Source organism: Collinsella sp. TF12-2AT (assembly GCF_003436735.1).
Taxonomy (GTDB): domain Bacteria; phylum Actinomycetota; class Coriobacteriia; order Coriobacteriales; family Coriobacteriaceae; genus Collinsella.
On sequence record NZ_QSQK01000009.1, the window covers coordinates 57,215 to 97,735 of the forward strand.

The 40,521-nt window shown below is 63.9% G+C and carries 35 protein-coding genes, 2 tRNA genes and 1 pseudogene; 26 read left to right on the top strand and 12 right to left on the bottom strand.

Annotated elements, in window-relative coordinates:
* Window positions 1-402 precede the first annotated feature (402 nt).
* The 9 genes from DXD24_RS07130 (at window position 403) to DXD24_RS07170 (ending at window position 8,676) form a co-directional block, all read left to right on the top strand.
* Window positions 403-666, top strand: coding sequence for an HPr family phosphocarrier protein (locus tag DXD24_RS07130; RefSeq protein WP_022094575.1), 264 nt, complete (start codon window positions 403-405; stop codon window positions 664-666).
* Between the two features lie 133 nt (window positions 667-799).
* Window positions 800-2,503 (top strand): phosphoenolpyruvate--protein phosphotransferase, encoded by a 1,704-nt coding sequence (gene ptsP / locus DXD24_RS07135; RefSeq protein ID WP_117564113.1) that lies wholly within the window; start codon window positions 800-802, stop codon window positions 2,501-2,503.
* Between the two features lie 74 nt (window positions 2,504-2,577).
* Window positions 2,578-3,510: a 1-phosphofructokinase family hexose kinase gene (locus DXD24_RS07140; protein WP_055250439.1), complete on the top strand. Its 933-nt coding sequence runs from the start codon at window positions 2,578-2,580 to the stop codon at window positions 3,508-3,510.
* 184 nt (window positions 3,511-3,694) lie between these two features.
* Window positions 3,695-4,627 (top strand): 1-phosphofructokinase family hexose kinase, encoded by a 933-nt coding sequence (locus DXD24_RS07145; RefSeq protein WP_117564111.1) that lies wholly within the window; start codon window positions 3,695-3,697, stop codon window positions 4,625-4,627.
* 164 nt (window positions 4,628-4,791) lie between these two features.
* Window positions 4,792-6,186, top strand: coding sequence for a CCA tRNA nucleotidyltransferase (locus DXD24_RS07150; RefSeq protein WP_117564110.1), 1,395 nt, complete (start codon window positions 4,792-4,794; stop codon window positions 6,184-6,186).
* A gap of 128 nt (window positions 6,187-6,314) precedes the next feature.
* Window positions 6,315-6,391: transfer RNA gene (locus tag DXD24_RS07155), tRNA-Glu, on the top strand.
* Between the two features lie 22 nt (window positions 6,392-6,413).
* Window positions 6,414-6,490, top strand: a tRNA-Glu gene (locus DXD24_RS07160).
* A 151-nt stretch (window positions 6,491-6,641) separates the two neighbouring features.
* Window positions 6,642-7,946, top strand: a complete 1,305-nt coding sequence (locus DXD24_RS07165; RefSeq protein ID WP_117564109.1) for a lysylphosphatidylglycerol synthase transmembrane domain-containing protein — start codon at window positions 6,642-6,644, stop codon at window positions 7,944-7,946.
* A gap of 118 nt (window positions 7,947-8,064) precedes the next feature.
* Window positions 8,065-8,676, top strand: a complete 612-nt coding sequence (locus tag DXD24_RS07170; protein WP_158548925.1) for a TetR/AcrR family transcriptional regulator — start codon at window positions 8,065-8,067, stop codon at window positions 8,674-8,676.
* Window positions 8,677-8,727: 51 nt separating this feature from the next.
* On the opposite strand, the pseudogene DXD24_RS10270 reads toward DXD24_RS07170, so the two are convergent.
* The 6 genes and pseudogenes from DXD24_RS10270 to DXD24_RS07200 all read right to left on the bottom strand — a co-directional run.
* A pseudogene (locus DXD24_RS10270) lies at window positions 8,728-8,904 on the bottom strand (IS3 family transposase); the annotation flags it as partial.
* Window positions 8,905-8,933: 29 nt separating this feature from the next.
* Entirely contained in the window at window positions 8,934-10,250 is a 1,317-nt protein-coding gene (locus DXD24_RS07180) for an ABC transporter ATP-binding protein (protein WP_117646454.1), read from the bottom strand.
* Window positions 10,251-11,273 carry an iron ABC transporter permease gene (locus DXD24_RS07185; protein ID WP_117564106.1) on the bottom strand — a complete coding sequence of 341 codons (1,023 nt, stop codon included), beginning with the start codon at window positions 11,271-11,273 and terminating at the stop codon, window positions 10,251-10,253. It abuts the gene before it with no gap.
* Window positions 11,274-11,295: 22 nt separating this feature from the next.
* Window positions 11,296-12,867, bottom strand: a complete 1,572-nt coding sequence (locus tag DXD24_RS07190; RefSeq protein ID WP_147324141.1) for an ABC transporter substrate-binding protein — start codon at window positions 12,865-12,867, stop codon at window positions 11,296-11,298.
* Window positions 12,868-12,871: 4 nt separating this feature from the next.
* A complete protein-coding gene (locus tag DXD24_RS07195) occupies window positions 12,872-13,405 on the bottom strand; it encodes a hypothetical protein (RefSeq protein WP_117564104.1) in 534 nt (177 codons plus the stop codon).
* A gap of 144 nt (window positions 13,406-13,549) precedes the next feature.
* Window positions 13,550-14,476, bottom strand: a complete 927-nt coding sequence (locus tag DXD24_RS07200) for a sirohydrochlorin cobaltochelatase (RefSeq protein WP_089571781.1) — start codon at window positions 14,474-14,476, stop codon at window positions 13,550-13,552.
* A gap of 511 nt (window positions 14,477-14,987) precedes the next feature.
* On the opposite strand from DXD24_RS07200, the gene cobM reads away from it, so the two are divergent.
* The 17 genes from cobM to cobK are packed head-to-tail and all read left to right on the top strand — an operon-like array spanning window position 14,988 to window position 31,415.
* A complete protein-coding gene (cobM, locus tag DXD24_RS07205; protein ID WP_117646455.1) occupies window positions 14,988-15,779 on the top strand; it encodes a precorrin-4 C(11)-methyltransferase in 792 nt (263 codons plus the stop codon).
* Between the two features lies 1 nt (window position 15,780).
* Complete coding sequence (gene cbiD, locus DXD24_RS07210) at window positions 15,781-16,965, top strand: cobalt-precorrin-5B (C(1))-methyltransferase CbiD (protein ID WP_221696317.1); 1,185 nt, start codon at window positions 15,781-15,783, stop codon at window positions 16,963-16,965.
* Window positions 16,958-17,647 (top strand): precorrin-2 C(20)-methyltransferase, encoded by a 690-nt coding sequence (gene cobI / locus DXD24_RS07215; protein ID WP_089571786.1) that lies wholly within the window; start codon window positions 16,958-16,960, stop codon window positions 17,645-17,647. Before cbiD ends, cobI begins: the two co-directional genes overlap by 8 nt.
* Complete coding sequence (locus DXD24_RS07220) at window positions 17,648-18,781, top strand: cobalt-precorrin 5A hydrolase (RefSeq protein ID WP_117564103.1); 1,134 nt, start codon at window positions 17,648-17,650, stop codon at window positions 18,779-18,781.
* Window positions 18,781-19,524 carry a precorrin-3B C(17)-methyltransferase gene (cobJ, locus tag DXD24_RS07225; protein WP_117564102.1) on the top strand — a complete coding sequence of 248 codons (744 nt, stop codon included), beginning with the start codon at window positions 18,781-18,783 and terminating at the stop codon, window positions 19,522-19,524. The genes DXD24_RS07220 and cobJ overlap by 1 nt, the downstream gene beginning before the upstream one ends.
* Window positions 19,512-20,984 carry a precorrin-6y C5,15-methyltransferase (decarboxylating) subunit CbiE gene (cbiE, locus tag DXD24_RS07230; protein ID WP_117646456.1) on the top strand — a complete coding sequence of 491 codons (1,473 nt, stop codon included), beginning with the start codon at window positions 19,512-19,514 and terminating at the stop codon, window positions 20,982-20,984. Before cobJ ends, cbiE begins: the two co-directional genes overlap by 13 nt.
* Complete coding sequence (locus DXD24_RS07235) at window positions 20,981-22,363, top strand: cobyrinate a,c-diamide synthase (RefSeq protein WP_233502353.1); 1,383 nt, start codon at window positions 20,981-20,983, stop codon at window positions 22,361-22,363. The genes cbiE and DXD24_RS07235 overlap by 4 nt, the downstream gene beginning before the upstream one ends.
* Entirely contained in the window at window positions 22,356-23,498 is a 1,143-nt protein-coding gene (locus DXD24_RS07240) for a nicotinate-nucleotide--dimethylbenzimidazole phosphoribosyltransferase (protein ID WP_117646457.1), read from the top strand. The genes DXD24_RS07235 and DXD24_RS07240 overlap by 8 nt, the downstream gene beginning before the upstream one ends.
* On the top strand, window positions 23,495-24,043 hold the full coding sequence (locus DXD24_RS07245; RefSeq protein WP_117646458.1) for a bifunctional adenosylcobinamide kinase/adenosylcobinamide-phosphate guanylyltransferase: 549 nt from the start codon (window positions 23,495-23,497) through the stop codon (window positions 24,041-24,043). Before DXD24_RS07240 ends, DXD24_RS07245 begins: the two co-directional genes overlap by 4 nt.
* On the top strand, window positions 24,040-24,807 hold the full coding sequence (gene cobS / locus DXD24_RS07250) for an adenosylcobinamide-GDP ribazoletransferase (protein ID WP_117646459.1): 768 nt from the start codon (window positions 24,040-24,042) through the stop codon (window positions 24,805-24,807). The genes DXD24_RS07245 and cobS overlap by 4 nt, the downstream gene beginning before the upstream one ends.
* Window positions 24,808-24,848: 41 nt before the next feature.
* Window positions 24,849-25,805, top strand: a complete 957-nt coding sequence (locus DXD24_RS07255; protein WP_233502354.1) for a histidine phosphatase family protein — start codon at window positions 24,849-24,851, stop codon at window positions 25,803-25,805.
* Window positions 25,805-26,779 carry an adenosylcobinamide-phosphate synthase CbiB gene (gene cbiB / locus DXD24_RS07260; protein WP_117646461.1) on the top strand — a complete coding sequence of 325 codons (975 nt, stop codon included), beginning with the start codon at window positions 25,805-25,807 and terminating at the stop codon, window positions 26,777-26,779. The genes DXD24_RS07255 and cbiB overlap by 1 nt, the downstream gene beginning before the upstream one ends.
* On the top strand, window positions 26,776-27,999 hold the full coding sequence (locus tag DXD24_RS07265) for a histidinol-phosphate transaminase (protein ID WP_158550169.1): 1,224 nt from the start codon (window positions 26,776-26,778) through the stop codon (window positions 27,997-27,999). Before cbiB ends, DXD24_RS07265 begins: the two co-directional genes overlap by 4 nt.
* Window positions 27,992-29,491 carry a cobyric acid synthase gene (locus DXD24_RS07270; RefSeq protein WP_233502355.1) on the top strand — a complete coding sequence of 500 codons (1,500 nt, stop codon included), beginning with the start codon at window positions 27,992-27,994 and terminating at the stop codon, window positions 29,489-29,491. The genes DXD24_RS07265 and DXD24_RS07270 overlap by 8 nt, the downstream gene beginning before the upstream one ends.
* Window positions 29,488-30,003 (top strand): cob(I)yrinic acid a,c-diamide adenosyltransferase, encoded by a 516-nt coding sequence (locus DXD24_RS07275; protein WP_117583479.1) that lies wholly within the window; start codon window positions 29,488-29,490, stop codon window positions 30,001-30,003. Before DXD24_RS07270 ends, DXD24_RS07275 begins: the two co-directional genes overlap by 4 nt.
* Complete coding sequence (locus tag DXD24_RS07280) at window positions 30,004-30,645, top strand: precorrin-8X methylmutase (protein ID WP_117646464.1); 642 nt, start codon at window positions 30,004-30,006, stop codon at window positions 30,643-30,645. It begins immediately after the preceding gene.
* Window positions 30,642-31,415: a precorrin-6A reductase gene (gene cobK / locus DXD24_RS07285; RefSeq protein ID WP_117646465.1), complete on the top strand. Its 774-nt coding sequence runs from the start codon at window positions 30,642-30,644 to the stop codon at window positions 31,413-31,415. The genes DXD24_RS07280 and cobK overlap by 4 nt, the downstream gene beginning before the upstream one ends.
* Window positions 31,416-31,627: 212 nt before the next feature.
* Here the strand turns inward: cobK and DXD24_RS07290 are convergent, their stop codons facing one another.
* The 6 genes from DXD24_RS07290 to metK all read right to left on the bottom strand — a co-directional run bounded on the left by DXD24_RS07290 (window position 31,628) and on the right by metK (window position 40,230).
* Window positions 31,628-32,842, bottom strand: a complete 1,215-nt coding sequence (locus DXD24_RS07290; RefSeq protein WP_117646466.1) for an ABC transporter permease — start codon at window positions 32,840-32,842, stop codon at window positions 31,628-31,630.
* Window positions 32,839-33,612 carry an ABC transporter ATP-binding protein gene (locus DXD24_RS07295; RefSeq protein ID WP_117646467.1) on the bottom strand — a complete coding sequence of 258 codons (774 nt, stop codon included), beginning with the start codon at window positions 33,610-33,612 and terminating at the stop codon, window positions 32,839-32,841. Before DXD24_RS07295 ends, DXD24_RS07290 begins: the two co-directional genes overlap by 4 nt.
* Entirely contained in the window at window positions 33,612-35,033 is a 1,422-nt protein-coding gene (locus DXD24_RS07300; protein ID WP_158550170.1) for an efflux RND transporter periplasmic adaptor subunit, read from the bottom strand. The genes DXD24_RS07295 and DXD24_RS07300 overlap by 1 nt, the downstream gene beginning before the upstream one ends.
* Window positions 35,034-35,165: 132 nt before the next feature.
* A complete protein-coding gene (locus DXD24_RS07305; RefSeq protein WP_158550171.1) occupies window positions 35,166-36,881 on the bottom strand; it encodes a L,D-transpeptidase in 1,716 nt (571 codons plus the stop codon).
* A gap of 149 nt (window positions 36,882-37,030) precedes the next feature.
* Window positions 37,031-38,638, bottom strand: coding sequence for an L-serine ammonia-lyase, iron-sulfur-dependent, subunit alpha (sdaAA, locus tag DXD24_RS07310; RefSeq protein WP_117646470.1), 1,608 nt, complete (start codon window positions 38,636-38,638; stop codon window positions 37,031-37,033).
* A gap of 311 nt (window positions 38,639-38,949) precedes the next feature.
* Window positions 38,950-40,230: a methionine adenosyltransferase gene (gene metK, locus DXD24_RS07315; protein WP_117564087.1), complete on the bottom strand. Its 1,281-nt coding sequence runs from the start codon at window positions 40,228-40,230 to the stop codon at window positions 38,950-38,952.
* Between the last annotated feature and the right edge of the window lie 291 nt (window positions 40,231-40,521).

Below are 40,521 nucleotides of genomic sequence, written 5' to 3' on the forward strand. Positions count from 1 at the left end.
CAAGATTCAGTCCCTATTTCACCGCAAGTTAGAAGAAGGGGATAGCGTGGCCTGTCTATCGGATCGTCCGTACGGACAAATATTCAGCCAGAATTCCGTTCGCACGATATTGCTCTGGACCGACCGAGTTTCTGCAGCTTGCCTGCCGGGCGGGGCGGTTATGTTTGTCGCGAGTTCCGCACGCAAAGGAAAGCACTTAATGTGCTTTCCGTCTTGCGCAGGACTGTAGAGCAGCAAACTTAACCGCCCCGCCCGGCAGACGAACGTACAGGAACGACATCTGTCCAACAATTCGTGCGAAACACAATGAAAAACCGTTTGATGTGAGTTAATATAAACAACGTCGTGAATCTGACTCCTGCCGCATACACGACAGGGGTTAAACACAAAAAGGAGTCAATTATGGTTTCTGAGAAGGCTACCCTCGTCAATCCGCAGGGTCTTCACATGCGTCCGGCTGGCCTCTTCGCCTCCACCATGGGCAAGTACGCCTGCGACGTGACGGTCGTCACCCCCGAGAAGGAGGTCAACGGCAAGTCCCCGATGGCCCTCATGGCTGCTGGTATCCCCTGCGGTACCGAGGTCGAGGTCAAGTGCGACGGCGCCGACGAGGCCGAGGCTCTGGCTGCTGCCATCGAGCTCATCAAGAGCGGTCTTGGCGAGTAGAACTCAAACGGGTCGCATGTTGAACAATTAAGTTCATACTTGGGGGCGCAGTGACCTGCATCAAGGTAGCTGCGCTCTTTTGTCATGGATATGGCAAAACGCTTTATCACATGGCACGGAGAGAGGAATGGGAATGTATCAGGGAGTCAACGCATCCGAGGGCATCGGAATCGGCACCGTCATGGTCGCCGTCGATCCCGACTTGACGTTTGAACCGCACGAGGTCGCTGATTCGGCAGCAGAGAAGGAGCGCTATCAGACCGCTCTTTCGGTCTTCTGCGAGAAGACCCAGGCTCAGGCCGACCACATGAAGGAGACGGTGGGCGAGGCCGAGGCCGAGATCATGAGCGGACACATTGTCCTGGCTCAGGACCCGGGCATGACCGACGCCATCAACGCCGCCATCGACGGCGGCACCTGCGCCGAGCAGGCGCTCATGGACACCTCGACCATGTTCGAGAACATGTTCCTGTCCATGGACGACGAGATGTTCCGTCTGCGCGCGGCCGACATCGCCGACATCCGCACCGGTATTCTGGCCGAGCTGCTGGGCAAGGAGGTCGTCGACCTCTCCGTCCTGCCCGAGAACACCGTCGTTGTCGTGCACGACCTTACGCCGTCCATGACCGCCACGATCGATAAGGCCCACGTTGCCGGTATCGTCACCGAGACCGGTGGCCGCACGTCGCACTCCGCGATCATCGCGCGCGCCCTCGAGATTCCGGCCGTCCTTTCGGTCTCTAACAGCTGCACCGCCCTTCGCAACGGCATGACCGTCGTTGTCGACGGTGGCAAGGGTGTTGTCGAGGCCGATCCCGACGAGGAGACGCTCGCTGCCTACACCGCCAAGGCCGAGGCCTTCGCTGCCGAGAAGGCAGCCCTCGAGGCCTTCCGCGGCAAGCCTTCTGTGACTGCCGACGGCATCAAGAAGATCATCGCCTGCAACATCGGTAACCCCGATGACGTGCCCAACGCGCTCGATCACGATGCCGAGGCCATCGGTCTGTTCCGCTCCGAGTTCCTGTTCATGGACTCCGCTGAGCTTCCTTCCGAGGAGGAGCAGTTCAACGCCTACCGCAAGGTCGCCAGCGCGCTCAAGGGCGCTCCGGTCATCATCCGTACGCTCGACGTGGGCGGCGACAAGGAGATTCCGTACCTGCACATGGTCAAGGAAGACAACCCCTTCATGGGCTTCCGCGCCGTGCGTTACTGCCTGGCCAACCCCGATCAGTACAAGGTCCAGCTCCGCGCCCTTCTGCGCGCCAGCGCCTTTGGTGACGTCAAGATCATGATCCCGCTCGTCACCTGCGTCGAGGAGGTCGTGGCCGTCAAGGAGCTCGTCGAGCAGTGCAAGGCTGAGCTGACCGAAGAGGGCCGCAAGTTCAACGAGAACATCGAGGTCGGCATCATGGTCGAGACGCCTGCCGCTTCGCTGCTCGCTGACCGCCTGGCCGAGGTGGCCGACTTCTTCTCCATCGGCACCAACGACCTGATCGGCTACACCATGTGCGCCGACCGTGGCAACGACACCATTTCCAACCTGTACCAGGTGTACTATCCCGCCGTGCTCCGCTCGCTCAAGAACATCATCGAGAGCGGCGTGAAGGCCGGCATCATGGTCGGTATGTGCGGCGAGGCCGCTGCCGATCCGCTGCTTGAGCCGCTGCTGATCAGCTGGGGCCTGGAGGAGTTCTCGATGAGCGCTCCGTCCATCCTGCGCGCCCGCAAGACCATCAGCCAGTGGACCAAGGCCGAGTGCGACGAGCTCGCCGAGAAGGCGCTCGCCTGCAACACCGCCGCCGAGGTCAAGGCACTGCTCGAGTCCGCAGCTCGCTAATTTGGTATCAGAGGTAACCGCGTGGTTGGAATGGGCCGGCCACGCGGCCCTCACATATACAGGGGGTACTGTAAATGTTCTACACGCTAACCGCTAACCCGGCTGTCGACATGACGGTTTCGAGCTCTCCGCTCGAGCCCGACGAGAACGTCCGCACCGGCTCGGCCAGCTACACCGCCAACGGCAAGGGCCTCGACGTGTCCTTCGCCTTTAAGAAGATGGGCGTCGACACTGTCGCGCTCGGCTTCTTCGCCGGCTTCACGGGCAAGTTCATCGTCGAGGAAGTCATGAACCTGGGTTGCCTGTGCCGCCCGGTCTGGACCGACGGCATCACGCGTATCAACACCTACGTCAACGATGGCCAGCACGAGTACGGCATCCTCAACCCCGGTGCTCCTATTACGCCGCAGCACCAGGAGGAGCTCTACAACATCCTGGACACCGCGGGCGATCTTGAGTGCCTGATCGTCTCTGGCTCCGTGCCTCCCAAAGCTACGCCCGACTTCCTGGCTCAGGTCATGGAGCACGCTCAGGCCCGTGGCGCCGACGTCGTCCTGGACCTTTCTTCCGACAAGCTCAAGGAGCTCGCTCACAAGAAGCCGCTGCTCATCAAGCCGAACCATCATGAGATGAAGGCCATCTTCGGCGTGCCGGTCGACACCGACGACGAGGTCCGAGTTGCCATGAAGCTGGCTCACGAGGCCGGCGTCCAGAACGTGCTGCTCACCCGTGGTAGCCGTGGCGACGCTTACTTCTCCAACGGCGAGGACATCTGGTACGCCAAGCGTGAGTTCAACATCAAGCTGGTTTCTTCCGTCTGCGCCGGCGACTGCACCCTCGCTGCGTTCCTGCACAAGTGGTACAGGGATCGCGACAACGTCGAGGAGGCCATGAAGCTCGCTATGGCCACCGGCGCCAACGTCGCTGAGTCCGTCGGCATCGGCGACTTCGGTCACGTTGACGAGTACAGCAAGCGCGTTGCCGTCCGTAAGCTCGATCGCAAGTAAGCGAAACGCGACATATTCGTGTGCATGCGGCGTCCCGGTTTTGATCGGGGCGCCGTTTTTTCGTTGGAAAAGTGAGATGAAACCGCCCTTCACCGCTTCCACACCGTTCGCCGAGTTGTTGTAGCCTTTTGCCGAAGCGTGGAATATACTTTCATTAACACGTTGCTTCGTGAAAGGAACATTCATGATTTACACGCTCACTGCAAATCCCGCCATTGACTACAACATCTCCTGCGATGGCCTGTCCGCCAATACCGTTACGCGCACCCGTAACGCGGTCTACACCCCCAACGGCAAGGGTCTCAACGTCTCGTTTACGCTCGACCACTACGGCGTCGACACCACGATCCTGGGCTTCTTCGCCGGCTTCTCGGGCGAGTTCATCGTTAAGGGCGCCGAGGCCCTGGGCGTGCCCGTCAAGCCCGTGTGGACTGACGGTATCACGCGTGTCAACGTGTTCCTCAACGCCGGTCCCGACACCGAGTACAACATGGTTAATGCCGGTGCCGCCATTAACGAAGCCAACGAGCAAGAGATGTTTGAGCTCATCGATTCGCTTGACGACATGACCTGCCTGGTCATTAGCGGCTCGCTGCCCCCCAACACCTCCGAGGGCTTCCTTGCCGAGGTCCTGCGTCGAGTGAAGGCGAAAGGCGCCGAGTTCGTGCTCGATATCTCGAGCCATCAGCTGGCCGACCTCATTGCTATGGAGCCGTTGCTCATTAAGCCCAACGACGACGAGCTGCTCGACATCTTTGGCATTAAGGTGAGCGGTGGCGACGACGAGTCCGTCAAGGGCGCTATGGCCGAGCTTCATGCCAAGGGCGCCAAGAACGTGCTGCTGACCCTGGGTGGCGCTGGAGCGTACTTCTCTAACGGCGAGCACATCTGGTTTGCCAACCGTACCTTTGAGGTCAAGCTGCTGTCGACCGTCTGCGCCGGTGACTCTTCGCTGGCCGCCTTCCTGTCCGTGTGGCACGACGCCCCCGAGCGCGTCGAGGACGCCCTGCGCCTCTCGATGGCCACCGGCGCCAACGTGGTCGAGTGCCCTGGTCTGGGCGACTTTGCCAAGGTCGATGAGTATCAGAAGGGTATCGCCATTCGTCAGGTCTGCTAGTTCCGGCACCTTGCCTGAATAATTCGATTAATTCGCATCCGTCTTAGACCAGGACGGATGCATTTTTGTTTATCGGACTTGCTTGTGCAGTAGAGGCCGTTTCTTGCTAGACTTCTTGCAGATGCAATCGATAACCAAATTGATAGTCGCAGGAGGTCATAGGCATGTGCAATGTTTCGCTTAACGGTACGAAGCCGACCGATGCCTCCATCCGTGTCCTGCGTGCGCTTGAGGCAGCCGGTCTTGAGGCTTGGTACGTGGGCGGTTGGGTCCGTGATGCCCTGATGGGGCGCCCCAGCCACGATGTTGACATGTGCTGCAGCGGCCTGTGGCAGGAGTCCAAAGCGGCGCTCGAGGCGGCTGATATTGCCGTGGTTGAGTCGGGCATCAAATTTGGCGGCATCACGGCTATTTGCGATGGCGAGCGTATTGAGGTCACCACGTACCGCCTGGATGGTTTTTATACCGACGGTCGTCATCCCCAGAGCGTGGAGCGTGCGGCGTCGCTTGAGGACGATCTGGCGCGTCGTGACTTTACCGTTAACGCTATGGCCTGGCATCCCGAGCGCGGTCTTGTCGACCGCTACGATGGCCAGGGCGACCTGAAGCGTAAGCTCATCCGCGCTGTTGGAGATCCCAAGCGTCGTTTTAACGAGGACGCGCTTCGCATGCTGCGCGCGGTGCGTTTTGCCTGCCGTCTGGATTTTATGATCGAGCCTAGGACCAAACAGGCACTTGCCGAGTGCGCGCCGCTGCTCGATGCTGTGGCGCGCGAGCGCGTGGGCATTGAGCTCGAGGGCATCCTTTCGACGGGCCACGGGGGAGACGCGATGCTGCGCTACCCCGAGCTTGTTTGCGCCGCCGTGCCCGAGCTCGCGTCCGCTCGCGGGTTTGATCAGCGCAGTGTCTATCATGCGTTTAACGTCTACGAGCATATCGCCCGCGTGCTGACGGTGGCAGGGGAGCTGGCGCTGTGCGACGGCGTCGCGCCCTCGTCGAGCCTTATGTGGGCGGCGTTTTTGCACGACGTTTCCAAACCCGAGTGCTTTACGGTCGATCACGACGGCAGCGGACACTTCTATGGTCATCCCGAGCTCGGCGCCAAGAAGGCGCGTGTCATCATGGATCGCCTAGCGCTCTCGCACGATTTGGTGCGCGATGTGTGCCTGCTGATCAAATACCATGACAAGCCGCTGCGCCCCGAGCGCTCCTGCCTGCTCAATATGATGCGCGCGCTTTCGGGCGAGGGTGTCGATACGCCGCGTCTGATGGACGAGCTCATGGACCTTAAGCGTGCCGACACGCTCGGCAAGGCGCCCTCGTGCTTCTATTACGTCGAGACGATCGAGGAGATGCGTACGCTCGCCCACGATCTGCTGCAGGCGGGGGAGCCCTATACGCTCAAGATGCTTGCCATCAATGGTGGCGATCTGATCCGCGCCGGCGTCAAGCCGGGGCCGGAGCTGGGGCAGCTTCTCAACGCTGCCCTCGACGCCGTGATCGAGGACAACATCCCCAACAACCGTGAAGCCCTCCTGGCTCATCTCAACTTGAACTAGCTAACCAGTTGACCTGCGCGTTCCATAACCTGCCGACAATTTTTTCGGCAATTTGGAATTTCTTCTTGCGCTGATGTTTTTTGTCCCGTAATATATTTCCTCGCAGCACGGCAGTGCAGATGTCATGTGGCCCGTTCGTCTAGCGGTTTAGGACGCCGCCCTCTCAAGGCGGAGATCACCAGTTCGAATCTGGTACGGGCTACCACTTCTTTTCTGCTGAGGCTTATGGCCCGTTCGTCTAGCGGTTTAGGACGCCGCCCTCTCAAGGCGGAGATCACCAGTTCGAATCTGGTACGGGCTACCATGAATCTGAGACCCGGACTTCCCACGGAAGCCCGGGTTTTTTATTTCCGAGCAAACCATCTGCAATTCCCATTTGGCCCATAGCTTTACGTTCTGCTTGTGGCCCTTGCGGGTACAATATGCAAGATATTTGGACGGTCAGAAGGAGCCTCATGACGGAGTCCTCTCAGCATACATCTAAGCCCCAGGTCGAGGTTGAGGCCTCGGGCGGCGATGACAACAAGGGTGCACGCCGCGGTGCCATTTTTATCGGCGTCGTGCTGGTTGGCTATATCGTTTATCTGATTGTGACCGGTCAGATGGGACAGTTCTGGGCCGCTATGTCGAGCGTTCAGGCGCCGTGGCTCGTTGCTGCATGCTTTTGCATGTTCCTGTACCTGTTCTTTGGCATCGTCGCCTATGCGATCGCCGTCTGGCTCGATCCCAATTCGCCCGTCGGCATTCGCGACCTGATCTCGGTCGAGGCGAGCGGTATCTTCTTTGGCAACCTGACGCCCATGATGATGGGCTCTACGCCCGCCCAGATCTACCGCCTGACCAAGGCAGGCCAAAATGTCGGCGAGGCCGGTGCCACGCAGTTCACGCGCTTTATCGTGTATCAGTTTGGCCTCGTTGCCTGGGGCGCCATTCTGCTGCTTGCCCGAATGCCGTTTTTCGCCGAGCGCTATGGCGACATGACGCTGCTGTGCGTCTTTAGCTTTGGCGGTCACTGTTGCATTCTGCTTGGCATCTTTGCCGTCGCGCTCATGCCCAAGACCGTCACGCGCGTCGCGCACTGCATCATCAATTGGCTCGAGCGAATGGGCGTCTCGGCCACCAAGATTGAGGGCTGGCGTACGTTTGTCGACGGCGAAATCTACTCTTTCTCCGAGAAGTTCAAGCTTTCAGCCGGCCACTTTTCGTCCATGCTGCTCACGGTGGTCATCACCATGTTGCAGCTCGCGTTTTTCTACCTCGTGCCGTATTTCCTGATGCTTGCCTTTGGCCACCACGAAGTCGACTTTTTCTCGGTCATGGCCGCGAGCGCCTTTGTTCAGCTCCTGAGCTCTGCTGTTCCCCTGCCCGGTGGCACCGGCGGTGCCGAGGGTGGCTTCGCGCTGTTCCTGGGTCATTTCTTTGGGTCGGCGTCGACCGCCGGTTATCTGCTGTGGCGCCTCATTACGTTTATCGCGCCGACGATTTTGGCCGCGCCCCTGCTGGGTCTTAAGAGCGCTCACAACGAGAGTATCCACTCACGCTGGGATCGCGCGATGCGCAAGCTCGGACGATCGCCTCAGACGTCCTCTAAGCCTGCAAAGCCCCATCCTGTGAATGCGGTTACCGTGGATCCCAATCAGCATGCTCAGAAGGCTTCTGGGGCCGCCAAACCCTCGCATAAGGCCTATGTGCGCCAGACAGGTGACGGCATTCGTGTGTCCCCGGCTGCTTTGAACAAAAAGAAGCTCCCTAAGGCGTAACAGTTGGTCGTGCGTTCTTCATGTTGCCGGGCTTTTTTGTGCCGGATGGGGGATAATCCTCTTACGTTGATTAACTCTCATCTGTTGATGAATGCTCACATTCCGAAGGGACACGTCCATGGACACCAGCAAACCGCGCCTCGACCGCCGCATCGTTCGCAGCCGCAATGCCATCCTTTCTGCGTTTGAGCGCCTGCTGATGGATAAACCGCTTGCCGATATTACCGTGAGTGCCATCGCGCGTGAGGCAAATGTCGATCGCAAGACCTTCTACGTGCACTTTGGCACGGTCGACGGCCTGCTCGATGCCATCGCCGCCGATGTGGTCGAGATGATCGTCGACTCGGTCGAAAAGACGCTTTCCACTATGGGCAGTGACCCCAACGAGCGCGCCCTTGGAGCGGCGGCTACCTTCTTTAAGACCATCAACGAGGCACTTTGCAATAACCTCGTGCTCAATCGCCAGCTGATTGAAAACATCCCGCTCGACGATTTTATGACGCGTTTGCGCGTGCCGCTCGAGCATGAGATTGCCGAGCGCGATCTGCTGCCCCAAGGTCTCAAGGACGAGATGTTCGACTACTATCTGGCGTTTTTGCTGTCGGGTATTATCGGAATCTATCGCACATGGGCGCTGTCTGACGGCTCGGTTCCTATCGAGCGCGTCTCGGAGGTCGCCAACGACCTGACTCTCAATGGCCTGTCGAGTCTGGAATCTCGCTTGGATTAGGCGCAGGCTCGAGTTCGTGAGGCGCTTGTCGGGGTGCAGCCCGATCGATCAGGCGACGAGCATCCCGCCGAAGCAGTCGATGACCGGGCTCAGGTAGACCTTCTCGCCGCCCGGGAGCCTGAACTCGGTGATGTCGGTGAGCCACAGCAGGTTGGGCTCGTCGGCGTGGAAATTCCTGTTTACGAGGTTCTCCGGCGCCTTGTAGACCTCGCCGGCGTAGGAGCTGTAGCCTGAGGATCCTTAAAAGAAAGTCCAGTTTATCCTTTCCACCCCAATTGGGAATCCTCCGATGCGCCTTCGCACGCTCGCATGACCTCGATACCGTGCGAGCGTGCGAACTCGACGAGCTCTGCGTTGCGGGCGTTTATGGTGCCGAAGGCGGCGGGACACACGATAAGGCGCGCGCAGTGGACGAGGAGCTCTTTGGCGCGGGCTATGGTTCTATCCCCGATCGGCTCGAAGGCGCGCTCGGCCACGCATTCCGCCGCCAGGTCGCGCGCGAGCTCGCAGTCGATGTCCCCTTCGTGCAGAACGCCCGTGTAGAACGCCTTGCCCTGCCGGATGAGCTGGCGAAACACAGCCGACCCCGTACCTGCGCCGGCGATGACGAACGTGTGCGCATCGCCGTGCGGGCGTCCAATTTCCACGCTGCCGAAGCGCTCGTTGAAGGTGCCATGTTGAAGGCCGTAGAGCTCGCCAATCGTCTCGCGCGTGAATATGTCCTCGGGTGCGCTGGCGCGGAAGACCCGGCCGTCCTTCACGCAAATCACCTTGTCGGCGCTTTTCTGCGCGAGCTCGAGTTCGTGGATGGACATGATGACAGCCACATTCCGCGATTTCGCAAGGTGGCGAAGTATTCGCAGCAGGTCGATCTGGTAGCGGATATCGAGATATGACGTGGGCTCGTCGAGCACGAGCACGCGCGGATCCTGCGCGATGGCGCGTGCGAGCATGACGCGCTGGCGTTGCCCGTCGCTTATCTGCATGAAGTCGCGCTCGGCGAGCTCTTCCACATGTGCGGTTTTCATGGCCTCGTCGACCCGACTATGGTCGTCGGGCGAGAGTGTGCCCATTCGCCCGGTGTAGGGGTGCCTTCCCGCCTCTACGACATCGCGGCAGGTGAGGAGCTCGGTCCGGGGGCGATCTGTCAGCATAACGGCAAGGTTCCTTGCAAACTCCGCCGTCTTCCATCGGGAAATCTCCCGCCCGTCGAGCTCGACTGCGCCGGCAAGCGGTGCCAGATGGCGTGTGATGGTTTTCAAGATGGTCGACTTGCCCGAGCCGTTCGGCCCGATGAGCGCCACGACGTCGCCCGCGCGAACCTCCAGATCGACGCCTTCGACTACGACCTTCTTGTCGTAGCCCGCCGACAGGTCGCTTATGTGGAAAAGCGGCGCTCCGTCAGCCTGCGTTTCGACCGTAGTTTCGAGGTTCGGCTCCGCTCGGAGGAGGCGTTCCGCGCGCAGTTCCGCACGAGCCGAAAGTGCCTTCTGGCGCTTTCGTGCGAGCTCAGGACTGTCTAAGCATGGAATGTCCCCTCCGAGCGTTTTGGGCCGCGGCACGAATTCCCCCATCTACCTCACCCGCTTCTTCAACATGAGCGCGATAACCACCGGAGCGCCGAAGATGGCGGTGACGGCGCTGATGGAAAGCTCGACGGGAGAGAACAGCGTGCGCGCGATCAAATCGCAGCCCGCGCAGAAGATGGCGCCTCCCAAGAAGCACGCAGGAATCACGCGGATGGGCTTCGACGACTTTAGCGCCGACTTCACGAGATGCGGAACCGCGATGCCTACGAACGACACCGGACCAGCGAACGCGGTCACGCAGGCGGAGAGCATGCTCGCTAGAAGGACGAGCACCACGCGGAAGCGTTCGACGTTCACGCCGACGCTTTTCGCGTAGGCTTCTCCCAGCTGGAAGGCGGAAAGGGGCTTCGATATCGCGAATACGCATGCGCTCACGGTGATCACCACGACCGCGATGACCGCGATGTCGTCCCAGCTCGAACCCGAGAAGCTACCCAAAGACCAGTTGTGCAGGTTCACGATGGACTGGTCGTCGGCGAAGGCGATGAGGAAGTTCGTCGCCGCCGAGCAGATGTATCCCACCATGACGCCCGCCACGATGAGCATGGCCATGGAACTTATGCGCCGTGCGATGAGGAGCACGAAGCCGATGGTGATAAGCGAGCCCAGAAACGCTGCGGCCACCATGGCCGGCGAAGACATGGCCATGTTCGCGCCTAGAAGTACGATCATCGTAAGCGCGACGACGAACTTTGCGCCCGAGGAGACGCCCAAGATGAACGGGTCGGCGATGGGGTTGTTGAAAAACGTCTGCAGCAGGAACCCGGAAAGCGAAAGTGCCCCGCCGAGAAGCACGGCTGAAAGCACGCGCGGCAGGCGAATCTCCCGGATGACCTGGCTTTCCATGGAATTGGCCGCGCCGCCCGAAAGGATGCCGGGGATGTGGTCTGCGGGCACGAGCACGCTCCCGATGCACAGGTTGGCCCCGACGAGCACGATGAGGGCAACAGCGAGCAGCGCCGTCACGACGCGACACCGCGCGGCGCGCCCCGATTCGTCGTATGCCATGGAAAGCCGGCTTCTCATGGCGCTAACCGAGCTTCCTCAGATAATGGAAGTCGCTCGCGTTATCGCCGGTGAACGCCCCGTGCAGCTCGTCGATAATGTCGGCGGTAGAAGTCATCTGCTGGTACATGTCGGCGCTTGTGACCCAGACGTTGCCGTTCTTCACGGCTTTGAACTGCGACAATAGCGCGTTTTTGCCTACGAAGTCGTTCAAGGTGGTAACTGACTCGTCGATGGTGCCGTTGTAGACGATGATGTCGGCATCCTTCGCCGTCGCGTAGAAGCGCTCCATTTCGAGCGTTACTGACGAACCTGACGTCGACGACGCCTGCGCGTCATCGAGCGCATAGCTGCCGCCTGCAAGCTCGATCATCTGCGCCACGTAGTCGCCCGCCCGCCGCGTGACGGCGGCCCCGTTCGAGTTAATGTAGAAATACGCCACGGTTTTACCTGACGACGCGAGCCCCGACGTTTGCTCGACGCGGGCCTTCTGCTCGTTGAACAGGTGCGCGGCCTCGTCTTCCTTGTCGAATAGGACGCCGAAAAGCTTAATCCACTCAACGCGCCCGAGTGCTTCGGGCTCGCTCGACGACTGTTCGGTGAGCACGACGAGCCCGAGCTTCTGCAGCTTTTCCTTCACATCGGGCGTGTGGTTGATCATGGTGTTCTCGATGGCGAGCGTGCAGCCCGAGGCCGATATTCGCTCGTAGTCGGGCGCGCTGTACTTGCCGCCGTAGGCGATCGCCCCACTTTCGAGTGCGCTTTTGAAGCCCACGACCGAGCAGTCGTCGGCCTTCGTGCCCGACATGATGATATTGTCGTTCGCATCGAGCGCGTCGACTAGGCACATCGTCGCCGACGACACGAGGTACACCTTGTCGGCGGGGCGCCTTATGACCGCGATGTCGGAGCTCAACCCATCAGGTACCTTCGCATCTTGCGGCACCACGAGGAAACGTTCTCCATTCGAAACGCAGATAAGCCGCAGACCGCCTTCGAACTCGTCGACAGTGAAGTGCTCGGCGTATTCAAGCTGAAGCGCCCCCGTCGGCTCCCAGCCGCAGCCCAAATCGGCGTTGTGGAAGTCGGCCGCGGCGCTTGAAGCCGTTCCTGCAGGGGAGCCGCCGCTTGCATCGTCGCCCGATTTCTCCTTCATGGTGGATGAGTCGAAGTGGATCGTGTAGTCGATGGTGTGCGGCGTCGACATGGCGACGGTCTCGGCCGACACGGCGATGTCCTCGTCGAGCGTGACGGGTATCTCGAACGTGGAGTTGCCGCCGTCGTTTACGGGCGCGTAGTCCACGCCGTCGACGGTCATCTTGTCGTAGTTCGAACTCGACCAGGTGATGGTCGCGGTGTAGGTGTCGCCATCTTTCACAATTGTGGTGGGTGAGGCGATGCTTGCGCGCCCTGACCCGCCGGAAAGCGAGACATTCACAGTGTATTCCTGAGAGCCCGCCGTGCCACCGGTCGCGTTCGGGCTCGCACTGCACCCCGCGAAGGGAAGCGCGAGCAGGGCGACGAGAACGCAGGCGATCGCGCGCGCCGCGATGCTGCGGCGCTTCCTGTTTTCCCCCTTGGGAAGAATCGACCGCATGGCGTTACTTCAGTGCGTCGGCGCGCAGATCGACGCCGGCGGATTCGAACACGAGCGTGCGGTCGTACCACTGCTCTTTTCTAATACTCCACGCGGCACAGGCGGTGTCCTCGTCGAGCGCATCAACGGGCACGTCGTAGGTGTACTTGCCTTCCCCGTTTTCCACATAGGGGATGAAGTCTGCCTCGCTCGCGGCGGCAGCCTCGTCGCCCGTGCCCATGAAGAGCTTGCCGTAGCCCGTGCCGGAAAGCGTCATCACGCAGTGCATGGAGCCGTTTTCCACGATGAGCTGGGCGTCCACAATCCTGAACATGTTCGAGCTGGAATCTACGGTGATCGGATAGGTGCCGTCGGCTACCTTGTCGGCGGTGATGGGGGCAGCGCTTGCGCCCTCGGTCGCATCGGCCGCCTGCTCGGTCTTTTCCTGGGAATCGGTATTGCTTGCCTTTGCGCTGTCGCTTGAATTTCCGGCGCAGCCGGCGATCGAGAACGCGAGAAGCGCCGCCGACAGGGCGAAGACGAGGGTTTTCTTCAACATGGAGGGGTTCCTTTCAATCGCTTCTACCGCCCGCGCCGTGCGGTGGGCGGGCGGGATGCGAATGCAACGGGCATGCGCCGTCGGTCGGGGAAGGCGCATGCCCGTTGCACGGGGACGCGACCGGCGCCCCCGTGCGCGGCGAGTTTACAGCTTGGCGATGGCGTCGTCCACGTGCGAGACGTAGATGTCGTCGACCGCGGCGTTCTGTCCCAGACCCTGGAGCAGGCACGTCACTTCGAAGCCGGCGGCCACGAACTTCGCAGCCCAGCTGTCGGGGTCGGTCTCGTCTGCCATGTCGTTGTTCGCGTGGTCGCCCGCGACCACCATGAACGGCGCGAGCACGGCCTTCTTGTACCCTGCGGCGCTCGCAGCGGCGATAACATCCTCGCAGGTCGGTTCAGCCTCGACGGTGCCGACGAAGAACTGCGTCAAGCCCTCGTTCTTGAACACTTCCTGCATCTTGGCATAGTCGGCGTTGGAATCGGCTTCGGTGCCGTGGCCCATGAGGCACAGCGCCGTCTTGCCGTCGTCGAAGGACGCCATGTTCTCCTTAATGGCTGCGGCCACCTTCTTGTAGTCGTCGTCGGAGGTGAGCAGCGGGTCGCCGAGCGAGATCTTGTCGAACTTGTCGGCGTACTTGTCGAGCTCGTCTTTCACGTCGGCGTATTCCAGGCCAGCCATGAGATGCGTCGGCTGCACGACGATTTCCTTCACGCCGTCTTCCACGCAGCGGTCGAGCGCCTCGGTCATGTTGTCGATCGTGATGCCGTCGCGCTTCTTCAGTTTGTCGATGATGATCTGCGCGGTGAAGGCGCGGCGGATGTCGTAGTCCTGCCAGTACTTCTCGCGGATAGCGTCTTCGATGGCGCCGATGGTGATGTGGCGCGAGTCGTTGTAGCTCGTGCCGAAGCTCGTGACGAGAATGACCGGCTTCACGGCCTTCTCCTTTTCGCTCGATTTCTCGGGACTCGCGGAGGTGCTGGAGCAGCCCGCGAGCGCGAATCCGGCGAGCGCGACGGCTCCGGTTGCTGCGGCGCCCATGAAGCCGCGGCGTGACATCTGGTCGGACATGGTTTTCCCTTTCCTCGGTTTGCCGGTCCCCCGGCGACAGTTGCTTATCGGCACAAGCGAAAGAAAAGCGCGCTCGTCCGCAAAGGGATAGCGCGCCTGTTTCTTGCATTCGAAAGGGAAGCGCACTCCTCGGGGTTCACAAGGAGATAACGCCACGGCGATGCCGTGAGGAAAAGGCGAAGCAGTCTGGCTTGGGGCGCGAGGCGGTTCGCCCGCGCGTCCTACACAGTAATGTCCCTTGCCCAGGATTCCCACCTGGTTCCCTCCGCAAGCCAGCGCGGGCTGTGTGGGCGCCGCGCCGGTCATTTCCTTTTATTCGATTGTCATATGCTCGTTGCCGAAACTACCACTATGATAGTGGGCGTTTGTGGGCGTGTCAAAGCCAGGGCGGGCGGCATTGCGCCTCCTGCCTACGTATTTGCGCCGATTGCCGCTGCGGGCGCCGTGTCTTGCCTGCTGCGCGAAGGGCGGCGTAAACGGTTGCGATGAGAAACGGGAAGGGAAGGCTCGGATGATTCATATTGTTGGCGCAGGTTCGGGCGCCGCCGACCTTATCACGCTGCGCGGGGCGCGTCTTCTGCGCGCGGCCGACGTGGTCGTTTGGGCGGGGAGCCTTGTGAACCCCGAGCTGCTCGCCGAGTGCAAGGAATCCTGCGTCGTCTGCGACAGCGCGCACATGACCTTGGAGGAAGTGCTCGACGTGATGTGCGCGGCGGATGCGCGGGGCGAGGAAGTGGTGCGCCTGCACACGGGCGACCCGTGCCTGTACGGCGCCATCCAGGAGCAGATGGACGCGCTCGACGCGCGCGGCGTGGACTACGAGGTGGTGCCCGGCGTGTCGAGCTTTTGCGGTGCCGCGGCGGCGCTTCGCCAGGAATACACGCTGCCGGGAATCAGCCAGTCGGTCGTGATCACGCGGCTTTCCGGGCGCACCCCCATGCCCGCGGGCGAGGGCATGCGCACCATGGCGGAAAGCGGCTCGACTATGGTCATCTTCCTGAGCTCGGGTATGCTCGCCGAGCTTTCCGCCGAGCTTTTGGCCGCGGGCCGCAGCTCCGACGAGCCGGCGGCGCTCGTGTACAAGGCGACCTGGCCTGAGGAGCGCGTGGTGCGATGCACAGTGGGCACGCTCGCCGATGCGGGCGCGCGAGAGGGCATCGACCGCACGGCGCTCGTGGTGGTGGGCCGCGTGCTCGGAGCTCGCGGCGGGCTTGCGCACAACGGCGCGCAAGCGGAGTCGTACGAGCGCAGCAAGCTTTACGACCCTTCGTTTGCCACAGGGTATCGGAAGGCGAGCAGCTAGCGTGGCCTTCGAGCACTACATATATACCGGGACGACCCGCCTGCGCTGCGGCTACACCACGGGGAGCTGCGCCGCGCTCGCGGCGAAGGCGGCCTGCGAGATGCTCTTGTCACGAAAGCCCGTCGGCCGCGTGTCGATCGTCACCCCCGGCGGGCTGCCCGTCGAGGCGAACGTGGTCGACGCATGTATCGGCGAGGGGTGCGCCCAGTGCGCCGTGCGAAAGGACGCAGGCGACGATGCCGATGTGACCGACGGCGTGCTCGTGTACGCGCGCGTGGAACATGCGGGGTCGGGCACGGGTGCTGCGGGCAGCAAGGGCGTGCCCGCGCGCGAATCGGAAGTTTCCGTCGATGGCGGCGTGGGCGTGGGGCGCGTGACGTTGCCCGGGCTCGAGCAGCCGGTGGGGGCGGCCGCCATCAACGCGACGCCGCGCGCGATGATCACTTCGGCGGTGCGCGAGGTGTGCGCCGCGCACGGCTTTTCTGGAAATATCGCTGTGACGATTTCGGTACCCGAGGGTGTTGCCCTTGCCGAAAAGACCTTCAACCCGCACCTGGGGATAGAGGACGGCATCTCCATCCTGGGCACGACGGGCATCGTCGAGCCGCGCAGCCTCGCTGCCTTGCGCGACAGCATCGAGCTCGAGATCCGGCAGCATGCGGCTATGGGGCGGCGCGGAGTCGTGCTTACGCCCGGCAACTACGGCGCACAGTTCATCTCGGGGCATTTCCACCTAAACGGTGCGCCGGTGGTCTTCATCTCCAACTTCGTGGGCGATGCGATTGATTGCTGCGTTCGCGAGGGATTTACCAATGTCCTTCTTGTGGGACACATCGGCAAGCTGGTGAAGGTCGCGGGCGGCATCATGGACACCCATTCGCGTACCGCCGACTGCCGCGCGGAGATTCTGGCCGCCCACGCGGCCTTGGCCGGCGCGGGCACGAAGACCGTGCGCGAGATCATGTCGTCGGTCACGACCACGGCGGCGCTCGAGGTAATCGAGGCCGCCGGCGTGGGGGACGCTGCGCGCGCCTCGCTCGCTGCGGCAATCGATGACAGGTTGCGCCGCCGCGCGGCGGGCGCATGCGACATCGCCGCGGTCGTGTTCGACGCCGAGCGCCGAGAGCTTTTCCGCACGTCGGGCGCCGATGCAGTTATCGGGGAATTGGGGGCTACGTATGAGTAAAGGCGTGCTGTACGGGGTGGGCACGGGGCCTGGCGACCCCGAGCTGCTCACGATCAAGGCCGTCCGCACAATCGAATCGTGTCCGGTCATCGCCGCACCGCAGACGGCGGACGGGGCCATGGTCGCGCTCGACATCGTGCGCGGCGCCGTCGACCTTACAGGCAAGACGGTGATCCCCGTGCGATTCTCGATGACGCGCGACGCCGAGCGCCGCACGGCCGAGCATGCCTCGCTTGTTCGCGAGCTTGTCGCGCACCTGGATGCGGTCCGCGACGTCGCGCTGCTGAACCTGGGGGACCCGAGCATCTACGCCACCTTCCAGCGCATAGCGCCCGACGTTCGCGCCTGCGGGTTCGAGGCGCGCGCCATTCCCGGCGTGCCGAGCTTCTGCGCGGTCGCCGCAGCGCTCGAGCGCGACCTCACGCCCGAGATGTCGTCGCCTCTGCACATCGTGCCCGGCGGCTACGACGACGTGCGCCGCGCAATCGGCTGGCCGGGGACGAAGGTGGTCATGAAGGCGCGCCGCTCGCTTGCGGACACGAAGCGCATCCTTCGCGAGGAGGGCGCCTTCGACGGTGCCGAGCTCGTAGAGGACTGTGGGCTTCCGGGCGAGCGCGTGTACCGCTCGCTCGACGATGTGCCCGATCGGGGCAGCTACTTCTCGACGATGGTGGTGCGCTAGATGAGGGTTTCCTGCATAGCGTTCACTGAGAGGGGGTATGCGTTGGCGGAGCGCATCGCACACGCGCTTTCCGATTGCGCGCAGACAGGTGAAGATGACCCTGGCTGGGACGTTTCCGTTTCGCGCGGGTTCGGCGAGTGGAAGGCCGACCTGCGCGCATGGACGGCGCTCGCGTGGGAAGCGTCGGACGCGCTTCTGTTCGTGGGCGCGGCGGGCATCGCCGTGCGGGCGATCGCGCCGCATGTCGCCTCGAAGGCAAGCGATTCCGCGGTTGTGGCGATCGACGAGGCGGGGCGCTTTGCCGTCCCGCTTTTGTCGGGGCATTTGGGCGGTGCGAACGAGCTTGCGCAAACTGTGGCACGCGCGGCAGGGGCCATCCCCGTCATCACCACGGCGACCGACGTCCGCGGCGTGTGGGCGGTGGATACGTGGGCTCGCTGTGCGGGGCTCGCCGTTTCGAATCCCGAAGCCATCAAGCGAGTGTCGGCGCGGCTGCTTTCGGGCGGGCGCGTGGCGCTCTATTCCGACATGCCGATTTCGGGACAGCTGCCTGAGGGGGTTGACATTGCGTCCGACCGCGCTCGGGCCGATATTGTCGTGTCGCCGTTCGCTGGCGCGAATGCAGGTGCGTCCGTTCGCGCGGCGGAGACAACGGGCGAGGTCGTGCCCGCCGGTGAGACGGGGAAGCCGGCGGGCGTGCGGGCGCAGACGTCTGCGCCCGAGCCGCTTCGCCTTGTCGTGCCCTGCATCGTTGCGGGCATAGGGTGCCGTCGCGGTGCGTGCGCCGAAGCGATCGGGGAGACGTTTCTTCTCGCGTGCGGGCAGGCGGGTATCTCGCCTTCGGCCGTGCGCGAAGCGGCGACGATCGACGTGAAGGCGCACGAGGAGGGTCTGCTCGCCTTCTGTCGCGCGCGCAATATCCCGCTTGTGACGTATTCCGCAGAGGAGTTGTCGCAGGTCGAAGGCAGCGTTTCGCCATCTGATTTCGTGCGCGCGACGGTGGGGGTCGACAACGTGTGCGAGCGCGCGGCGCTCGCGGACGGGGGCAAACTTATCTTCCCGAAGCTCGCTCACGGCGGCGTGACCGTCGCGTTTTCCAAGGTAACTATCGAACTTTCGTTTAAGGAGCGGTGATGGGAAAGCTCTTCGTGGTGGGGATCGGTCCGGGCGGCCCCGACGGCATGACGATTGCGGCTCGGCGCGCGCTCGAGGCGGCCGACATCGTTGTGGGGTACACGAAATACGTGGAGCTCGCGCTCGCCGCCGTGCCCGACGCGGCGCATCTCGCGACGCCGATGATGCACGAGGTCGAACGGTGCCGCCTGGCGCTTTCGCGCGCGCAGAGCGGAGAAGCCGTGGCGCTCGTGTGCAGCGGTGACGCGGGCGTGTACGGCATGGCGAGCCCCGTGCTGGAGCTTGCGGAGGACTACCCCGATGTAGACGTGGAAGTTATCGCCGGGGCCACCGCGGCTCAGAGCGGGTCGGCGGTGCTCGGCGCCCCGCTTGCCCACGACTTCGCGGTCGTGTCGCTCTCCGACCTGCTTACGCCGTGGGAGGTCATCGAGCGCAGGCTCGCCGCCGTGGCGAGCGCCGACTTCTGCATCTGTTTGTACAACCCGCGCAGCAGAAAGCGCGCCGACAGGCTCTCGCGCGCGGCGAAGATTATGCTCGAATGGAAGGCCCCCGACACGCTCTGCGGCTGGGTACGCAACATCGGGCGCGAGGGGCAGCAGTCGGGCATGTGCAAGCTCTCCGAGCTGGGGGAGTTCGACGCCGACATGTTCACCACCGTGTTCGTCGGCAACGCGGACACGAAGCGCGTAGGCGGCCGTATGGTCACGCCGCGCGGGTATCGGGAGATTCCATGCGAAAGGTAACGATCATCGGGGCGGGGCCCGGAAACCCCGACTTGCTCTCGCGCGCGGCGCTCGACGCGATCGACATCGCCGACGTGGTCATCGGCGCTCATCGCGCGCTTGTCAGCATCGACGTGCCGCCCGACGTGGTGAGATGCGAGCTCGTGAAGACGGCGGACATCGTCGCCGCTCTCACCGATGCGGCGTCGTGGCAGCGCGCCGTGGTCGTGATGACGGGCGATGTGGGGCTGTTCAGCGGCGCGCGCCGCCTGGTGGAGGCGCTCTCCGGCGACGCGCGGGTGGACGTGCGCGTCATTCCCGGCATAAGCTCAGCGTCGTATCTCGCCGCGCGCCTCGCGCGTCCATGGCAGGATTGGCGCTTCGCGAGCGCTCACGGCGTGGCGTGCGACATCGTGGCCGAGGCCGAGCGCGCAGGTGAGCTCTTCCTCGCCACGTCGGGCGGGGAAGACCCCTCGCGGCTTTCGGGCGAGCTTGTGCAGGCGGGCTTCGGGGACGCGCGCGTGACGGTGGCCGAGCGCCTGTCGTACCCCGACGAGCGCATCACCTGCGCGACCGCAAGTGAAATCGCAGGTCAGACGTTCGACGACTTGAACGTGATGCTTATCGAGTTCGCAGGCTGCGCCGGGTCGCCTGCGGGCTCTAGCGCAGCCTCCGAGGCGCCGGCCGGCGCGTCTGCGCCCGCGGCTGCTTCTTTCGCGGCGGACTCTGCGGGCGCATCCCGCGCCGCGAGCTCCCGCTGGCCGTACGCTTCCTCGGGCATTCCCGACGAGCTCTTCATCCGCGGCGACGTTCCCATGACCAAGCAGGAGGTGCGCGCCGTCGCGCTCGCGAAGCTGCGCCTTACCGCGACCGACACCGTGTGGGATGTCGGCGCCGGCACGGGGAGCGTGTCGATCGAGGCGGCGCTCGTCGCGCGAGCGGGGTCGGTATGGGCGGTCGAGCGCAACGCGGCCGGCGTGCGGCTCATCCGAGAGAACGCGGATGCATTCGGGTGCGGCAACGTGCATGCGGTCCCCGGTGTCGCCCCCGAAGCGCTCGCGAAACTGCCTGTCCCCGACGCCGTGTTCGTCGGCGGGAGCGCGGGCGAGCTTCCCTCCATCGTGGAGGCGGCGCTCGAGAAGAACTCGCAGGTTCGCCTGTGCGTGCCATGCGTCACCGTTGAGACGCTCACCGAGGCGTGCGCGCTCCTCTCGGGTTCGCGCTTTAAGGGGTTCGAGGCGTGCCAGGTGTCGGCCGCCCGCGCTGAGGCTGTAGGCTCGCACCATCTTATGAAGGCACAAAACCCCGTGTTCCTCGTCAGCGCGCGTGGTACGGGCGCGGATGCCGAGGAGCTTGCCGATGTCGGGGCGCTTGTTGAGTCGCCTGTCGGGGAGGACCCCTCTGTCGAGGGGAACCCATCCGTTGAGGTGGTCTCGCTTGCTAACTGCAACGCCGCAGGCGGGGAAGGCGGTGCCCGGTGAGCACGTCCATCCCGCGCTTCATGGTCGCTGCGCCCTCGAGCGGGAGCGGCAAGACGGTCGTCACGTGCGCGCTCCTGCGCGCGCTCGCGCGTCGCGGCCTTGCATGCGCGGCCTTCAAATGTGGCCCCGACTACATTGACCCGCTCTTTCACCGCCGCGTCGTGGGTGCGCGCTCGGGCAACTTAGACGGCTTCTTCGCTGACGCCCCGACGCTGCGCGCCCTGCTCGCACGCGGCGCCGCGGGTGCGGATGTCGCGGTGCTCGAGGGGGTCATGGGCTTCTACGACGGCATGGCGCCCGGCGTGGCCGAAGCGAGCAGCTACCAGGTTGCGCGCGACACGGAAACGCCGGTCGTTTTAGTGGTGAACGGGCGCGGGGCGTCTTTATCGCTCGCCGCCGTAATCCGCGGCATCGCCGAGTTCCTGCCTTGTGCGAACGTGCGCGGCGTCGTGCTGAACAGGACGAGCGCCGCTGCCTGCGCCTACGCGGCGCCTGCGATCGAGAAGCACACGGGCGTCGCGGTTTTGGGGAATATCCCCGCCGACGAGACGTTCTCGCTCGAAAGCCGGCATCTGGGGCTTGTGACCGCCGACGAGGTCGAGCAGCTCTCCGCGCGCATCGACAAGATGGCCGAGCTGGTGGAAAAGAGCGTCGACGTCGACCGCTTGCTCGAAATAGCTGCGACGGCCCCCGATATCCGCGAGGAACCTTACCGGTTGGAGCCGATCGCGGGAGCGCGGCCCATCGTCGGCGTCGCGCGTGACGAGGCGTTCTCGTTCTACTACGAGGAGAACCTGCACGCGCTCGAGGACCTTGGTTGCGAGCTGGCCTTTTTCAGCCCCCTGTGTGATAGCGAGTTGCCCCGGGGGACAAGCGCCCTCTATCTGGGGGGCGGCTACCCGGAGCTCCATGCGCGGCAGCTCTCCGAGAACGCGCCGATGCGCGAGGCGGTGCGGCGCGCGGTGGAATCCGGCATGCCGACGGTCGCCGAATGCGGTGGGTTTCTGTACCTGCAGCGCGAAATCGCCGATAGCGAGGGGCGGCGCTGGCCTGTTGCGGGCGCCCTTGAGGGCGCAAGCGAGAACGGGGGAAGGCTGTCCCATTTCGGGTACGTGGAGCTCACTTCCCAACGCGACGGGCTCTACGGGCCGCGCGGCACACGCATCCGCGCGCACGAGTTCCACTACTGGCAGTCCACCTGCCCGGGCGGCGACTTTTGGGCGCTGAAGCCCCGGCGCGACAAGGGCTGGCCGTGCATGTCGACCACCCCGTCCCTGGTTGCGGGCTTCCCGCATGTGTACTATCCTGCGAACCCCGACGTTGCGCGCGCGTTCGCGTCTGCCGCGGCGTCGTTTGCAGAGAGGAGACGGCATGGCTGAAGCAACCGAAACCGCGCTTGCCTGCATCCGCGAGGAAGTCGAGCGCGCGTTCTCGTCGGCGCCGGGCGCCGTGCTCGAAGCCACGCTCTCCCGGATCGAGCCCGCAGACGAGTGCGCCCGCGCCGCCGCGTACGCCGCGTGGGACTCCATCGCGCACCCCTTGGGGGGATTGGGCGACTTTGAAGACGCCGTCGCGTGTATCGCCGCAGCTCAGGGGAGCGCCGAGGTGGCCGAGTTTCCCCGTGCGCTCGCGGTATTCTTCTCCGACAACGGGGTTGTTGCCGAAGGCGTGTCGCAAAGCGGGCAAGACGTGACGCGAGCCGTCGCGCGTAACATGTGCGAGGGGGCCACGAGCGCCTGCCGCATGGCGGCGTTCGCGGGTGCCGAGGTCGTGCCCGTCGACGTGGGTATGGCCCGGGGCATAGAAGACGCGCGCATGGTGCGCGCGAACGTGCGGCGGGGGAGCGGCAACATCGCGCACGGCTCCGCTATGTCTCGAGATGGGGCCGTGCGCGCGATCGAGGTCGGAATCGCCGTCGCGTGCGGGCTTGCCCGCGCCGGCGTGCGCCTTCTCGCCGCGGGCGAGATGGGCATCGGCAACACGACCACCTCGGCGGCGGTGGCCGCAGTGCTCATCCGGGCGGACGCGCGGAGCCTCGTCGGGCGCGGCGCGGGGCTCTCGGACGCCTCGCTCGCGCGCAAGCGCGACGTGGTCGAGCGCGCTATCGACGCGAACTTGCCCGATCCCGCCGACCCGATCGACGTGCTCTCGAAGGTGGGCGGCTTCGACATCGCGGCGATTTGCGGCTTCTACCTGGGGGCCGCGGCCTCGAAGGCGCCGGCGCTCCTCGACGGGGTCATATCCTGCACGGCGGCTCTGTGCGCGGCGCGCCTGAGCCCCAACGCCTTGGGCTACCTCGTGGGCACCCACGCATCAAGTGAACCCGCAAGCCGGGAGCTCCTTCGCGAGCTCGGCATAAAGGCACCCCTCGACGCAGGCATGCACTTGGGCGAGGGCGCGGGCGCCATGGCGTATCTGCCCCTTCTGGATTCGGCGCTGCGCGTGTACCGGGATGGGAAGACGTTCACGGCGACTGGCATGGCTGCTTACGAGCATTTCGAGGCCGGGAAATGACGGTGACGCTCGTCATCGGCGCCGCCACGAGCGGCAAGAGCGCCTACGCCGAGTCCCTGTGCCTCGGGCACGACGGCCCCCGCGTGTACCTGGCAACGATGGAGCCCTTCGGGGAAGAGGGCGCCCGCCGCATCGCGCGCCATCGGGCGCTGCGCGAGGGCAAGGGGTTTTCCACCCTCGAGCGCACGCGTGACGTGGGCGCCGCAGTGCCCGGGCTTCCGCGCGGCTGCACGCTTCTTTTGGAGGACGTGGGCAACCTGGTTGCGAACGAGCTTTTCGCGGAAGGCGGCTTGTCCCCACGTGACCCCGACGCTGCGGCGCGCGAGGTGCTCGGAGGCATCGAACGGCTCGCTCAGGCCGCTGCGTATACGGTGGTGGTCACCGTCGACGTGTTCGCCGATGAGATGCGCTACGATGAGGGGACCGAGGCATGGAGGCGCGCGCTCGCGCGCGTGAACGCGGGCGTGGCGGCGCTGGCCGACCGCGCAGTCGAAGTGGTATGCGGGATTCCCGTGTGGATGAAAGGTGAAGGACCTACAAGGTGAAGATAGCAGAGGCAATCGGCGCGGCGTTCGGAACGTTCTCGCGCATCCCCGTCCCGAAATCGGCCTGGACCGATTTCGGGTCAACCCATGCGCTTGCCGCGTTTCCCCTGGTGGGCCTTGCGGAAGGGTTCCTCATGACGGCGTGGGGACACGTTGCGAACCTGCTCGGCGTGCCCGCGACCATCGTCGCGGCCGTGCTCGTGGCGCTGCCTGTTGCGCTGACGGGAGGCATCCACCTAGACGGGCTCTGCGACACCTCCGATGCGCTTGCAAGTTGGGCCCCGCGCGAGCGAAAGCTCGAGATCATGCACGACCCGCGGGCGGGCGCCTTCGGGGTCATCGGTGTTGTTGTGTACCTTATTCTGCAGTTTTCCCTGTTCACCGCGCTGCCGCTTACGGCGGGGGCGTTCCTCGCGCTTCTGTGCTCGCTCGTGTTCTCCCGCGCGCTTTCGGGACTCGCCGTTGAATGCTGGCCTGCCGCGCGGGCGGACGGCATGGCCGCGGGGCTCTCGCCTGCGAAGAAGCGCGCGGCGATCGTCGTGCCGCTTTGCGCTTTCGCTGCGGCTTCGGCTGCAGGGATGGTCGCGTGCGCTCAGGCTGTCGGCGCCCTTATGGCGGTGGCGGGGCTTTTGGCGCTCGCGTGGTACCGCCATGTTGCCCTGTCCCGCTTCGGCGGGGTGACGGGGGATTTGGCCGGATGGTTTCTGCAATGGGCCGAGCTCGCGATGCTTACCATGCTGGTGGCGGGGGGCATGCTCCTATGATGCTCGTGGTAGGTGGCGCGCATTCGGGGAAGAGGACCTTCGTGCGTGAAAAGCTCGGGTTCGCGGCGGACGATTTCGTCGACGCGGCGCAGCTTGCGGAGGGCGGCGTGCCCGCGGCTTTTGCCGGCCGCGTCGCATACCGTGCTGAGGAACTCGTACGCGCGCTCGACGCTGACCGGGCGCTCGAGCGGCTGATCGGCTTCGACGCAGTGATTCTGCCCTTGGTCGGCTCGGGGGTCGTCCCCATGCGTGCGGAAGACGCCCAATGGCGCGAGCGCGCGGGGCGCCTGGGATGCGCGCTCGCTGCGCGCGCCGACGTCGTCGTGCGCATGACGTGCGGGATTCCCCAGGTCATCAAAGGAAACCTTGCCGATGCGCCTCGAGGGACGCAGGGCGCGGGTGCGCCTTTGGAAGTCGTCTTCGTGCGCCATGGTGCCACGGCGGGCACGGAAGACCATCGCTACAGCGGGGCGGGCACCGACGAGCCCCTGTCGATTGCGGGCGAGCGCGCTTTGCGCGACCTCGCGTGCGATCGTGACGTGTTCCGTGTTATCACGAGCGGCATGGTCCGCACCGACCAGACGGCGCGCATCCTCTTCCCGAATGCGGAGCTTATGGCGTGCCCCGGTCTGCGCGAGATGGATTTCGGCGACTTCGAGGGGCGAAGCGCCGCCGAGCTTAAAGAGGATGCGCGCTATCGCGCCTGGGTAGACTCCTGGTGCGAGACGCGCTGCCCGCATGGCGAGGACAAGAGCGATTTCACCCGCCGCGTCGTCGCGGCGTTTCGGGAGGCGTGCAAATCGGAGCGCGCCCAGGGGAGCGGGCGCGCCGTCTTCGTCGTTCACGCGGGTACCGTGAAAGCGCTGCTCTCCGAGCTAGCTGTCCCGAAAATGGGATACTTCGACGTGCATACCGAGCCGGGCGGCGCATGGGCCGCCACTTGGGATGGGCGCTGCCTTCGCGACGTTCGCCCCGCTTCGGGGGGCGATGCCCGGTGATGACGATTCTTGCCATCGCCGCCGGGTTCGCGGCCGACCTTGCCTTCGGCGACCCGCGCTGGCTTCCCCATCCCGTCGTCGCCATGGGGCGCGCGATCACGTGGGCCGAAGGCCGCCTGCGGGGCGCATTCCCGCAAACGTCCGCGGGTACGCGCGCCGCAGGGCTTGTGCTCGCCGTGGCGCTTCCGCTTGCGTGTGGGCTTTTGACCTGGGGAATCCTGCATCTTTGCGGCATGGTTCACTCCGGCTTGCGCTTCGTGGCCGAGGCATGGGCGAGCTATCAGATTCTCGCGGCATGCGAGCTGCGCCGCCAGAGCCTGGCCGTTGCCCGCGCGTTCTCGAAGGGCGGACTTGTCGCGGCGCGCGAAGCCGTCGGGCTCATCGTGGGACGTGACACGTCTGTTCTCGACGAGCAGGGTGTCGCGCGCGCCGCCGTGGAAACGGTGGCGGAGAACGCGAGCGACGGTGTCATCGCGCCGCTTTTCTACCTTATGATTGGGGGTGCGCCCTTGGGCATGGCGTACAAGGCGGTGAACACGCTCGACAGCATGGTGGGCTACAAAAACGAGCGCTACATCGACTTCGGCTGCGCCTCGGCGCGCCTCGACGATGCGGTGAACTGGATTCCCTCGCGGTTATCGGCCCTGTTCATGATCGCCGTGTGCCCGATCGTCGGGCTCGACGCGCGCGGGGCGGCGCGCATCTGGCGCCGCGACAGGCGTCGCCATGCGAGCCCGAACGCGGCGCAGACCGAGTCGGCGTGCGCGGGTGCGCTCGGACTGCGCCTGGCAGGACCCGCGGTGTATTTCGGTAAGCTCGTTGAGAAACCGACGATAGGCGACGCGTCCCGCGAAATCGAGTGGGGCGACATCGCCCGGGCGACAAGGCTCATGCTCGCCGCGTCCGTATGCGCGCTCGTCGTCTTCGGCGCCGCGCGTGCGGCGGTCGTACTCGCCGTGGGGGCGATGGCATGAGGAAAGACCACGCCGCGCCCCGGGCTGCCGGGGGAATCCTGCGCGCCCGCACGCATGGGGGCAGCGCGCAATCGCTCGGCATCGCTTGCGAAGGGGGTGCCTCCGACCTCATTGACTTCTCGGTGAACGTGAATCCGGCAGGCCCCTCGCCGCGCGCCGTCGCCGCAGCTTGCAAGGCGCTTTCTCGAATCGACGCCTACCCCGATAGGGAAAGCCTCGCCCTCGTTCGCGCGCTAGCGCGCGACCAGGGCATTCCCGAAGATACTATCGTCTGCGGCGCGGGCGCGTCCGACATCATCTGGCGGCTCGCAGCGGCGGTGCGCCCGAAACGCATCGTCGTGTGCGCGCCGACGTTCTCTGAATATGCTGAGGCGGCATCGTACTACGGCGCATGCGTGCAGGAGTTCCCGCTCTCTGAAGCGGACGACTTCGACGTGCCCGCCTCCTTCGCCCGCGCGATCGAGGGGCCGGGAGACGTGGCGTACCTCTGCAATCCGAACAACCCGACGGGGCGCCTCGTCGACCCCAGCGTGATCGAGGCCGCGGCTTGCCGCTGCGAGCAGGTGGGCGCGCTGCTTGTCGTGGACGAGTGCTTCCTCGGATTTGCGCCCGACGCCCGCGAAAGGAGCGTGGCCGCACGCGCCGCGTGTTCGCGCCATGTGGCCGTGCTCTCCGCGTTCACCAAGCTCTACGGAATGGCGGGGTTGCGGTTGGGATATCTGATCAGCGGAAACGCCCAACTCATCGAGGGGATTCGCCGGGCGGGGCAGGCGTGGCCCGTCTCCTCGGTCGCCGAGGCCGCGGGCATCGCCGCCCTGGAAGACGTTGAATACGTCTCGCGCACGCGCGACGTATTGGCGGGCGAGCGAGCGTGGCTTTCCCACGAGCTCTCCTCGCTCGGGCTTTCCGTCGTGCCGTCGGATACGAACTTCCTTTTAGTCCGCACGCCGGCGAAAGACATCCCCGAGCGCCTGTATAATCAGGGTGTTTTGGTCCGCACGTGCGACTCGTTTTCGGTACTGTCCCGTTTCTGGTGCCGCGTCGCGGTGCGCACGCACAGGGAGAACGCCCGGCTTGCGATGGCGTTCGGCCGCGCGCTTCGGGCGGAAGGTGCATCGGGCGAAGGCGAACCCGACGAACGGGGCGGCGCTTCTTGCGGCGGCGCTATGGCGGGCGCGGATGGCCGAGGCTTGGCGAAGGAGGTCGATACCCGTGGGTAGGGCCAAGCCCATCATGATCCAGGGCACCATGTCGAACGCGGGGAAGAGCCTGCTTGCGGCGGGGCTGTGCCGCGTGCTTTCGCAGGACGGCCTGCGCGTGACTCCCTTCAAGAGCCAGAACATGGCACTCAACAGCGGTGTCACGGCCGACGGGCTCGAGATGGGGCGCGCCCAGATCATGCAGGCCGAGGCGTGCGGCATCCCGCCCGACGTGCGCATGAACCCCATCCTGCTCAAGCCTGAAAGCGGCCACCGAAGCCAGCTCATCGTGGCCGGCAAGGCGCAGGGAGCCTTCGCTGCGAGGGACTACTTCGCGCGAAAGAAGGCGCTCATGCCGCAGATTTTGGAGGCGTTCGATTCGCTCGCGGAGGAAAACGACGTCATCGTCATCGAGGGCGCCGGCAGCCCCGCCGAAATCAACCTTGCCGAAAATGACATCGTCAACATGGGGCTCGCGCGCGCCGTGTCCTCCCCCGTGCTGCTTGCGGGCGACATCGACCCGGGCGGGGTATTTGCCCAGCTCTACGGCACGGTCGCGCTCCTTGCGCCCGAGGACCGCGCGCTTTTGCGGGGGCTTGTGGTAAACAAGTTCCGCGGCGATGTGGAAATCCTGCGCCCGGGTTTGGCCCCGCTCGAGAAGATGTGCGGAGTTCCCGTCGTGGGTGTCGTGCCGTATCTTACGCTCGACCTTGACGACGAGGACTCGCTCGCGCCGCGCCTATCTGCCCGCGAGGCGCGCGGCGTCATCGACGTCGCCGTCGTGCGCCTTCCGCATTTGTCGAATTTCACCGACTTCGACCCGCTTTCGCGCGTGCCCGGCGTGGGCGTGCGCTACGTTTCCTCGACGACCGATCTGGGCCGACCCGACCTGGTGGTGCTTCCCGGCTCGAAGACTACGCTCGACGACGCGCGCTGGCTTGCGGCTAGCGGCATCGGAGCCTGTGTACGCGCGCTTTCGGGCGCGGGCACGCCGGTGCTCGGCATATGCGGAGGCTACCAGCTTTTGGGAGACGAGCTTTCCGACCCGCACGGCAGGGAAGGCGCTGGCACCGCGCGCGGGCTCGGGCTCATCCCTGCAAGTACGGTGTTCAAGGAGGAAAAGCGCCTCGCCCAGTCGGAGCTGCGCATCACGGGCGCCCAAGGCGCGTTCTCGGCGTGGAACGGCATGACGGCGCGCGGGTACGAGATTCACGACGGCGAAACGACCGTCTCCTGCGCCCCTGCGGGCACAATTGGCGGCAAACCAGAAGGCGCGGCCTGCGGAAACGTGTTCGGAACCTATCTCCACGGCCTGTTCGACGAACCGGGGGTTGCGCTCGCCCTCGCGCGCTCGCTCGCGCGCATGCGCGGCCTGCCCGAGAGCGTCGTGGGTGCTGCGGGCGCGGCGTCCGCAGCCGATCACCGTGCGCGCGAGTTTGACCGCCTGGCCGACGTCGTGCGCGGGGCGCTCGACATGGAGTATGTCTACCGCATTATCGAGGAGGGCGTATGATCCACGTGTATCATGGCGACGGCAAAGGCAAGACCACGGCGGCGATGGGCCTCGCCCTTCGCATGCTCGCTGCAGGCCGCCGCGTCGTCGTCGTGCAGTTCCTGAAAGACGGCGAAAGCGGGGAGGTGCGCCTGCTCGCCGAGCATTTCGGCGTGCCCGTGTTCGCGGGGAAGGTGTCGGACAAGTTTACCTGGTCGATGACGTCGGAAGAACTTGCCGCGACGTGCGAGCTGCACGATGGGAACCTCGCTTCTGCGCTCGCCGAGCTCGAGGGCGCGCAAGAGGGACTGCTCGTGCTCGACGAGGCGCTCGACGCGCTTTCGAAGGGGCTTGTCGACGAGGCGCTCGTGGACCGCGCGCTCGATATGTCCGCGCGCGGCGTCGAAGTAGCGCTCACCGGGCGCGCGCCTTCCCGCAAGATCGTAGAGAAGGCCGACTACATAACCGAGATGCGGTGCGAGAAACATCCCTACGAGCAGGGGATATGTGCAAGGGAAGGAGTGGAGTACTAGATGGATTCCAAGGAGATGGCGCCCGGCGACATCGAGCGGCGCAGCTTCGAGATCATCACCGAAGAGCTTGGCGGCCGCACGTTCCCGCCGCTCGAAGAGCCCGTCGTGAAGCGCGTCATCCACACCACTGCCGACTTCTCGTACGCCGATTCCCTCGTGTTCACCCATGACGCCGCGCACTGTGCGCTCGACGCACTGCGCGCAGGGGCCACGGTGCTCACCGACACGAACATGGCGCTCGCAGGCATAAGCAAGCCCGCGCTCGAGAAGCTCGGCTGCAAGGCCGTGTGCTACATGGCCGACCCCGATGTCGCCGCGGCTGCGCGCGCCACGGGCACGACTCGCGCCGTTGCGAGCATGGACAAAGCTAGCGGCATCGAGGGCCCGCTCATCGTGGCCGTCGGCAACGCTCCCACAGCACTTCTGCGCCTCGCCGAGCTCATGGACGCGGGGAAGATCGCGCCCGCGCTCATCGTTGGGGTGCCGGTCGGGTTTGTGAACGTGGTCGAGGCGAAAGAGGAGTTACTCGCGCGACGCGTGCCGGCCATCGTCGCGAGGGGTCGCAAGGGCGGCTCGACCGTGGCGGCCGCCATTATGAACGCGCTGCTCTACCAGATCACGCGCACGGGTGGCGCGAAGTGACGGCCCCCGCATCCGTGCCGGCGCTGCGCATCTTCGCCGGCACCACCGAGGGCCGCCTTCTGTGCGAATGGGCGAGCGGGGCGGGCATCCCCGCCCGTGCCTACGCGGCAACCGAGTACGGAGGCGAGCTTTTGGGTGAGCTTCCGGGCATCGAGGTGCATGCGGGCAGGCTCGACGATGCCGACATGGAGCGCGAGCTTTCCGGCGCGCGCATCGTCGTCGACGCCACGCACCCCTTCGCTACGCTCGCAAGCGACAACATCCGGGCCGCTTCGCTCGCCGTGGGTGCACGATGCCTGCGCCTTGCGCGCCCGGTCGAGGCGCTGCCCAAAGGCATCGTGCCGGTCGCGTCGATTGCCTGCGCGGCGCGCTTTCTCTCCGAGAACCCGGGTCGCGTTCTTCTCACGACGGGGAGCAAGGAGCTTGCCCCCTACACGCGCGTCGCCGATTTCGCGGAGCGCTTCTTCGTGCGTGTGCTCCCGCTGCCCGGTGCTATAACGAAGTGCATCGACGCGGGGTTTTCGCCGTCGCACGTCATCGGCATGCAGGGGCCCTTCACCCGCGAGCTCAACGAGGCGATGCTTCGGCAGGTGGGCGCCCAGTGGCTTGTGATCAAGGACTCGGGAACCGTAGGCGGCACGGCCGAGAAGCTCGCCGCAGCGCGCGCCGTGGGAGCGCGCTGTATCGTGGTCACCCGTCCCGCCGAGGGAGGCGGGACCCTTTCGCTTCGGGAAGTGGAAGATGCGCTCTTACGGGAGTTCGCGCGCTAGGCGCTCGCCGCGCCTAGCGCGCCCTCCCGCCCGCGAGGAGGATCGCCCCGAGCAAGCTCGACCCGTACAAGCCCGTCATCCGCCAGTAGCTCGAGGACGACGCCCGGAACTGGCGCAAACAGCCCTTCAATGAGTTGCGGTGAAATAGTGTCTGTTTTTGCTGCTAGATAGCATATTCAGTCCCTAATTCACCGCAACTTGTTGGTGGTGGCTTACTGGTAGCGTAGGCACTCCACCGGGTCGAGCTTTGCCGCGCGTCGAGCGGGGTAGAAGCCAAAGATTACGCCGATGCCGACGGAGACGGCGAAGGCCAGCAGCACCGTGGCGATTGAAAAACTCGGGGTGATTTGCCCGCTGGCACCGAGCTCGCCAAGAATCCCGGATCCGGAGGCAAACATCGCGAGGCCCCAGGCCAGCAGATAGCCTATCAGGACACCCAGCAGGCCACCGGTGACGCACAGCGCCGAGGACTCGGCCAAAAACTGCGCGGTGATATCGCGACGACTGGCGCCCAGAGCGCGACGGATGCCGATCTCGCGGATGCGCTCAGTCACGTTGGTGAGCATCATGTTCATAATACCGATACCGCCGACAAGCAGCGAGATACTGGCGACAGCACCCATGATGAGCGAGAAGGCGCCCATAAAGGAATTGAGGGAGTCGATAGCGCTTTTCATGGAGGTCGCCGATACACTGTCGTACTCATCATCCTCCGCGATGCCCTTCATCGCGCGCACCTTGGACTCGATGGTCTTGCAGAGCTCATCCATGTCCGTGCCCTCGGCGGCAAGTGCCGTCACGCTGGGGAATGAAGGATTCTCGTCGCCAAATAGGCCGGAGATGGTTTCGCGTGGCATATACAAAGTGAGCGAGCCCATGGAGTCGCTGCCGCCATCAATCACGCCTACAATCTGCACCTCGCCGTTGGACACTTTGATGGTTTTTCCCAGCGCATCCTGTTCGTTGCCGTAAAGCTGATCGGCGCCGCCGCGGCTGATGAGCGCCACGCGCGAGCCTGCCTTTGACTCGACATCGGTGTAGGTGCGCCCCGCAACGAGCTTACTGGCACCCACGGCGTCGAGTATGTCGCTATCGACACCCTGTGCCATGACGGTATAGCTTTTATCGCCGGTCTTGTACTCGGTATACGCGCTTTTGACAATGCCGATCTGTTCTATCTGCGGCACCAGTTTTTTAAGCTTCTGGACGTCAGAATCAGAGAGTTCTTGGGACGAATAGATCTGAACCATGCGAGCTGCGTTGAGGCCCAGGCTGTTGACCAAGCTGTTTTGGATGCCGCCGATGAGCGAAGTCATGGCAATGACCGAGGCGATGCCGATGACAATGCCCAGGATGGTGAGCAGGCTGCGCCCCTTGTTGGCCTCGAGCGAGTGAAGGGCTTCCTGGATAAGATCGCGGGCGCTCATGCCATCACTCCTTTCGGCGGGTTGGCGGAGGCGGAAATCATGGGCAGGCTATCTACGGCGCTGCGTAGGGTCCGCGGTGCATGCGGAATATACGCGCCGTCGTGAATGCGACCGTCGCGGATGGTCACGGCACGGTCGGCCTCGGCGGCGATGCCGGGGTCGTGTGTGATAAGCACGATGGTTTTGCCGCGCTCCTGGAGCTTGTGGAAGGTTTCCATGACGAGCGCTCCCGTGGCGGAGTCCAGGTTGCCCGTCGGCTCGTCGGCCAAAATGATGGGTGGATCGTTGACAAGGGCGCGCGCGATGGCGACGCGCTGCATCTGTCCGCCCGACAGCTCCGATATACGATGGTCCCAATGGTCGACCGGAAGCGTGACGGCCCGCAGCGCGTGTACGGCGCGCATCTCGCGCTGGCTGCGCGGCACATTGGTGTAGGACAGCGGCAGCATGACGTTTTCGATCACCGTCAGGCGCGGCAGCAGATTAAAGCTCTGAAAGACAAAGCCGATGCTCAGCGCTCGCACCTCGGTGAGCTCGTCATCGTCGAGCTCGGCGACGTTGAGCCCTTGCAGGAAGTAATCGCCCGCCGTCGGTTTGTCCAGGCAGCCCAGGATGTTCATGAGCGTCGACTTGCCTGAGCCCGAGGGGCCGGTGATGGCAACGAACTCACCGGGATCTACTGCCAGGCTCACGTTGTGCAAGATATGGGCGCAACCCGCTTCGCTCTCAAAGATGCGATGCACGTTGCGAATGTCGATGACGGGACGCATTACTTGCCCTCGTCGGCAGGCATGTTGTCGCCGCCGTCTGCCGTCATGCCTGTGCCGGTATCCGTCACGATGGTGTCGCCGTCGCGAAGTTTGGTAACCGGGACGTCTGGGTTGATCTCGTTGCCTTGGTCGTCGCGCTTGACCTGCGTCTTACCGACTACAGCCTCGTTGTCGTTTTGCGTCACGACGGTCACCTTCACGCGGCGCGTCTTTTTGCCCTCCGAATCGGTGGCCAGATTGACGTAATAGTGCTCGCCATCTTCGGTCATCAGCGCCATGGTCGGCACCATCACTACGTCGTCGAGCTTCTCGGTCACTACTGAGACCTCGGCAGTCATACCCGGCTTAAGGCGACTGTCGGGTGCTTCGATGAGGATGTCGACGTTAAAGGTCACACTGCCGCCGCTCCCGGAGGAGGAGTCGGAGTTTGCCACCGAGGCGATAGCCGTGACGGTGCCCTGGCTCACGATATCGGGAAACGCGGGATAGGTCACGTTGGCGCTTTGGCCCACGGCAATTTTGGCGATATCCTTTTCGCCCACCTGAACCGTCACCTTCATCTTGGACAGGTCGGCGATCTGCATGCACTGCTTGCCGCCGCTCGTATCGCTTTCGCCCATGATCATGCCGCCTGTTACCGTGGCGCCCACCTTGGCGTTGAGCTCCACGATGTTGCCCGAGCTCGGGGCCGTGACCGTACGGCTGGCGGCCTTGGCGTTCGCCTGATCGAGGTTTGCCTGGGCCGATGTGAGGCTGCGCTGCGCGGCCGATACGGCGTTCGTGTCCGCTGATGCGGCGGAGATGCCAGCCGCTGCGGAACCTCCGTCGACGTCCGTCGTTGGGTTGGCCTGCGCGGCAGCTGCGGCTTTCTGCGCGTTGGCGAGGTCTTCTTGAGCGGCTGCAACTGCACGCTGCGCCTCGGCAACGTTGCGATCGAGCTCGTCGTTTTTAATGGTCATAAGCACGTCGCCCTCGTTGACGGATTGGCCTGCCTGCACGTTGATCGAATCGACCGTGCCGTCGACAGAAGGGGAGACCACTGAGGACGAAATGGGTTTGAGCTGGCCTTTTGCCTCGACCGTTGTGCTAAACGTGCCCTCAGTCACCATGTCGGTCGCAGGCCCGCTATCGCCCTGTGGCTGCGCATTGATAACCAGGGTTGCGACAATAGCAATGAGCGCGATGACACCCACGATGCCGGCGGCAATGCCGCGTCGAATCAGCTTTTTGCGTCGACGTTCGGCACGTTTTGCCTTGAGCTTGGCATATGCCTCTTCATCGGAAATCTCGACCGTATCGTTCGTGCGTCCGCTCTGCTTTTCGGCATGTACGTCTGTGATCAGAGGAAGCGTTTCGGTGGCACCTTCGGGCGTGTGCTCGGTATCATCCGGGCCCGGGGTGATGTTGGGGACATTCGGCATAGCGTCTCCTTTATAGAAAGAACCTTGATAAGTATATGCGCCCGCCGGTTGGGGCAGGCGCATAGGACGGTATCTTTCGGAATTGTTAGATTGGTCGCAGCAGTTCCACGTTGTATGAATGTGCGCGTTGCACTACGAGTGGACAACCACGCACAGGCCGACTTTGATGCAATCGTGCAGCGCCTTGGCGTCGGCCAGGCGAAGGTTGATGCATCCGTGGCTGCCGCACCACTTGTAGGAGTTGGGATCGTCGAAACTCTTGTCGTTTTGCCACGTTGCATCGTGGAAACCGACCATGTTTCCCTCAAACGGCATCCAATAGCTGACCGGGCTCTCGTATTTTGGCTTGCCGGTCTCAGGGTCCTTGGCACCGATGAGCTTGCTGGCGCCATTGTTGCTGTTGATCTGCCATACGCCCTCGGGGGTGGCGTCCTCTCCCGGCTTGCCGGAGATAAAGTTGGCCTCCCACACGATATTGCCGCTCTCGTCGTAGTAGCGCGCGTGCTGCTCGGACAGATCGACATCGACGTATGCCTTCCAGTCGGGCTCTCCCTTTGCAGTAAAGGTGTCGGCCTTCTGGGAGTACTTGATCTCGATTTCGCCGGTCTGCTTGTTGTTAATGGCGTCCTCGACCTGCTTGGCGAGCGAGCTGCTGTCGATGGACCAACCAAAGTCGCCGCCTTCGACGGCGCATTGCTTGCCATCGGCGCGCGTCCACCAGCGAGTGGAGCCCACGGTATTGAAGCCGTTGGCGAGCTCGGCTGCCCAGCTGCTGATCTGCGACGTATCGAGTGTGGGGTTGGCCGGATCGGCAAAGCTGATCCACTGCAACACGGAGCTGCCATCAACCTTGCCGGCATCCTCGCCGTTGAGCTTGAGGGTCACGTTGACGCCCAGGAAGTTGTTGGCGGCATCGCATGCGGCCTGAATCTGATCATCGGTCAGCGTTCCATTGAGCGGCTCATAGGCATCGTTGCCGAACTTGGAAAGGTCTACGGTCTCGGACAGCGAGGCAAGCTCGAGCTCGGCATACTTAATGACATGCTCGCGGTCGAGTTTTTCGTTGTAGCGCGCCTTCTCGACGGTAAACTTGCCGGCCTGCTCGTCATAGGAGCTATTGGCCTCGAACGTGCCCGAACGCCTCTCGTTAAACTCGTCGATGGCGGCGCCCAGATCCTCCTCAAACTTCTTTTGGTCAAAAGTGTCGGAGAGCATGGACAGGTCGACGTCTTGATCAAGATCGACTTCGTTGGAGGTAGCGGTTGTTTTGGTCTTTCCGCTTAAGGATTCCACAAGGCGGACCGGCCATACAAAGGCTTCGTTGTGGCTGATGATCTCTTTTGCGGCAGCTTCGCCGTCGACGATGGGCTCATCGGACTCGGGCTGATACGTCCAGCTAAAGTCATCGCCTGTCACGGTGAGCTTATAGTGCTTCCATGCCGAGTTGACCTTGGTGGCGGCAGACGAAGCGTTGGAGAACGAGACGTCGACGCCGGCGATGGTGGTGTTGGGGTAGGCTAGCTGGGAAAACGCTACGACGCCTACGATATAGACAATGACGATAAGACCCAGGACGACAAAGAGCGTCGTCTTTTTGCCCGACTTATTGTTCCCGGTGGGTTTGCGCGCGGGGCCGCGATCGCCTCGACCGTGCGTGGGGGGCTGCTTGGGCGCATTGCCGTTTGCCTGGCGCTGCTGACGTTGCTGGTTCGGGCGTTGGGAAGCGTTTGCCGCACCACGCTGCTGACCGTGACTCGGCGCGATAGGACGCGGCGACTGAACGCCACCGGTGTGCCTGCTCGGCTGCTGCGGATCGGGAATCAGTTGAGTTCGATCGTTTTGCGACATCGTATGCATATCCTTCGAATTTCGCCTTGCGGCTCATCGTGTTTTTACTGGGCTTGCATTATAGCGATTGCCCTGCTGTTTGTGGTACGGAAACGGTGGCATTCAAAAGAGGTGGGACATTTGTCCCACCTTCGAGTCGTTCTTTGTCGCTATCCGCACACACCGCATTTTGCGCAGGCCGAAAGTGCGGCCGGAGCCTGCGCGATGCCGCCCTTTGCCGTCTCGCGCAGCGTGGCCGGCAACGCGTGGCCCACTGAGAGCATGACATATGCCATCTGGTCAAACGGCACCAGGCTCTTAATACCGGCGAGGGCGAGTTGTGCCGAGCTAAAGGCCGCTGCCACGCCGATGGCATTGCGGTTTTGGCAGGGCACCTCCACGAGGCCTCCGACGGGGTCACAAACGAGGCCCAGCAGATTACTCAGCGCGATGGAACTGGCGTCGAGCGCCTGCTCGGGTGTGCCGCCGAGCATCTGCACCAGCGCGGCGGCGGCCATGGCGGCCGCACTTCCGACCTCGGCCTGACAGCCGCCCTCGGCGCCGGCAACGCAGGCGCTCGTGGTGAGGTTGAGGCCGATGGCGGCGGCGCAATAAAGGGCATCCATGACCTGCTCGTCGTCCAGCTGCAAATGGTCTGCGAGCGCCAGCACGCAGCCGGGCACAACACCCGCGGATCCTGCCGTCGGAGCTGCGACGATCACGCCCATGGTGGCGGAGCGCTCGAGCACGGCCATGGCGCGGGCCACGGCGTCGGTCTGGACGGCGCCCATCAGGCTTATGCTCAGATCGTTTCGGCTGGTGGCATCGACAAGCTTTGCCTCGCCGCCGATGAGGCCGCCGAGCGAGCGCTGTGGATTGGAAATGGGGGCTGTGGTCTCTTCGCGCATGACGTCGAGTACGCGGCGCATGGCGGCGATAGCGTGTGCCTCGCCGGTCAGACGTGCCTCGCGCACGGCCATGACGGCGCCGATGTTGAGCCCCAGTTCCTCGCACGCATCGAGCAGCTGCTCGCCGTCGTCGAAGATTTCCTTTGCCGAGACGCCGGGGGAGAGCGACGAGGCAGAACCGGGGAGTTCGATAAAGGTCGCGTAATCGACATTGTCGAGCTTGCGGAGCATGGGGACGACGGTGTCGTCGGGGGCGCCGTCGGTCTCAAAGACGGAGTAGGCCTGGCCGCCCACTTCGGTGCGGTAGGTGCGGCAGAAGGCGATGTTCACATGGGCGTAGGCGAGCAGGTTGGTGAGCGCTGCGAGCACGCCGGGGACGTCCTGGTGCGCCACGAAGAGCGTGGAATACATGCCCGAGATGTCGACGCCGACGCCGTTAATGCGGCTGATGCGCATCTTGCCGCCGCCTAAGCTCTCGCCGCGGACCTGCGCCGTGGCGCCCGTGGCGTCGACCATATCGATGTCGACGGTGTTGGGGTGGATGGAGGCGTCGTCGCCCTTGATGTCAAAGTGATATTCGAGGCCCTGCCCACGTGCGAGGTCAAAGGCCTGCTTGATGTTCTCGTCATCGGTGTCGAGGCCCAGAATGCCCGCGACGAGAGCGCGGTCGGTGCCGTGGCCGCGGTAGGTGTGGGCGAAGGAATTCCACAGGCCAAAGGTGACTTTGGTGATGCGGCCTTCCAGCAGGCTGGCGGCAACTTGGGCGCAGCGCAGGGCGCCGGCGGTGTGCGATGAGCTGGGGCCGACCATGACGGGGCCCAAGATCTCGAATGCCGAGGTCGTAGCTAGTGTTTGTGGCTTGCCTGCCATATGCGCTCCTGTTCTATCCCGTCGTCCCGAGGGGCGGGGCATAAGGTCGCCTGCTCGGACAGTCCTGACTCGCACGGAGAGCACATTAAGTGCTCTCCGGCTCGTGCGGAACTCGCGATCGACCTTATGCCCCGCCCCTCGGGACTAAGGATACATGGTAGAGGCGCTCGTGCTGCAAAATTCATGAGCTGGTGACCTATTCTGCGTCCCAGGTCGGCTCATCTTCACCACCGGTTAATAAAAAAGAGGTACCGGTTGGTCCGGTACCTCTTTTGGTGCGTTTCGATTTGGCTGTAGCTTTTGCCGCTAGCTTACAGGCCGCAGGCTGCTTTGAGTTCTTCGACTCGGTCGGTATTCTCCCAGGTGAAGTCGGCGTCTTCTCGGCCGAAGTGACCGTAGGCTGCCGTCTTTTCGTAGATGGGGCGACGCAGGTCTAGGTCGCGGATGATTGCGCCCGGGCGCAGGTCGAAGGTCTTCTCTACGGCCTCGACGATCTTGTCCTCGGCAACATGCGCGGTACCGAAGGTATCGACCATGATTGAGAGGGGCTTGGAAACGCCGATGGCGTAGGCAAGCTCGACTTCGCAGCGGTCGGCCAGGCCGGCGGCGACCACGTTCTTGGCGACCCAGCGCGCGGCATACGCGGCGGAGCGGTCAACCTTGGTGCAGTCCTTGCCGCTAAAGGCGCCGCCGCCGTGACGGCCGTAGCCGCCGTAGGTGTCGACGATGATCTTGCGGCCGGTGAGGCCCGTGTCGCCCATGGGGCCGCCCACGACAAAGCGACCGGTGGGGTTCACGTAGATGTCCGCGTTGTCCCACGGCATGTTCTCGGCGGCCATGACCGGGGTGATGACGTGTTCGATGAGGTCGGCCTTGATCTTGCCCATGCCCTCAATCTCGGCGGCGTGCTGCGTGGAGATGACGATGGTCGTGACCTCCACGGGCTTGCCTTCCTCGTAGCGCACCGTGACCTGGGTCTTGCCGTCGGGGCGCAGGTAGGGCAGGGTTCCGTCATGGCGCACGGCAGCCAGGCGCTCGGCCAGGCGGCTTGCCAGGTAGTGCGGCATGGGCATGAGGGTCTTGGTCTCGTTGGAGGCATAACCGAACATCATGCCCTGGTCGCCGGCGCCGATCAGGTCGATCGGGTCGGTGGTAGCGCCGGTCTGGGTCTCGAAGGACTCGTCAACGCCCTGGGCGATATCGGGCGACTGCTCGTGGATGAGGCTCATAACGCCGCAGGTGTCGCAGTCAAAACCGAACTTGGCGCGGTTGTAGCCAATGCGGCGGATGACGCCGCGGGCGATTTCCTGTACGTCGACGTAGGCCTGGGTGCGAATCTCGCCGGCGACGATGACCGTGCCGGTGGTCACGAGGGTCTCGCAGGCGCAGCGGACGTTCTCCACGTTGGCGGGCACACCGTTGGGCGCAATATAGCCCTGCTCCTGCAGCTCTATTTCTTTGGCGAGGATTGCGTCGAGGACGGCGTCACTGATCTGATCAGCGATCTTATCGGGATGACCTTCGGTCACCGACTCCGACGTAAAAACAAAGGACCCGTGTTGGGGTGGGATGGAACGAAGTTCTTCTGACATGATTGTCCTTTCAAAAACGTGTCCCAGCGACCGTTACCATTCCGCCGGGCTCTCTATGCAAGGGCACATCATAGCGCGTAAATCAAACATTCACACCCTTTCCGCACCTACTCATTGGGGACAGACTTAAATGACCAGCCAATAGGAACACTCTTACGGCACCTGGGGACGTTCCTTATGTGCCGTCACTTGGGGACGGTCCTTTTAATATGAGCAGGACATTGTCAAGAGGCAAAATCGGGCGTGGCCCCAACGATATGGGGTCAGGCCCTCTCCCTATATCAACCCGTC

Coding starts and splice junctions, on each gene's coding strand:
- DXD24_RS07295 (WP_117646467.1), bottom strand. CDS start 33,612: ATGCGTCCCGTCATCGACATTCGCAACGTGCATCGCATCTTTGAGAGC.
- DXD24_RS07150 (WP_117564110.1), top strand. CDS start 4,792: ATGTGCAATGTTTCGCTTAACGGTACGAAGCCGACCGATGCCTCCATC.
- DXD24_RS07180 (WP_117646454.1), bottom strand. CDS start 10,250: ATGGGGGAATTCGTGCCGCGGCCCAAAACGCTCGGAGGGGACATTCCA.
- DXD24_RS07280 (WP_117646464.1), top strand. CDS start 30,004: ATGGATTCCAAGGAGATGGCGCCCGGCGACATCGAGCGGCGCAGCTTC.
- DXD24_RS07165 (WP_117564109.1), top strand. CDS start 6,642: ATGACGGAGTCCTCTCAGCATACATCTAAGCCCCAGGTCGAGGTTGAG.
- sdaAA (WP_117646470.1), bottom strand. CDS start 38,638: ATGGCAGGCAAGCCACAAACACTAGCTACGACCTCGGCATTCGAGATC.
- DXD24_RS07290 (WP_117646466.1), bottom strand. CDS start 32,842: ATGAGCGCCCGCGATCTTATCCAGGAAGCCCTTCACTCGCTCGAGGCC.
- DXD24_RS07245 (WP_117646458.1), top strand. CDS start 23,495: ATGACGGTGACGCTCGTCATCGGCGCCGCCACGAGCGGCAAGAGCGCC.
- DXD24_RS07190 (WP_147324141.1), bottom strand. CDS start 12,867: ATGCGGTCGATTCTTCCCAAGGGGGAAAACAGGAAGCGCCGCAGCATC.
- DXD24_RS07220 (WP_117564103.1), top strand. CDS start 17,648: ATGAGGGTTTCCTGCATAGCGTTCACTGAGAGGGGGTATGCGTTGGCG.
- DXD24_RS07170 (WP_158548925.1), top strand. CDS start 8,065: ATGGACACCAGCAAACCGCGCCTCGACCGCCGCATCGTTCGCAGCCGC.
- ptsP (WP_117564113.1), top strand. CDS start 800: ATGTATCAGGGAGTCAACGCATCCGAGGGCATCGGAATCGGCACCGTC.
- cobI (WP_089571786.1), top strand. CDS start 16,958: ATGAGTAAAGGCGTGCTGTACGGGGTGGGCACGGGGCCTGGCGACCCC.
- DXD24_RS07275 (WP_117583479.1), top strand. CDS start 29,488: ATGATCCACGTGTATCATGGCGACGGCAAAGGCAAGACCACGGCGGCG.
- DXD24_RS07195 (WP_117564104.1), bottom strand. CDS start 13,405: ATGTTGAAGAAAACCCTCGTCTTCGCCCTGTCGGCGGCGCTTCTCGCG.
- cobM (WP_117646455.1), top strand. CDS start 14,988: ATGATTCATATTGTTGGCGCAGGTTCGGGCGCCGCCGACCTTATCACG.
- cbiB (WP_117646461.1), top strand. CDS start 25,805: ATGACGATTCTTGCCATCGCCGCCGGGTTCGCGGCCGACCTTGCCTTC.
- DXD24_RS07300 (WP_158550170.1), bottom strand. CDS start 35,033: ATGCCGAATGTCCCCAACATCACCCCGGGCCCGGATGATACCGAGCAC.
- DXD24_RS07305 (WP_158550171.1), bottom strand. CDS start 36,881: ATGTCGCAAAACGATCGAACTCAACTGATTCCCGATCCGCAGCAGCCG.
- DXD24_RS07185 (WP_117564106.1), bottom strand. CDS start 11,273: ATGGCATACGACGAATCGGGGCGCGCCGCGCGGTGTCGCGTCGTGACG.
- DXD24_RS07130 (WP_022094575.1), top strand. CDS start 403: ATGGTTTCTGAGAAGGCTACCCTCGTCAATCCGCAGGGTCTTCACATG.
- DXD24_RS07145 (WP_117564111.1), top strand. CDS start 3,695: ATGATTTACACGCTCACTGCAAATCCCGCCATTGACTACAACATCTCC.
- cobJ (WP_117564102.1), top strand. CDS start 18,781: ATGGGAAAGCTCTTCGTGGTGGGGATCGGTCCGGGCGGCCCCGACGGC.
- DXD24_RS07200 (WP_089571781.1), bottom strand. CDS start 14,476: ATGTCCGACCAGATGTCACGCCGCGGCTTCATGGGCGCCGCAGCAACC.
- metK (WP_117564087.1), bottom strand. CDS start 40,230: ATGTCAGAAGAACTTCGTTCCATCCCACCCCAACACGGGTCCTTTGTT.
- DXD24_RS07265 (WP_158550169.1), top strand. CDS start 26,776: ATGAGGAAAGACCACGCCGCGCCCCGGGCTGCCGGGGGAATCCTGCGC.
- DXD24_RS07140 (WP_055250439.1), top strand. CDS start 2,578: ATGTTCTACACGCTAACCGCTAACCCGGCTGTCGACATGACGGTTTCG.
- DXD24_RS07240 (WP_117646457.1), top strand. CDS start 22,356: ATGGCTGAAGCAACCGAAACCGCGCTTGCCTGCATCCGCGAGGAAGTC.
- cbiE (WP_117646456.1), top strand. CDS start 19,512: ATGCGAAAGGTAACGATCATCGGGGCGGGGCCCGGAAACCCCGACTTG.